This is a genomic window from Agromyces excoecariae (genome assembly GCF_051715505.1).
Taxonomy (GTDB): Bacteria; Actinomycetota; Actinomycetes; order Actinomycetales; family Microbacteriaceae; genus Agromyces.
The window spans coordinates 845,537-899,369 of record NZ_JBPSLA010000001.1; the positions used below are offsets into that span (position 1 = coordinate 845,537).

At 72.6% G+C, this 53,833-nt stretch carries 56 protein-coding genes, 4 tRNA genes and 1 pseudogene; 37 read left to right on the forward strand and 24 right to left on the reverse strand.

Annotation, left to right across the window (positions count from 1 at the left end; genetic code table 11):
• Nucleotides 1-197 precede the first annotated feature (197 nt).
• Nucleotides 198-1,505 carry a DUF2252 domain-containing protein gene (locus ACSJD1_RS03905; protein WP_438853999.1) on the forward strand — a complete coding sequence of 436 codons (1,308 nt, stop codon included), beginning with the start codon at nucleotides 198-200 and terminating at the stop codon, nucleotides 1,503-1,505.
• Between the two features lie 205 nt (nucleotides 1,506-1,710).
• Here ACSJD1_RS03905 and ACSJD1_RS03910 read toward each other — a convergent pair whose 3' ends face one another.
• On the reverse strand, nucleotides 1,711-2,049 hold the full coding sequence (locus tag ACSJD1_RS03910; protein ID WP_438854000.1) for a PAS domain-containing protein: 339 nt from the start codon (nucleotides 2,047-2,049) through the stop codon (nucleotides 1,711-1,713).
• Between the two features lie 174 nt (nucleotides 2,050-2,223).
• Nucleotides 2,224-3,129, reverse strand: a complete 906-nt coding sequence (locus tag ACSJD1_RS03915; RefSeq protein WP_438854001.1) for an alpha/beta fold hydrolase — start codon at nucleotides 3,127-3,129, stop codon at nucleotides 2,224-2,226.
• 36 nt (nucleotides 3,130-3,165) lie between these two features.
• On the opposite strand from ACSJD1_RS03915, the pseudogene ACSJD1_RS03920 reads away from it, so the two are divergent.
• Nucleotides 3,166-3,543 (forward strand): annotated as a pseudogene (locus ACSJD1_RS03920) (AraC-like ligand-binding domain-containing protein); the annotation flags it as partial.
• Nucleotides 3,544-3,802: 259 nt separating this feature from the next.
• Here ACSJD1_RS03920 and ACSJD1_RS03925 read toward each other — a convergent pair.
• From ACSJD1_RS03925 to ACSJD1_RS03935, 3 genes are all read right to left on the reverse strand, one after another.
• Nucleotides 3,803-3,875 (reverse strand) — tRNA-Phe (locus tag ACSJD1_RS03925).
• Between the two features lie 72 nt (nucleotides 3,876-3,947).
• Nucleotides 3,948-4,021 (reverse strand) — tRNA-Asp (locus ACSJD1_RS03930).
• A 38-nt stretch (nucleotides 4,022-4,059) separates the two neighbouring features.
• A tRNA-Glu gene (locus ACSJD1_RS03935) sits at nucleotides 4,060-4,132 on the reverse strand.
• A gap of 243 nt (nucleotides 4,133-4,375) precedes the next feature.
• Between ACSJD1_RS03935 and ACSJD1_RS03940 the strand changes: the two genes are divergently transcribed.
• A complete protein-coding gene (locus tag ACSJD1_RS03940) occupies nucleotides 4,376-5,677 on the forward strand; it encodes a M23 family metallopeptidase (protein ID WP_438854002.1) in 1,302 nt (433 codons plus the stop codon).
• Between the two features lie 89 nt (nucleotides 5,678-5,766).
• Here ACSJD1_RS03940 and ppa read toward each other — a convergent pair whose 3' ends face one another.
• Nucleotides 5,767-6,252 (reverse strand): inorganic diphosphatase, encoded by a 486-nt coding sequence (gene ppa, locus ACSJD1_RS03945; RefSeq protein ID WP_438854003.1) that lies wholly within the window; start codon nucleotides 6,250-6,252, stop codon nucleotides 5,767-5,769.
• 110 nt (nucleotides 6,253-6,362) lie between these two features.
• On the opposite strand from ppa, the gene tilS reads away from it, so the two are divergent.
• The 18 genes from tilS (at nucleotide 6,363) to ACSJD1_RS04035 (ending at nucleotide 24,283) form a co-directional block, all read left to right on the forward strand.
• Nucleotides 6,363-7,394 carry a tRNA lysidine(34) synthetase TilS gene (tilS, locus tag ACSJD1_RS03950; protein ID WP_438854004.1) on the forward strand — a complete coding sequence of 344 codons (1,032 nt, stop codon included), beginning with the start codon at nucleotides 6,363-6,365 and terminating at the stop codon, nucleotides 7,392-7,394.
• 57 nt (nucleotides 7,395-7,451) lie between these two features.
• Nucleotides 7,452-8,003, forward strand: coding sequence for a hypoxanthine phosphoribosyltransferase (gene hpt, locus ACSJD1_RS03955; protein WP_438854005.1), 552 nt, complete (start codon nucleotides 7,452-7,454; stop codon nucleotides 8,001-8,003).
• A 107-nt stretch (nucleotides 8,004-8,110) separates the two neighbouring features.
• Complete coding sequence (ftsH, locus tag ACSJD1_RS03960) at nucleotides 8,111-10,126, forward strand: ATP-dependent zinc metalloprotease FtsH (RefSeq protein ID WP_438854006.1); 2,016 nt, start codon at nucleotides 8,111-8,113, stop codon at nucleotides 10,124-10,126.
• A 35-nt stretch (nucleotides 10,127-10,161) separates the two neighbouring features.
• A complete protein-coding gene (gene folE / locus ACSJD1_RS03965; protein ID WP_438854007.1) occupies nucleotides 10,162-10,758 on the forward strand; it encodes a GTP cyclohydrolase I in 597 nt (198 codons plus the stop codon).
• Nucleotides 10,759-10,783: 25 nt separating this feature from the next.
• The gene (gene folP, locus ACSJD1_RS03970; RefSeq protein WP_438854121.1) at nucleotides 10,784-11,584 is read left to right on the forward strand and encodes a dihydropteroate synthase; all 801 of its coding nucleotides are present in this window, start codon (nucleotides 10,784-10,786) and stop codon (nucleotides 11,582-11,584) included.
• The gene (gene folB, locus ACSJD1_RS03975; protein ID WP_438854008.1) at nucleotides 11,568-11,939 is read left to right on the forward strand and encodes a dihydroneopterin aldolase; all 372 of its coding nucleotides are present in this window, start codon (nucleotides 11,568-11,570) and stop codon (nucleotides 11,937-11,939) included. The genes folP and folB overlap by 17 nt, the downstream gene beginning before the upstream one ends.
• Nucleotides 11,936-12,955 carry a 2-amino-4-hydroxy-6-hydroxymethyldihydropteridine diphosphokinase gene (gene folK / locus ACSJD1_RS03980; protein WP_438854009.1) on the forward strand — a complete coding sequence of 340 codons (1,020 nt, stop codon included), beginning with the start codon at nucleotides 11,936-11,938 and terminating at the stop codon, nucleotides 12,953-12,955. The genes folB and folK overlap by 4 nt, the downstream gene beginning before the upstream one ends.
• Nucleotides 12,948-13,517, forward strand: a complete 570-nt coding sequence (locus ACSJD1_RS03985; RefSeq protein ID WP_438854010.1) for a PH domain-containing protein — start codon at nucleotides 12,948-12,950, stop codon at nucleotides 13,515-13,517. The genes folK and ACSJD1_RS03985 overlap by 8 nt, the downstream gene beginning before the upstream one ends.
• Nucleotides 13,514-15,163, forward strand: coding sequence for a PH domain-containing protein (locus ACSJD1_RS03990; RefSeq protein WP_438854011.1), 1,650 nt, complete (start codon nucleotides 13,514-13,516; stop codon nucleotides 15,161-15,163). The genes ACSJD1_RS03985 and ACSJD1_RS03990 overlap by 4 nt, the downstream gene beginning before the upstream one ends.
• Nucleotides 15,153-15,914 carry a Rossmann-like and DUF2520 domain-containing protein gene (locus tag ACSJD1_RS03995; RefSeq protein ID WP_438854012.1) on the forward strand — a complete coding sequence of 254 codons (762 nt, stop codon included), beginning with the start codon at nucleotides 15,153-15,155 and terminating at the stop codon, nucleotides 15,912-15,914. Before ACSJD1_RS03990 ends, ACSJD1_RS03995 begins: the two co-directional genes overlap by 11 nt.
• 113 nt (nucleotides 15,915-16,027) lie before the next feature.
• Nucleotides 16,028-16,855 carry a pantoate--beta-alanine ligase gene (gene panC, locus ACSJD1_RS04000; RefSeq protein WP_438854122.1) on the forward strand — a complete coding sequence of 276 codons (828 nt, stop codon included), beginning with the start codon at nucleotides 16,028-16,030 and terminating at the stop codon, nucleotides 16,853-16,855.
• Between the two features lie 112 nt (nucleotides 16,856-16,967).
• Nucleotides 16,968-18,476 carry a lysine--tRNA ligase gene (gene lysS / locus ACSJD1_RS04005; RefSeq protein ID WP_438854123.1) on the forward strand — a complete coding sequence of 503 codons (1,509 nt, stop codon included), beginning with the start codon at nucleotides 16,968-16,970 and terminating at the stop codon, nucleotides 18,474-18,476.
• Nucleotides 18,477-18,489: 13 nt separating this feature from the next.
• A complete protein-coding gene (locus ACSJD1_RS04010) occupies nucleotides 18,490-18,639 on the forward strand; it encodes a hypothetical protein (protein ID WP_438854013.1) in 150 nt (49 codons plus the stop codon).
• A gap of 27 nt (nucleotides 18,640-18,666) precedes the next feature.
• A complete protein-coding gene (locus ACSJD1_RS04015; protein ID WP_155051448.1) occupies nucleotides 18,667-18,846 on the forward strand; it encodes a hypothetical protein in 180 nt (59 codons plus the stop codon).
• A gap of 7 nt (nucleotides 18,847-18,853) precedes the next feature.
• The gene (gene cls / locus ACSJD1_RS04020; protein WP_438854014.1) at nucleotides 18,854-20,320 is read left to right on the forward strand and encodes a cardiolipin synthase; all 1,467 of its coding nucleotides are present in this window, start codon (nucleotides 18,854-18,856) and stop codon (nucleotides 20,318-20,320) included.
• A 142-nt stretch (nucleotides 20,321-20,462) separates the two neighbouring features.
• Nucleotides 20,463-21,251 carry a DeoR/GlpR family DNA-binding transcription regulator gene (locus ACSJD1_RS04025; RefSeq protein WP_438854015.1) on the forward strand — a complete coding sequence of 263 codons (789 nt, stop codon included), beginning with the start codon at nucleotides 20,463-20,465 and terminating at the stop codon, nucleotides 21,249-21,251.
• Complete coding sequence (locus ACSJD1_RS04030; RefSeq protein ID WP_438854016.1) at nucleotides 21,248-22,219, forward strand: 1-phosphofructokinase family hexose kinase; 972 nt, start codon at nucleotides 21,248-21,250, stop codon at nucleotides 22,217-22,219. The genes ACSJD1_RS04025 and ACSJD1_RS04030 overlap by 4 nt, the downstream gene beginning before the upstream one ends.
• A 9-nt stretch (nucleotides 22,220-22,228) precedes the next feature.
• Nucleotides 22,229-24,283 (forward strand): PTS fructose transporter subunit IIABC, encoded by a 2,055-nt coding sequence (locus tag ACSJD1_RS04035; RefSeq protein ID WP_438854017.1) that lies wholly within the window; start codon nucleotides 22,229-22,231, stop codon nucleotides 24,281-24,283.
• An 86-nt stretch (nucleotides 24,284-24,369) separates the two neighbouring features.
• Here ACSJD1_RS04035 and ACSJD1_RS04040 read toward each other — a convergent pair whose 3' ends face one another.
• Nucleotides 24,370-25,386 (reverse strand): pirin family protein, encoded by a 1,017-nt coding sequence (locus ACSJD1_RS04040; protein ID WP_438854018.1) that lies wholly within the window; start codon nucleotides 25,384-25,386, stop codon nucleotides 24,370-24,372.
• Between the two features lie 122 nt (nucleotides 25,387-25,508).
• Between ACSJD1_RS04040 and ACSJD1_RS04045 the strand changes: the two genes are divergently transcribed.
• The gene (locus ACSJD1_RS04045; RefSeq protein WP_438854019.1) at nucleotides 25,509-26,021 is read left to right on the forward strand and encodes a hypothetical protein; all 513 of its coding nucleotides are present in this window, start codon (nucleotides 25,509-25,511) and stop codon (nucleotides 26,019-26,021) included.
• A 37-nt stretch (nucleotides 26,022-26,058) separates the two neighbouring features.
• Here ACSJD1_RS04045 and ACSJD1_RS04050 read toward each other — a convergent pair whose 3' ends face one another.
• Genes ACSJD1_RS04050 through ACSJD1_RS04060 form a run of 3 tightly spaced genes read right to left on the reverse strand, consistent with a single transcriptional unit; the run spans nucleotide 26,059 to nucleotide 27,536 of the window.
• Entirely contained in the window at nucleotides 26,059-26,583 is a 525-nt protein-coding gene (locus ACSJD1_RS04050; RefSeq protein ID WP_438854020.1) for a glycine cleavage system transcriptional repressor, read from the reverse strand.
• Nucleotides 26,584-26,622: 39 nt separating this feature from the next.
• Nucleotides 26,623-26,910: a helix-turn-helix domain-containing protein gene (locus tag ACSJD1_RS04055; RefSeq protein WP_438854021.1), complete on the reverse strand. Its 288-nt coding sequence runs from the start codon at nucleotides 26,908-26,910 to the stop codon at nucleotides 26,623-26,625.
• Complete coding sequence (locus ACSJD1_RS04060; RefSeq protein ID WP_438854022.1) at nucleotides 26,910-27,536, reverse strand: hypothetical protein; 627 nt, start codon at nucleotides 27,534-27,536, stop codon at nucleotides 26,910-26,912. Before ACSJD1_RS04060 ends, ACSJD1_RS04055 begins: the two co-directional genes overlap by 1 nt.
• Nucleotides 27,537-27,764: 228 nt before the next feature.
• Between ACSJD1_RS04060 and ACSJD1_RS04065 the strand changes: the two genes are divergently transcribed.
• The 5 genes from ACSJD1_RS04065 (at nucleotide 27,765) to ACSJD1_RS04085 (ending at nucleotide 33,646) form a co-directional block, all read left to right on the forward strand.
• Nucleotides 27,765-30,287, forward strand: coding sequence for an ATP-dependent Clp protease ATP-binding subunit (locus ACSJD1_RS04065; RefSeq protein WP_438854023.1), 2,523 nt, complete (start codon nucleotides 27,765-27,767; stop codon nucleotides 30,285-30,287).
• A 175-nt stretch (nucleotides 30,288-30,462) separates the two neighbouring features.
• Nucleotides 30,463-31,653: a M20 family metallopeptidase gene (locus ACSJD1_RS04070; RefSeq protein ID WP_438854024.1), complete on the forward strand. Its 1,191-nt coding sequence runs from the start codon at nucleotides 30,463-30,465 to the stop codon at nucleotides 31,651-31,653.
• 111 nt (nucleotides 31,654-31,764) lie between these two features.
• Nucleotides 31,765-32,274 (forward strand): amino-acid N-acetyltransferase, encoded by a 510-nt coding sequence (locus ACSJD1_RS04075; protein ID WP_438854025.1) that lies wholly within the window; start codon nucleotides 31,765-31,767, stop codon nucleotides 32,272-32,274.
• A gap of 74 nt (nucleotides 32,275-32,348) precedes the next feature.
• Entirely contained in the window at nucleotides 32,349-33,017 is a 669-nt protein-coding gene (locus ACSJD1_RS04080) for a hypothetical protein (RefSeq protein WP_438854026.1), read from the forward strand.
• A 221-nt stretch (nucleotides 33,018-33,238) separates the two neighbouring features.
• Complete coding sequence (locus ACSJD1_RS04085) at nucleotides 33,239-33,646, forward strand: dehydrogenase (protein WP_438854027.1); 408 nt, start codon at nucleotides 33,239-33,241, stop codon at nucleotides 33,644-33,646.
• On the opposite strand, the gene radA is transcribed toward ACSJD1_RS04085, so the two are convergent.
• Complete coding sequence (radA, locus tag ACSJD1_RS04090) at nucleotides 33,643-35,010, reverse strand: DNA repair protein RadA (RefSeq protein ID WP_438854028.1); 1,368 nt, start codon at nucleotides 35,008-35,010, stop codon at nucleotides 33,643-33,645. The genes ACSJD1_RS04085 and radA overlap by 4 nt on opposite strands.
• Nucleotides 35,011-35,019: 9 nt before the next feature.
• The gene (locus ACSJD1_RS04095) at nucleotides 35,020-35,853 is read right to left on the reverse strand and encodes an SGNH/GDSL hydrolase family protein (RefSeq protein WP_438854029.1); all 834 of its coding nucleotides are present in this window, start codon (nucleotides 35,851-35,853) and stop codon (nucleotides 35,020-35,022) included.
• A gap of 105 nt (nucleotides 35,854-35,958) precedes the next feature.
• On the opposite strand from ACSJD1_RS04095, the gene ACSJD1_RS04100 reads away from it, so the two are divergent.
• A complete protein-coding gene (locus ACSJD1_RS04100; protein ID WP_438854030.1) occupies nucleotides 35,959-37,164 on the forward strand; it encodes a flavin-containing monooxygenase in 1,206 nt (401 codons plus the stop codon).
• A gap of 51 nt (nucleotides 37,165-37,215) precedes the next feature.
• Nucleotides 37,216-37,305, forward strand: a tRNA-Ser gene (locus ACSJD1_RS04105).
• A gap of 234 nt (nucleotides 37,306-37,539) precedes the next feature.
• Here ACSJD1_RS04105 and ACSJD1_RS04110 read toward each other — a convergent pair.
• Nucleotides 37,540-38,622 (reverse strand): DNA polymerase IV, encoded by a 1,083-nt coding sequence (locus ACSJD1_RS04110; RefSeq protein WP_438854031.1) that lies wholly within the window; start codon nucleotides 38,620-38,622, stop codon nucleotides 37,540-37,542.
• A gap of 121 nt (nucleotides 38,623-38,743) precedes the next feature.
• Here ACSJD1_RS04110 and ACSJD1_RS04115 point away from each other — a divergent pair, with 121 nt between their 5' ends.
• Nucleotides 38,744-39,010 carry a GlsB/YeaQ/YmgE family stress response membrane protein gene (locus ACSJD1_RS04115; RefSeq protein ID WP_438854032.1) on the forward strand — a complete coding sequence of 89 codons (267 nt, stop codon included), beginning with the start codon at nucleotides 38,744-38,746 and terminating at the stop codon, nucleotides 39,008-39,010.
• 85 nt (nucleotides 39,011-39,095) lie between these two features.
• Here the strand turns inward: ACSJD1_RS04115 and ACSJD1_RS04120 are convergent, their stop codons facing one another.
• Both ACSJD1_RS04120 and ACSJD1_RS04125 read right to left on the reverse strand, forming a co-directional pair.
• Nucleotides 39,096-39,848: a glutamine amidotransferase gene (locus ACSJD1_RS04120; protein ID WP_438854033.1), complete on the reverse strand. Its 753-nt coding sequence runs from the start codon at nucleotides 39,846-39,848 to the stop codon at nucleotides 39,096-39,098.
• Nucleotides 39,845-40,558, reverse strand: a complete 714-nt coding sequence (locus ACSJD1_RS04125; RefSeq protein ID WP_438854034.1) for a LysR family transcriptional regulator substrate-binding protein — start codon at nucleotides 40,556-40,558, stop codon at nucleotides 39,845-39,847. Before ACSJD1_RS04125 ends, ACSJD1_RS04120 begins: the two co-directional genes overlap by 4 nt.
• 142 nt (nucleotides 40,559-40,700) lie before the next feature.
• On the opposite strand from ACSJD1_RS04125, the gene ACSJD1_RS04130 reads away from it, so the two are divergent.
• Nucleotides 40,701-41,102: a DUF5997 family protein gene (locus ACSJD1_RS04130; RefSeq protein WP_438854124.1), complete on the forward strand. Its 402-nt coding sequence runs from the start codon at nucleotides 40,701-40,703 to the stop codon at nucleotides 41,100-41,102.
• 30 nt (nucleotides 41,103-41,132) lie between these two features.
• Here ACSJD1_RS04130 and ACSJD1_RS04135 read toward each other — a convergent pair whose 3' ends face one another.
• Nucleotides 41,133-41,765: an alpha/beta hydrolase gene (locus ACSJD1_RS04135; protein WP_438854035.1), complete on the reverse strand. Its 633-nt coding sequence runs from the start codon at nucleotides 41,763-41,765 to the stop codon at nucleotides 41,133-41,135.
• Nucleotides 41,766-41,895: 130 nt separating this feature from the next.
• Between ACSJD1_RS04135 and ACSJD1_RS04140 the strand changes: the two genes are divergently transcribed.
• Nucleotides 41,896-42,477 (forward strand): NUDIX hydrolase family protein, encoded by a 582-nt coding sequence (locus ACSJD1_RS04140; RefSeq protein ID WP_438854036.1) that lies wholly within the window; start codon nucleotides 41,896-41,898, stop codon nucleotides 42,475-42,477.
• Between the two features lie 44 nt (nucleotides 42,478-42,521).
• On the opposite strand, the gene ACSJD1_RS04145 is transcribed toward ACSJD1_RS04140, so the two are convergent.
• From ACSJD1_RS04145 to ACSJD1_RS04160, 4 genes are all read right to left on the reverse strand, one after another.
• Complete coding sequence (locus ACSJD1_RS04145) at nucleotides 42,522-43,025, reverse strand: GNAT family N-acetyltransferase (protein ID WP_438854037.1); 504 nt, start codon at nucleotides 43,023-43,025, stop codon at nucleotides 42,522-42,524.
• Nucleotides 43,026-43,123: 98 nt separating this feature from the next.
• Complete coding sequence (locus ACSJD1_RS04150; protein WP_438854038.1) at nucleotides 43,124-44,689, reverse strand: DEAD/DEAH box helicase; 1,566 nt, start codon at nucleotides 44,687-44,689, stop codon at nucleotides 43,124-43,126.
• Nucleotides 44,690-44,916: 227 nt separating this feature from the next.
• On the reverse strand, nucleotides 44,917-45,549 hold the full coding sequence (locus ACSJD1_RS04155) for a DUF1684 domain-containing protein (RefSeq protein ID WP_438854125.1): 633 nt from the start codon (nucleotides 45,547-45,549) through the stop codon (nucleotides 44,917-44,919).
• Nucleotides 45,543-46,103, reverse strand: coding sequence for a hypothetical protein (locus ACSJD1_RS04160; protein WP_438854039.1), 561 nt, complete (start codon nucleotides 46,101-46,103; stop codon nucleotides 45,543-45,545). Before ACSJD1_RS04160 ends, ACSJD1_RS04155 begins: the two co-directional genes overlap by 7 nt.
• 112 nt (nucleotides 46,104-46,215) lie before the next feature.
• On the opposite strand from ACSJD1_RS04160, the gene ACSJD1_RS04165 reads away from it, so the two are divergent.
• Nucleotides 46,216-47,481, forward strand: a complete 1,266-nt coding sequence (locus tag ACSJD1_RS04165; RefSeq protein WP_438854040.1) for a hypothetical protein — start codon at nucleotides 46,216-46,218, stop codon at nucleotides 47,479-47,481.
• A 16-nt stretch (nucleotides 47,482-47,497) separates the two neighbouring features.
• Here the strand turns inward: ACSJD1_RS04165 and ACSJD1_RS04170 are convergent, their stop codons facing one another.
• A complete protein-coding gene (locus ACSJD1_RS04170; protein ID WP_438854041.1) occupies nucleotides 47,498-48,262 on the reverse strand; it encodes an SDR family NAD(P)-dependent oxidoreductase in 765 nt (254 codons plus the stop codon).
• Between the two features lie 51 nt (nucleotides 48,263-48,313).
• Here ACSJD1_RS04170 and ACSJD1_RS04175 point away from each other — a divergent pair, with 51 nt between their 5' ends.
• Nucleotides 48,314-48,910 carry a 2-phosphosulfolactate phosphatase gene (locus tag ACSJD1_RS04175; RefSeq protein WP_438854042.1) on the forward strand — a complete coding sequence of 199 codons (597 nt, stop codon included), beginning with the start codon at nucleotides 48,314-48,316 and terminating at the stop codon, nucleotides 48,908-48,910.
• Between the two features lie 40 nt (nucleotides 48,911-48,950).
• Here ACSJD1_RS04175 and ACSJD1_RS04180 read toward each other — a convergent pair whose 3' ends face one another.
• The 3 genes from ACSJD1_RS04180 to ACSJD1_RS04190 all read right to left on the reverse strand — a co-directional run bounded on the left by ACSJD1_RS04180 (nucleotide 48,951) and on the right by ACSJD1_RS04190 (nucleotide 51,455).
• A complete protein-coding gene (locus ACSJD1_RS04180; protein WP_438854043.1) occupies nucleotides 48,951-49,571 on the reverse strand; it encodes a CGNR zinc finger domain-containing protein in 621 nt (206 codons plus the stop codon).
• A 121-nt stretch (nucleotides 49,572-49,692) separates the two neighbouring features.
• A complete protein-coding gene (locus ACSJD1_RS04185; protein WP_155052765.1) occupies nucleotides 49,693-50,190 on the reverse strand; it encodes a SprT-like domain-containing protein in 498 nt (165 codons plus the stop codon).
• A gap of 68 nt (nucleotides 50,191-50,258) precedes the next feature.
• Nucleotides 50,259-51,455 (reverse strand): PQQ-dependent sugar dehydrogenase, encoded by a 1,197-nt coding sequence (locus ACSJD1_RS04190; protein WP_438854044.1) that lies wholly within the window; start codon nucleotides 51,453-51,455, stop codon nucleotides 50,259-50,261.
• 74 nt (nucleotides 51,456-51,529) lie between these two features.
• Here ACSJD1_RS04190 and ACSJD1_RS04195 point away from each other — a divergent pair, with 74 nt between their 5' ends.
• From ACSJD1_RS04195 to ACSJD1_RS04205, 3 genes are read left to right on the forward strand one after another with little or no spacing between them, the layout of a single operon-like run.
• Nucleotides 51,530-52,291 (forward strand): LamB/YcsF family protein, encoded by a 762-nt coding sequence (locus ACSJD1_RS04195; RefSeq protein ID WP_438854045.1) that lies wholly within the window; start codon nucleotides 51,530-51,532, stop codon nucleotides 52,289-52,291.
• Nucleotides 52,288-52,962: a 5-oxoprolinase subunit B family protein gene (locus tag ACSJD1_RS04200; RefSeq protein ID WP_438854046.1), complete on the forward strand. Its 675-nt coding sequence runs from the start codon at nucleotides 52,288-52,290 to the stop codon at nucleotides 52,960-52,962. The genes ACSJD1_RS04195 and ACSJD1_RS04200 overlap by 4 nt, the downstream gene beginning before the upstream one ends.
• Nucleotides 52,959-53,819 carry a 5-oxoprolinase subunit C family protein gene (locus ACSJD1_RS04205; protein ID WP_438854047.1) on the forward strand — a complete coding sequence of 287 codons (861 nt, stop codon included), beginning with the start codon at nucleotides 52,959-52,961 and terminating at the stop codon, nucleotides 53,817-53,819. The genes ACSJD1_RS04200 and ACSJD1_RS04205 overlap by 4 nt, the downstream gene beginning before the upstream one ends.
• Nucleotides 53,820-53,833: the final 14 nt, after the last annotated feature.

Here is a 53,833-nt window from a genome sequence, read left to right on the forward strand (position 1 = left end):
CTGATCCGCACCACTCGAGGACGGATGATGTCAGCAGCCGCACCCACCGCCGGGCAGCGGGCGAGAGCCGCCGCAGGGCCACGATGATGGACGCGGCGAGTCGTGCCGGCGGCGCCCGTCGCGACCGCGTGGACCCGTCGTCGCTGCGCGGCCTCGATCGGAGGGCTCGATACGCCCGAGGCGCCGCGCGACGTGACATGGTCCCGGTCGAACGACACTCCGAACTCCCGCAGCCGGGCGACCGGCCCGACCCGGTGGACCTGCTCGTCGCGCAGGATGCGCAGCGCATCCCCGAACTCGTATCGATCCGGCACGGGCGGATGAGCGCGAGCGCGTTCACGTTCTACCGGGGGGCGGCTGCCGTGATGGCGTCCGACCTGTCGCAGGTGCCCGATTCGGGTGTGGAGGTCCAGCTGTGCGGTGACGCCCACCTGGCGAACTTCGGCCTGTTCAACGGGCCCGACCGGCGTCTCGTGTTCGACGTCAACGACTTCGACGAGACACACCCCGGGCCGTTCGAATGGGACCTGAAGCGGCTCGCGGCGAGCGTCACCGTCGCCGGCCGCGGCAACGGGCTCGATGCGGCGAAGACCAGGTCGGCCACGCGGTCCGCGCTCTCCGAGTATCGCCGCGTGATCGGGGATCTCGCCGAACGGGACCCGTTCGCGGTCCACTACTTCCGGCTCGAACTCGACGCGCTCCTCGAGGCGACACAGGGCAAGGATGCCGAGCGGCTTGAGAAGGCCGGACGCCGGGCGTCCGGACGGACGAGCCTCCGGGCGTTCGATCGCCTGACGGAACGCGCAGGGGGCACCTGGCGGATCGTGGACGATCCGCCGCTCGTCTTCCACTTCGACATGGACTCCGACGAGGGCGAGCAGGTCGGCGTCTTCTTCGACGCCTACCGGTCTACCCTGCCGCTGGGCCTGCGGCGCCTTCTCGAGCGCTACGAGGTCGTGGATCTGGCGATCAAGGTGGTCGGCGTGGGCAGCGTCGGGACGAGGTGCGTCATCGCCCTGCTCACGACGGCCGATGGCGAGCCGCTCGTGCTGCAGTTCAAGGAGGCCACCGCTTCAGTCCTGGAGCCGTACCTCGGACCGCGCGACTTCGCCGAGGCGGGCGAGCGCGTCGTCCAGGGCCAGCGCCTCATGCAGGCGAGCGGCGATGTCCTCCTCGGATGGGCGCGATACGACTCGCCTCGTAGTCGCCGTCCGCTCGACTTCTACGCCAGGCAGCTGTGGGACGGCAAGGGCTCGCTCGTCGTGGAGGCGATGGGCGGCAAGGTCCTGTCACGCTACGCCGGCCTGTGCGGGGCGACACTCGCCCTCGCCCACGCCCGCAGCGGCGACGCCACGGCGATCAAGGGCTACCTCGGCGACGACGACACGTTCGACCGTGCGGTGGTCGAGTTCGCCTCCGCATACGCCGACCTGACCGAACGGGACCACGCCGCACATCTGGCTGCCATCGCCGACGGGCGGATCCACGCCGTTCGGGACGTCTGAGGGGAGTATCGAGGGTGATTCGCCGCGCAAACGCCGGTGTCCGCGATGCAGTCGACGACCTTCCGCTCGCCGACTCGGCGACGGGGTCCGGCCAGAACGCCCGCGGTGACTCGCGATGCAGCACACCGACATGGCAGGTCAACGTCCCGGCGGCGTCACCCTCGTCGCGTTCAGCGGCTCGCGGGGATCCGTAGAGCCCGATCGCTCAGTCGCTGGGGACCGCGAACGAGATCCCGAAGGTGACTCGCTCGCCGTCGAGCTCGCCGGGCCACTTGCACACGCTCACATCGCCAGCGCCCTCGATCCGCTCGTGCGTGTACAACGGCTCGCCGCTGTCCAGCACGTGCCGGTCGTTCGCCTGCAGGGTCGCTGCTGTTTCCGATGATTCCGCGGCCGGACCGAAGTCCGCGTCGGTCCTGCCTTGCACCGATCCTCCCGCGAAGCGATCCATCTGCGAGCTGCCCCAAAGGTAGGTGCCGCTCGCGTCCTTCACCCACAGGTAGAACGGAACGTTCTTGAACGGCTCGAAGTCGGTGATGCGCATCATTCCTCCTCGGACCGCGCGGCCCGCCGACGCGGACGCGCGTGCGCGCCAGACGCTACCACCGGCGCTCGCGCGCTCGTGAGACCTTCGGCCCGCTCGGATCGGGGCGGAAGTGACATCGCCGGACGCCCGTGCGTCCCGCGGGTCGAGGTGCGCTGGTCTGCTCCTGCCGTGTCATCGGTCGCCATCGGGACCACCGAGAGCGGCCGCGTCGGTTCGGGTGCCCGCTGCCAGCGGCGCCCAGAACTGGATCCAGCGGTCTCGGTCGACGAAGCCGTAGTGGCCCGCGCCCGGCCAGACGTGCAGGCTCGCGTGCGGAAGCCGTTCGGCGACGTGCATCGGCATCTCCGGCGAGATGATCGAATCGGCATCGCCGTAGAACACCTCGAACGGTTGCGCCACGTCTTCGAGTTCGAAGCCCCAGTCCCAGAGCGCCATCGTCATCTCGTAGAGGCCCTCCTCGTCCTGGACCATGCCGGCGGTGAAGTTCGCTTCGAACATCTCGCGCTGGGCCGGATCGTCGAGGAACGTGGATGCATCCGAGGGGTCGTCCTCGGCCATCGACTCGACGAAGGTCCCGATGTCCTGCTTCGCCTTCTTGACGTCGGCCCGGTAGGCCCATCGGATGACGTGATGCAGGTGACGCAGCTTCACGATGAGCTTGAGATCGCGCATCACGAGCATCTTGGCGAATCCGTCCTCGTCGAACGGTCCGACCGGTGACGCGAGGACCCCGGCCACAACGCGGTCGGGCAGATGCGCGGCGACCGCCAGGGCGTGCGGGCCGCCCCCGGAATGACCCGCAACCGCGAACTGCTCGAACCCGACGTGGTCGGCCAGCTGCTCCATGTCGGCCCCCCAGTCGGCCATCCGCCGACCGTGCTGCGGCGTCGACCCGCCCACCCCCGGCTGGTCGGCGACGACGACGCGTACACCGAGGGAACCGTTGAGGGCCTCATCGGGGTTGCGGATCAATCGTGAATCCGAGAGCCCATGGCAGAAGATCACCGGGTTCCCGTCCGGATCCCCGAACGAGTCGTACGAGAGCTCGCGGCCATCGGCCAAGGTCATCGTCTGCATCAGCTTCCCCTCCAGACTTCCCGGATGTGGGCGCGGATGCCCACCCATGCCGTCGACGCTACGCCGCCCGGCGCCGGTCGCCGTTGCACGTCAGTCTCAATTTCGCGTTACCTCGGGGGGCGCATCCGTTTCGAGCTCGACGGAGACGAACTGGCGCTCGACGCGGAGCACGTCGGGGTGCTCGACCTCGGCCGGCCGTTCCATGCCACCTGCAGTGATGTGGACACGATCTGGGTCGTGATCCCGCGCCATCGGATGCCCGCGTCGGCGCGGTCCTCGTCTTGGGCCCGATTCCACCGGGACTCGCCGCGCGGGCGCGTGCTGCGAAGTGCAGTCATGTCGGCCTGGCTTCGACTCCCGGACGCGCAGGCCAGTGACGCCCCGGCGATGGCCCACGAGATCGTGGACGCCGCCGGATCGGCCCTCGGCCGCGGCGACTTCACCCCATCCGATTCCGCGCTCGCGACGGCGATGCGCGAGTTCGTGCTCACGCGCCTCGACGACCTGGAGCTCGACGCGCGAGGTGCACGCCGCCCGCCCACCCGCGATTACGACCCCGACAGCAGTCGAAAGATCGACACGTTCCATCACTGGGCCGCGCGGCGACCTGAGGCAAGGCGGTGCAACGGATGCCAAACGCGAAAACCCCCGGCGAACCGGGGGTTTTCGTCTGTGGCTCCGACCGGCATCGATCCGGTGACCTTTCGATTTTCAGTCGAACGCTCTACCAACTGAGCTACAGAGCCTCGGGGTGCAGAACACCTCGATGATAAGGAGAAAGCCCCTTCTCTCGAAAGGGAAAGGGCTTGTCGCCTGAGCGACCCTGACGGGACTTGAACCCGCGACCTCCGCCGTGACAGGGCGGCACGCTAACCAACTGCGCCACAGGGCCTCGTAATGAAGCTGTTCAATTGTAAACCCATCGCTGGGTGACCCCAACGGGATTCGAACCCGTGCTGCCGCCGTGAAAGGGCGGTGTCCTAGGCCGCTAAACGATGGGGCCGGAAGGTCGTGCCCTAGGGCTCGACCGCCGAGAAGAAAGCATACGCATACCTCGGCCAGAATCCAAAACGAGGCGGGCAAGACGCGCAACGCGCGGCCGAAATGCCCGATCCGCGGTCGTTCCGAACCTACTGTGACAGGGCCACTGCCCGCATGGCGGGTACGCGAGCGCGGTCCGGACGGCCCGCGCGGATGGGGAATCATGTCGGGAACCGCAGGACGCCGAGCCCCCTGGGGGTCGCGAATGCGCGCGCTCGCCGGCGCGCTCGTCATCGTGTTCGCGGCCACCGCCGGTGTGGTGGCGAATCCCGTCGCCGCGACCGCCGCCGACTACCCCACGTGGGAGGAACTGCAGAAGGCCAAGGCGAACACGAAGGCCGCAGCGCAGGCGGTCGACGAGATCATCGGCCTCATCGCCGACCTCGAGGCGAACGTCGAGGCGGCACGCGCCGAAGCGCAGCGCCGCACCGACGAGTTGATCGTGGCGCAGCAGCAGTACGACGACGCGGTGCGGCGTGCCGACGAGATCCAGGCGCAGGCCGACGAGGCGAAGGCCGAGGCCGAGGAGGCCGAGCGCAATGCCGGGCAGCTCGCCGCCCAGCTCTACCGGACCGGCGGGTCCGACCTCGGCGTGAACCTGATGTTCGACGCGGGCGATGCGGCCCGCACCGACGAACTGCTCGCCAAGCTCGGTTCGATGGAGAAGCTCGTCGAACGCACGGCCGACATCTACGAGCAGGCGAGGGAGGCCGGCAACACCGCCCAGGCGCTCGCCGACCAAGCCGAGGTGGCTCGCGTCGAGCGCGAGAAGCTGCGGGTCGCGGCCGAGCAGGCGCTCGCCGCCGCCCAGGCAGCCCAGGCGGCGGCCGAGCAGGCGCTCGCCGAGTCCGAGGAGAAGAAGATCGAGCTCGACCAGCAGCTCAAGTTCCTCAAGGACACCGAGGCGAAGACCGCGGCCGCCTACCAGGAGGGCGAGCGCAAGCGGAAGGAAGAGGAGGAGCGACGACGTCGCGCCGCAGCAGCAGCAGCAGCGGCTGCGGCCGCCGCGGCAGCAGCAGCGGCAGCCGCAGCCGGCGGTGGCGGTGGCGGTGGCGGTGGCGGTGGTGGCGGCGGCCAGGCCGCGTCGTCCGGTTGGTCGAAGCCCGCGTACGGCTGGATCTCGGGCAGCTACGGCCCTCGCCAGGTCATCTGCAGCGGCGGGTACTGCTCGAACTCGTTCCACTACGCGACCGACATCGCGACCGGGTGCTCGGCGCCCATCTACGCGGCGCACTCGGGCACGGTCGTCTACGCCGGATGGTCGGGCAGCTACGGCAACTTCATCAAGATCGACCACGGCGGCGGCATCTACACGGGCTACGCCCACATCCGCCCGGGCGGCCTGTTCGTCGGGTACGGGCAGTGGGTGAACTCCGGGCAGGTGATCGCCTCGAGCGGCACGACGGGTGCCTCCACCGGCTGCCACCTGCACTTCGAGGTGTACGACGGCTGGAGCCGGATCAACCCCGTCCCCTTCCTCGCCGCGCGCGGCATCTACCTCGGCTGAGACGCGGCCCGGCAGACACGACGAGGGGGCGAGCCGTCAGGCTCGCCCCCTCGGTGCGTGCAGGCGGATGCCGCGGCATCCGCTCGGGCTCAGTGACCCGGGTACGCCTCGATCGCCTTCGCGATGAGCCGCTCGGCCTCCGCGGCGTTCGCCCAGCCCTCGGTCTTGACCCACTTGCCGGGCTCGAGGTCCTTGTAGTGCTCGAAGAAGTGCTCGATCTCCTTGCGCGTGTACTCGGGGATGTCCTCCACATCCTGGATGTAGTCCCAGCGCGGGTCGCCGGCGGGCACCGCGAGGACCTTGGCGTCGCCGCCGCCGTCGTCGACCATGTTGAAGACGCCCACGGGGCGCACCTTCACGCCGACGCCCGGGAAGAGCGGGTACTGGGTGAGCACGAGCACGTCGAGCGGGTCGCCGTCGTCGCCGAGCGTGTTCTCGAAGAAGCCGTAGTCGGTGGGGTAGACGAAGTTCGTGTAGAGCACGCGGTCGAGGAACACCCGGCCGGTCTCGTGGTCGACCTCGTACTTGTTGCGGCTCCCCTTGGGGATCTCGATGACGGCGGCGTACTCGCCCATGTGCTCTCCTCGTTTCGGATGTGGAGTCTGGAAGGTCTCGCGGGCCGCGACGGCACCGGCGTCGCCGCGCGCCCCGATGGGCGCCGCTGGCGACGGAATAAGGTTACGTGATGCCCTCCGAGCGCCGTCCCCGCCTGACGCCGCCGATCGCCGACGTGCGACGCGCGGTCCGCGGGGTGCTCGTGCCGCGCGACGACGCGCCGCTCGCGCTCGTCGCGCTCTCGGGCGGGCCCGACTCGCTCGCGCTCGCCGCGGCCGCGGCGTTCGAGGCACCGAGGGGCGGATGGCGCGCCGGCGCGATCATCGTCGACCACGGGCTGCAGACCGGGTCCGCCGAGCAGGCGGATGCCGCGGCATCCGTCGCCCGCGACCTCGGGCTCGACCCGGTGCTCGTCGAGCGGGTCGATGCCGCCGCGGCACCGGGTGGCGCCGGTCCCGAGGGCGCCGCACGCGCCGCACGGTACGCCGCGCTGGACGCCGCCGCACGCGCGACCGGGGCCGAGGTCGTGCTCCTCGGCCACACGCTCGACGACCAGGCCGAGACGGTGCTCCTCGGACTCGCGCGAGGCTCGGGGTCGGCGAGCCTCGGCGGCATGGCCGCTCGGTCCGGGCGCTACGCGCGACCGCTGCTCGGCATCCGACGCGCCACGACCCGGCAGGCGTGCATCGCCGCGGGCCTCGCACCGTGGGACGACCCGCACAACCTCGACCCCGCCTACGCACGCGTGCGCGTACGCGAACGGGTGCTGCCGGTGCTCGAGGCCGAGCTCGGACCCGGCGTCGCGGAGGCGCTCGCGCGCACCGCCGAGCAGCTGCGCGAGGACGAGCAGGCGTTCGCCGACCAGATCGACGAGTTCATCGAGGAGATCTGCGAGCCCGCCGAGGCCGGCATCGCGATCTCGGCGGCCGCGCTCGCCGCGAACCCCGCCGCGCTCCGCCAGCGCATCGTGCGACTCGTCGTCGACAGCGAGTTCGGCGTCTCGCTGAGCCGTGCGCAGACGCTCGAGGTCGCCCGGCTCGTGACCGACTGGCACGGGCAGGGGCCGATCGACCTGCCGCGCGGCATCCGCGCCACCCGAGCCGGCGCGCACCTCGTGCTCTCCACGACCGGCTCGACCGAGGTGCTGCCGCACGACCACTGACGCTCGGCGTAGGCTCGTGGCATCCGTTCGCCCAGACGCACGCAGGAGGAGCTCGGGATGGATTCGCGCGAGATCGAGGCCGACCTGACCGAAGTGCTCGTGACCGAGCAGCAGATCCGCGACAAGCTCGCCGAGCTCGCACGCCGCATCGAGGTCGATTACGAGGGGCGCGACATCCTGCTCGTCGGCGTGCTCAAGGGCGCGGTGATGGTGATGGCCGACCTCGCGCGTGAACTGAAGCCGCACGTGACCATGGACTGGATGGCGGTCTCGTCGTACGGCGCGGGCACGACCTCGTCCGGCGTCGTGAAGATCCTGAAGGACCTCGACTCCGACCTGTCTGGCCGCCACGTGCTCATCGTCGAGGACATCATCGACTCAGGCCTCACCCTCAGCTGGCTGCTCGGCAACCTCGCCTCGCGCGGCGCGGCCTCGATCGAGATCTGCGCGCTGCTGCGCAAGCCGGATGCCGCGAAGGTCGAGATCGACGTGAAGTACCTCGGCTTCGACATCCCGAACCAGTTCGTCGTCGGCTACGGGCTCGACTTCGCCGAGCGGTACCGCAACCTGCGGGACGTCGCGATCCTCGCCCCGCACGTCTACAGCTGAGGCGCCGACGGCCCGACGCGCGCATCCTGCGGCGGATGCGAGGTGCTGCGCGCTTTCAGCGAACAGGGAGCCGGCCCCCAGTGGCCAGAGGGTAGCCTGCTAGCACCATGAACATGAAGAAGCTCCTGCGCGGGCCGATCCTCTACATCGTGCTGGCCATCATCGCGGTGTGGATCGGGTCCACCCTGATCACCCAGTCGGGGTTCCGCGAGGTCTCGACGCAGCAGGGGCTCGAGCTCCTGAACGACGGCAAGGTGTCGGCGGTGAAGATCGTCGACGTCGAGAACCGCGTCGACCTCACGCTCGCCGAGGCCGAGAAGGACCTCGGCACGCAGGTGCAGTTCTACTACGTCACCCCGCGTGGCGACGACGTCATCGCCGCGGTCGACGAGGCGAACCCGGCCGACGGCTTCGACGACGAGGTGCCGCAGCCGAACTGGTTCCTCTCGATGCTCGGCATCCTGCTGCCGCTCGTGCTCATCGGCCTGTTCTTCTGGATCATGCTCTCGGGCATGCAGGGCGGCGGCAACCGCGTCATGCAGTTCGGCAAGTCGAAGGCGAAGCTCGTCTCCAAGGAGAGCCCGAAGGTCACCTTCGACGACGTCGCCGGCGCAGAGGAGGCCATCGAGGAGCTCCACGAGATCAAGGAGTTCCTGAAGGAGCCGGCGAAGTTCCAGGCCGTCGGCGCGCGGATCCCGAAGGGCGTGCTGCTCTACGGCCCTCCCGGCACCGGGAAGACGCTCCTCGCCCGCGCGGTCGCGGGTGAGGCGGGCGTGCCGTTCTACTCGATCTCGGGTTCCGACTTCGTCGAGATGTTCGTGGGCGTCGGCGCCAGCCGAGTGCGCGACCTGTTCGACCAGGCCAAGCAGAACGCGCCGGCCATCATCTTCGTCGACGAGATCGACGCGGTCGGCCGCCACCGCGGCGCCGGGCTCGGCGGCGGTCACGACGAGCGCGAGCAGACCCTCAACCAGCTGCTCGTCGAGATGGACGGCTTCGACCCGAAGACCAACGTCATCCTCATCGCGGCGACCAACCGCCCCGACATCCTCGACCCCGCGCTGCTGCGTCCCGGTCGCTTCGACCGCCAGATCGGCGTCGACGCGCCCGACCTCAAGGGCCGCCAGAAGATCCTCGAGGTGCACTCGAAGGGCAAGCCGCTCGCGAACGGCGTCGACCTCGAGGTCCTCGCGCGCAAGACGCCGGGCTTCACCGGCGCCGACCTGGCCAACGTGCTGAACGAGGCCGCGCTGCTCACCGCCCGCTCGAACGCGCAGCTCATCGACAACCGCGCGCTCGACGAGGCCGTCGACCGCGTCATCGCCGGCCCGCAGCGCCGCACCCGCGTGATGAAGGACAAGGAGAAGCTCATCACCGCGTACCACGAGGGCGGCCACGCGCTCGCCGCGGCGGCGATGAACCACACCGACCCCGTGACGAAGATCACGATCCTCCCGCGCGGTCGCGCCCTCGGCTACACGATGGTGCTGCCGCTGGAGGACAAGTACTCCGTCACGCGCAACGAGCTGCTCGACCAGCTGACCTACGCCATGGGCGGCCGCGTCGCCGAGGAGATCGTGTTCCACGATCCGTCGACCGGCGCGTCGAACGACATCGAGAAGGCCACCGCCACGGCGCGGAAGATGGTGACCGAGTACGGCATGTCGGCCAACGTCGGCGCCGTGAAGCTCGGCCAGTCGCAGGGCGAGGTCTTCCTCGGACGCGACATGGGCCACCAGCGCGACTACTCGGAGGAGATCGCCGAGAAGGTCGACATCGAGGTGCGCACGCTCATCGAGCAGGCCCACGACGAGGCGTGGCAGGTCCTGAACGACAACCGCGACATCCTCGACAAGCTCGCCGCCGAGCTCCTCGAGCAGGAGACGCTCGACCACCACCAGATCGCCGAGATCTTCAAGGACGTCAAGAAGCTGCCCGAGCGGCCGCTCTGGCTCTCGAGCGACCGGCGACCGGTCTCCGACCGACCGCCGATCCCGTTCCCGAGCCGCAAGGCCCCGATCGACCAGGGCGCCGTCGATGGCGGCGTCGACTCGGGCACGCCCGTCGAGGAGGCGAAGGCGTCCCGCACGCCGAGCACGAAGCCGCGCCCCGCCACGGCGTGAGCCGGGGCGCGGAGGAGGGCGCGGAGGATGGTGCCATGACGGGGGTCGACGCCGACCGCATCGAGCGCGCCGTGCGCGAACTGCTCCTCGCCATCGGCGAGGACCCGGATCGCCCGGGCCTCGAGCGCACGCCGCAGCGCGTGGCCGAGGCCTACGCCGACTACTTCAGCGGCGTGGGCGCCGACCCGCTCGTGCACCTTGCCGACACCGTGGCCTCCGGCGACACCGCCGCGGGCGTCCCCGCGACCTCCGACGCCGTGGTGCTGCGCGACCTCGCGTTCCGATCGGTGTGCGAGCACCACCTCCTGCCGTTCATCGGGACCGCGCACGTGGCCTACCTCCCGGGCGATCGCCTGGTCGGCCTCGGCCGCATCCCCGCGGTGATCGACACGATCGCGAGCCGCCCCCAGCTGCAGGAGCGCATCGCCGAGGAGGTCGCCGACGCGCTCGTCGCCGGCCTCGATCCGCGTGGCGTGCTCGTGGTGATCGACGCCGTGCACGGGTGCGTGACCGCACGCGGCGCGCGGCAGGAGCGCAGCTCGACGGTCACGATCGCGAGCCGCGGCGAGCTCGCCGAACCCGCCGCGCGGGCCGAGATCATCGCGCTGATCGGATCGGCGCGCGGTGCCTGAGGCCACGCCGTCCGAGCCGGTCATCATGGGCGTGGTGAACGTCACGCCCGACTCGTTCAGCGACGGCGGGCGATGGTTCGACGCGGATGCCGCGATCGAGCACGCGCTCGAACTGGTCGCCGAGGGCGCCGACGTGCTCGACGTCGGCGGCGAATCGACCCGACCGGGTGCGGCCCGGGTCGATCCCGAGGAGGAGCTGCGCCGGGTCATCCCGGTCATCCGCGAGCTCGCGGGTCGCGGCCTCCGCGTGAGCGTCGACACGATGCGCGCCGCCACGGCCCAGGCGGCCGTCGAGGCCGGCGCCGAGATCATCAACGACGTCTCCGCCGGGCTCGCCGACGAGGCGATGGCCCGGATCGCCGCCGATTCGGGGGCGACCTACGTCGCGATGCACTGGCGCGGGCACTCCGACCGGATGGACGACCTCGCCGAGTACGACGACGTCGCGCGCGACGTTCGCGACGAACTCGCGAGGCGCGTCGACGAGCTCGTCGCCGCGGGCGTCTCGTCGGACCGGCTGATCCTCGATCCCGGCCTCGGCTTCTCCAAGCGGGGCGACCAGAACTGGGCGCTCCTCGCCGAGCTCGACGTGCTCGCCGAGCTCGGGCTGCCCATCCTGGTGGGCGCATCGCGCAAGCGGTTCCTGGGCGCGCTCCTGCCCGAGGGGGCGCCGGTCGAGGACCGCGACCTCCCGACGGCCGTCGTCAGCGTGCTGTCGGCGCAGGCCGGTGCGTGGGGCGTCCGCGTGCACGACGTCGCCGGAACGCGCGTCGCGCTCGACGTCGCCCGCGCATGGCAGAGTGGACGACGTGGCCAGCACTCGTGATCGGATCGCCGTCACCGGCATCCGCGTGCGCGCGCACCACGGCGTGTTCGACTTCGAGCGGGAACAGGGGCAGGAGTTCGTGATCGACGTCTCCGTCGCCGTCGACCTCGCCGCCGCGGCATCCGGCGACGACCTCGCGAGCACGGTGCACTACGGCGAGCTCGCCGTCGCGGTCGCGCGGGCGGTCGAGCGCGACCCGGTCGACCTCATCGAGACGGTCGCCGAACGCGTCGCCGCGGTGGCCCTCGGCTTCGACGGCGTCGAGGAGGCGACCGTCACGGTGCACAAGCCGCAGGCGCCGATCGAGGTGCCCTTCGGCGACGTCGCCGTCACGGTCGTGCGGAGCCGCGCGTGACCCGGGCCGTGATCGCGTTCGGCGCCAACCTCGGCGACCGCGAGGCGACGATCGCGGCGGCCACCCGGGCCGTCGCCGAGGCCGACGGCGTCGAGCTCGTGGCCGTGTCGCCGGTGTACGAGACCGCGGCCGTGCGGCTCGACGGCGTCGACCCCGATGCGCCGCAGTACCTGAACGGCGTCATCGTGGTCGAGACCGACCTCGAGCCGCACGCGATCCTCGACCTGCTGCAGCGCGTCGAGGGCGAGCACGGGCGCACGCGCGAGACGCGCTGGGGCGACCGCACGCTCGACCTCGACCTCATCGACGTGCGCGGCGTCCGCATGGCCGACGAGCGGCTCGAGCTCCCGCACCCGCGCGCGTGGGAGCGGGCCTTCGTGCTGCAGCCGTGGGGGGGCGGGGCGGCCCCCGCCCGGAGCGGCGGTCGGGGCCCCCGCCCCGCCCGCCGCCCGGCCGCCGTGGCTCGCCGCCGCCCCCGACGCCGTGATCGTCGATCGCGGCCCGATCGCGGCGCTGCGCGCCGCGGCGACCGACGAGGTGGTTCGCCGGTGAAGCGCACGCACGCCTCGACCATCATCGCGTTCGCGGTCGTCGGCCTGGCGGTCGGCTACCTCGGCGAGCTCGCCCTCGTGGCGGGCGGCGCGACGGCACTGGTGCCGCCGATCTCGCTCGCCGTCACGCTCGTCGGCATCGGCGCGATCGTCGTGATCGTGGCCTGGCCGATCCGGCAGGCCGTGCGCGGCGAGCGGGGCCGCCGGGTCGACCCGTTCCTTGCGGCCCGCATCGCCGTGCTCGCCAAGGCGAGCAGCGTCACCGGTGCTCTCGTGCTCGGCGTCGGCATCGGGATCACGATCTTCCTGCTCACGCGGAGCGTCCTCCCACCCGTGGGCACGATCTGGATGGGGCTCGCCACCGCGATCGGCGCGGCGCTGCTGCTCATCGGCGGGCTCGTCGCGGAGCACTTCTGCACCCTCCCGCCCGACGACCCCGAAGAGGAGGGTTCGGCGCATGCCTGACCCCGAGCACGCCACGACCGACGCCGAGCCGCAGACGACCGCCGACCGGGCCGCGCCTGAGGTCACCGCCCCGGCCTCGAACGACGCGCCCGCCCACGTCGACGACGACTGGCGCCGGGTCTCGCCCAAGCACGTCGTGGTCGAGGTCGTCGGCTCCGTGATCGGGGCGGGCATCACCGTCGCCGTGCTCCTGCTCGTCGGGTGGTGGTTCGAGCTGCCGTGGGCGACCTGGGGCGGCATCGCGGTCGGCATCATCGCACTCGTCTCCATCGCCCTCGAGCCGAGGCGGGTGCGCTCCATCGGCTATCGCCGCCGGGCCGACGACCTCGTCTTCCGGCGCGGCATCATGTTCCAGCGACAGGTCGCGGTGCCCTACGGGCGCATGCAGCTCGTCGACATCACGCGCGGCCCCGTGTCGCGGGCGCTCGGCCTCGCCGACCTGAAGTTCGTGACGGCCGCGGCGGCCACCGCGGTGACGTTGCCCGGGCTTCCGCTCGACGACGCCGAGCGACTCCGCGACGAGCTCGTCGCGCTCGCCGAGACCCGCCGGGCCGGCCTGTGACCGAGCCCGCGGTCCGCGCACCGATCGGCCCGCTCGCCGACGGCGAGTGGCATCGGCTGCACCCGGCGAGCCCGCTGCTGCGGGGCGGACTGGTGTTCATCGCCGTGCTCGGCTTCGTGCTGGCGAACCTGCGCGAGCGCGTCGTCGAGGTGTTCGTGCTGTTCTTCGCTCCCGGCGCCGAGCCCCCCGGCGAGACGCCCGACTTCGGCGGCGACTGGGCCGAGGACCCGGTGACCGGCATCGTCGCGCACGGGCTCGTCGGGTGGGCCCTGCTCGCCCTGGTCGTGGTCATCGTGGTCGTCGTCCTCGGGTTCTGGTTCGCATGGCGCATGCACACCTTCCGGGTGACCGACGAGGCGCTCGAGGTGCGCAGCGGCATCCTGTTCCGCTCGCATCGCAGCGCGCGGCTCGACCGGATCCAGGGCATCAACATCGCCCGGCCGGTCTTCGCGCGGCTCTTCGGAGCGGCGAAGCTCGACGTCTCGGTTGCGGGGCAGTCGGGCAACGTCGACCTGTCCTACCTCGGCTCGGCGCAGGCCGATCGCCTGCGCGGCGACCTGCTGCGGCTGGCCTCCGGCGCCCGACGGCAGGAGGCGGAAGCGACGGACGCCGCCGGAGCCGCCGCCGGTGCCGCGCCGGGGGCGGATGCCGCGGGCGGCCGGTCGCCCGCATCGGGTGCGCCGTCGGTCACCGGTCGCGCGAGTGCGGTCGTCGGCCGCCGCGTCGACGAGTTCCTGGCGCCCGAGCTCGATCCCGACCTCGCTCCGCCGGAGTCCGTCGTCCGGCTCCCGCTGCCCCGCGTGATCGCCTCCTCGCTCCTCGGCGGGTCGATGATCTGGCTCGTCGCGATCATCGCGATCATCATCGTTTCGCTGACGACCGGCACGCTGTGGATGCTGTTCACGTTCATCCCCGCCGCGATCGGCGTGGTGAGCTACCTCTGGTCGCGGATCACGGGGTCGCTCCGCTACTCGATCGCCGGCACCCGCGACGGCGTCCGCATCGGGTCGGGACTGCTCTCGACCGCGAACCAGACCATCCCGCCCGGTCGCATCCACGCGATCGAGGCCTCGCAGTGGCTGCTCTGGCGCGCGTTCGGCTGGTGGACGGTGCGCGTGAACGTCGCCGGCCAGTCGGTCACGCAGGCGGGGGACGCCGCCCGTCGCACGCTCGTGCTGCCGGTCGGCACCGCCGACGACGTGCGCCGCGTCATCGGCCTGCTCGCGCCCGAGGCGCTCGACGAGCTCGCCCCGCTGCTCGACGCCGGACTCGCCGGCACCGGGCCGGCAGCCGGGTTCACCTCGGCGCCGCGGCGTGCGGCGTGGATCCGGCCGTTCTCGTGGCGTCGCATCGGCATCGCGGTCGAGGGCGGCACGGCGGTGCTCCGCAGCGGCTGGCTGCTGCGTCGCCTGGTGCTCGTGCCGCTCGCGCGCATGCAGTCGGTCGCGGTCGCCGCCGGCCCGGTGCGACGCGGTCTCGGGCTCGAGTCGGTTCGCATCCACACCGTGGCGGGACCGATCACCCCCGAGGTTCCCGCACTCGATCGTGCCGACGCGACGGCCGCGTTCGCGGCCATCGCGTCGGAGGCGATCGAGCGGGCGCTCCACGATCGGACCGACCGCTGGGGGGCCGAGCATGCGTCCTGACCAGCGGGCCGGTCGGCTCGGCGTCGGCACGATCGGAGCGGGACGGGTGGGGGCGGTCCTCGCGTCAGCGCTGGGCGGCGCCGGCCATGCGCTCACGGGTATCTCGGCGGTGTCCGACGCGAGTCGCGAACGTGCTGCGGCGATGCTGCCCGAGGTGCCGGTCCTCGCGCTGCCCGATATCGTCGAGCGCAGCGAACTGGTGCTGCTCGCCGTCCCGGGCGACGAACTCCGCACGCTCGTCGAGGGGCTCGCGACCGCGGGCGCCTGGCGGCCCGGGCAGCTCGTCGTGCATACGGCGCCGGCGCACGGCGTCGGGGTGCTCGAGCCCGCCATGCGGGCCGGCGCGATCCCGCTCGCCATCCACCCGGCGATGTCCTTCACGGGCACGAGCGTCGACCTCGGCCGGCTCGCGGGCACCTGGTTCGCGGTCACGGCGCCGGCGCCCGTCCTGCCGATCGCCCAGGCGCTCGTCGTCGAGATGGGCGGCGAGCCGTTCGTCGTCGCGGAGGCCGACCGCGCGGCGTACGCCGAGGCGATCGACACCGCGGTCTCGTTCTCGACCGCGATCGTCGACCAGGCCACCGGGATCCTCGAGGGCATCGGGATGCCGCGCGCCGGCGCCGTGCTCGCGCCGCTCGTGCGCAGCGCGGTCGAGAACGCCCTCGCGCGCCACGACCCGGGGCCCATGATCGACGGGACGGCTACGATCGACGAGGCCGATGACGATCGGCCGTCGGGAGGTCGGGTGTGACGGGCGACGAGCGGGCGACTCGCAGCGGAGGCGTCGCAGCGACCGACTGGGCCGCCGAGGCGGGCCCCGACGCGGGCCTCGGAGCGACGCGTCCGCCCGAGGTGCGCGACACGATCGCCGGCATCCGCGACGCGGTGTCGGCGCTGCGCGCGGCCGGGCGCTCGATCGCGCTCGTCCCGACGATGGGCGCGCTCCACGACGGGCACCTCGCTCTCGTGCGTCGCGCGCGCGAGATCGCCGACGCGGTCGTCGTGTCGATCTTCGTGAACCCGCTCCAGTTCGGCGCCGGCGAGGACCTCGATCGCTATCCCCGCACCCTCGACGCCGACCTCGCGGCGCTCACGGGCGAGGGCGTCGAGTTCGTGTTCGCTCCCACCGCCGGCGAGATGTACCCCGAGGGGGCCGTCGAGACGAGCCTCGCCGCGGGCCACGTCGGCACGCTGTACGAGGGCGCGTCCCGGCCCGGTCACTTCGACGGGATGCTGACCGTCGTCGCGAAGCTCTTCAACATCGTGCAGCCCGACACGGCGGTGTTCGGCCAGAAGGACGCGCAGCAGGTCTTCCTGGTCCGCAGGATGGTCGCCGACCTGAACGCACCGCTCGCGATCGAGGTCGTGCCGACCGTGCGCGAACCCGACGGACTGGCCCTGTCGAGCCGGAACCGCTACCTCGACGCCGACGGGCGGCGCGCCGCCCTCGCGCTGTCGGAAGCGCTGGCCGCCGCCGGGTCGGCCGCGGGCGACGGCCTCGACGAGGTGCTCGCCGAGGCGGCGGCGGCGTTCGGCGACCACGACGGCATCGAACTCGACTACCTCGTGGTGGTCGACCCGGCGACCTTCCTCCCCGTGGACGAGGGAGCGAGCGGTGCGGCGACGGTGCTCGTCGCCGCCCGCGTCGGCGGCACCCGGCTGATCGACAACGCCGGCATCGTGCTCGGCTGAGCCGCGGCATCCGGCTGCCCTTCAGGTCGACGAGCCGCAGCGGGATACGCTGGTGGGTGGCATCCGCTCGGATGCGCACCCCACGGACACCCACCCCGACCCCGGAGACGCCATGGCCGACGAGACCACGCACGAGCCGACCGCCGAGGAGATCTCGGAGCAGAAGGCCGTGCGACTGGCCAAGCGCGAGCGGCTCATCGCCGATGCCGCCGACCTCGGCGACGGCGCCTACCCGGTCTCGGTGCCCGTGACCACGACGATCCCCGAGGTGCGCGCCCGTTTCGTGGGCCTCGGCGTCGACGAGCGGAGCGGCGAGACGGTCGGCGTGTCCGGCCGCGTCGTCCACCTCCGCAACACGGGCAAGCTCTGCTTCGCCGCGCTGCAGTCGGGCGACGGCAGCCGGATCCAGGCGATGGTCTCGCTCGGCGAGGTCGGCGAGGAGGCGCTCGCGGCGTGGAAGGAGCTCGTCGACCTCGGCGACCACGTGTTCGTCGCGGGCGAGGTCATCACGAGCCGCCGCGGCGAACTGTCGATCATGGCGACCGAGTGGCGGATGGCGGCGAAGTCGATCAACCCGCTGCCGAACCTGCACAACGAGCTCTCCGAGGAGACGCGGGTGCGCAGCCGCTACCTCGACCTCATCGCGCGCGAGCAGGCGCGTCGCAACGTCATCGACCGGGCCACGGTCAACGCGAGCCTCCGCTCCACCTTCACGAGCCTCGGGTTCGTCGAGGTCGAGACGCCCATGCTCCAGGTCATGCACGGCGGCGCCTCGGCGCGGCCGTTCGTGACGCACTCCAACGCGTTCGACACCGAGCTGTACCTGCGGATCGCCCCCGAGCTCTACCTCAAGCGCGCGGTCGTCGGCGGCATCGAGCGCGTGTTCGAGATCAACCGCAACTTCCGCAACGAGGGTGCCGACTCGACGCACAGCCCCGAGTTCGCGATGCTCGAGGCCTACCAGGCGTACGGCGACTACAACTCGATCGCCGACCTGACCCAGAAGCTCATCCAGGACGCCGCCTTCGCGGTCGCGGGCTCGCACGTGGTGACGTGGGCCGACGGCACGGAGTACGACCTCGGCGGCGAATGGGACCGGCTCTCGATGTACGGCTCGCTGTCGGCGGCGGTGGGCGAGGAGGTCACCCCCGAGACGCCCATGTCGCGGTTGAAGGAGCTCGCCGACGACGTCGAGATCGAGGTCGACCACCCGCTGCCAGGCAAGTACGTCGAGGAGCTGTGGGAGCACCACGTGAAGTCGGGCCTCACCCGTCCGACGTTCGTCATGGACTTCCCGCTCGACACGTCGCCGCTCGTGCGGCAGCACCGCTCGATCCCCGGCGTCGTGGAGAAGTGGGACCTCTACGTGCGCGGCTTCGAGCTCGCCACCGGCTACTCGGAGCTCGTCGACCCGGTCGTGCAGCGCGAGCGCTTCGTCGAGCAGTCGCGCCTCGCCGCCGGCGGCGACCCCGAGGCGATGCGCCTCGACGAGGAGTTCCTGCGGGCGCTGGAGTTCGGCATGCCCCCGACGGGCGGCATGGGCATGGGCATCGACCGCCTGCTGATGGCGGTCACCGGCCTCGGGATCCGTGAGACGATCCTCTTCCCCCTGGTCAAGTGAGACGGATGCCGCGATGAACGACTACCTCCCGAAGAAGGAACTCGAGCCCGAGCCCGACCCGCGCAAGCCCTCGTTCTCGCGGATCGCGATCTGGGTGATCGTCGGTGCGGTCGGCCTGTACCTGCTCGGCTCGGGTGTCTGGGGCATCCTCACCGCGGGCTGAGGATTCCGCGGGTATTCTGGAACGGCTATGGACGATTTCTGGCTGAACGCGATCTGGTCGCTCGCACCGACCGTGCTGATCGGACTCATCTTCTGGTTCGTGATGCGCTCGCTGCTTCGCGCCGACCGGACCGAGCGCGACGCGTACGCCAAGATCGAGGCCGAGGAGCGCGCGAAGCGCGCCGAGCAGCAGCACCGAGCCGCGTAGCCCGGGCATGACGGCCGAGCAGATCACGGCGATCATCGCCCTCCTGGTGCTCGTCCTCGACATCGTCGTGCGCGTCATCGCGATCATCGTCGTGCCCCGCAACCGCCGGCCGACCGCGGGCATGGCGTGGCTCCTCGCCATCTTCTTCATCCCGTACCTCGGGGTGCTCTTCTTCCTCCTGATCGGCAACCCGAAGCTCCCGAAGGCGAGGCGGGCCAAGCAGGCCGAGGTCGACCGCTTCATCCGCGAGTCGACGCACGGCGTCGAGCAGGTCAGCGATCACCGCGACTGGCCCGACTGGTTCGACGGCGTCGTGCGCCTGAACCGCAACCTCGGCGCGATGCCGCTCATCGGCCACAACAGCGCGCGGCTCATCGGCGACTACCAGGCGTCGCTGGACGCGATGGCCGACGCGATCGCCGCCGCGACCCGCTACGTGCACGTCGAGTTCTACATCCTCGCGTACGACCGGACCACGGCCCGGTTCTTCGACGCGCTGGGCGACGCCGTCGAGCGCGGGGTCGAGGTGCGCGTCCTCCTCGACCACATCGCGTCGCGGCGCTCGAAGGGCTACCGTCGCACGCTCAGGCGGCTGACCCGCATGGGCGTCGAGTGGCGCCTCATGCTCCCCGTCCTGCCGCTGCGAGGCAAGTACCAGCGACCCGACCTCCGGAACCACCGGAAGATCCTCGTGGTCGACGGCGAGGCCGCGTTCATGGGCTCGCAGAACATCATCGACCGCAGCTACAACAAGCGCGGCAACATCCGTCGCGGCCTGAAGTGGCAGGAGCTCGTCGTCGAGCTCGGGGGCCCGATCGTCTCGGGACTCGATGCGATCTTCGCAACCGACTGGTACCTCGAGACCGGCGAGGCGCCGTCGCGCGAGGAGCTGATCCCGTTCGCCCAGCCGCCCGCCGAGCAGAACCTCGACTGCCAGGTCGTGCCGAGCGGGCCGGGGTACCAGAACGAGAACAACCTCAAGCTCTTCCTCGCGCTGCTCTACGCCGCCCGCGAGAAGATCATCATCACGAGCCCGTACTTCGTGCCCGACGAGGCGATGCTCCGCGCGATCAGCGGGGCGACGCAGCGCGGCGTGCACGTCGAGCTGTTCGTCTCCGAGATCGGCGACCAGGCGCTGGTCTACCACGCGCAGCGTTCGTACTACGAGGCGCTGCTGCGTGCCGGCGTCCGGATCTACATGTACCGCGCGCCGTTCATCCTTCACGCCAAGCACTTCACGATCGACGACGACGTGGCGGTGATCGGGTCGAGCAACATGGACATCAGGTCGTTCGAGCTCAACATGGAGGTGTCGCTGCTCGTGCATGGCGCGTCCTTCGTGCGCGAGATGCGGGCGGTGGAGGACGGCTACCGGCGCGACAGCCGCGAGCTCACCCTCGAGGAGTGGATGCGGCAGCCGCTGCGGTCGACGGTGCTCGACAACCTGGCGCGCCTCACCTCCGCGCTGCAGTAGCGAAATGCGCGCAGGAATCTTCTTGCCTGCCCACTGATCTGCGTTCGTGTGGGATATTTCTGCGAATGTCTTGCTTTTCTTGTGAAGTGCGAGGTAAGCTCACACAAACACAGACATCAGGTCGATTCGGCAAGGGGGCCGCATGTACGCGACGGAGCGACACGAGCACATCCTCGACGCGCTCGCCCGCAGCGGGCGGGTCTCGGTCGCAGGGCTCGCCGACGAACTCGACGTCACCGCCGAGACCATCCGACGCGACCTCGACGCGCTCGAGCAGGCCGGCCACCTCCGTCGGGTGCACGGCGGAGCGGTCGGCGCAGGGCGCGCGAGCCTCGCCGAGACCACGGTCCTCGAGCGCACCGGCCAGCAGGCCGACGCCAAGCGGGCGATCGCGCACGAGGCCCTGGCGCTCGTGCCGCCGACGTTCACCGGCTCGATCCTGCTCGACGCCGGCACCACGACCGGCGCGCTCGCCGAGGCGCTCGTCGGCTGGCAGCCGGCCCCGGGCACCCCGCCGCTCACGGTCTACACGAACTCCGTGCCGATCGCCGCGCTCCTGCACGGCAGCCGCGACCTCGTCGTGCGCATCATCGGCGGCACGATCCGGGGCATCACGAGCGCGGCGGTCGGGCCCGCCGCGATCGCCCAGCTCGCCGAGATCCGTCCCGACATCGCCTTCATCGGCGCCAACGGCCTGAGCGCCGACTTCGGGCTCTCGACGCCCGACGAACTGGAGGCGCAGGTCAAGCAGGCCATGGTCGACCGTGCCCGGCTCGCGGTGGTGCTCGTCGACTCGTCCAAGCACGACGACGAGGCCCTGCAGCGCTTCGCCGCGCTCGACGAGGTCGACGTCCTCATCACCGACGCGGAGCCCGGGCCCGCGCTCGCGGTCGCGCTCGACGAGGCCGAGGTGGAGGTGCGGGTCGCATGATCGTCACGCTCACCGTCAATCCGTCGCTCGACCGAACGGTCGAACTCGACCGCGAACTCGAGCGCGGCGAGGTCCAGCGCGTCGCCCGCAGCGTCGAGGAGCCGGGCGGCAAGGGCGTCAACGTGACGCGCGCACTCGTCGCCGCCGGCGCCGACTCGATCGCCGTGCTGCCCGGTCGCAGCGACGACCCGCTCGTGGTCGCCCTGGCCGCGGCCCATGTGCCCGTCGCGACCGTCCCCATCGCCGGCCGACTCCGCTCGAACATCGCGATCACCGAACCCGACGGCGTCACCACCAAGCTGAACGAGCCGGGCCCCGCGCTCGACGACGACGAGCAGCGCGCCCTCATCGGCGCGGTGGTCGAGCAGGCGACGGATGCCTCGTGGCTCGTGCTCGCCGGCTCGCTCCCGCCGTCGCTGCCCGACGACTTCTACGTCCGGGTCGTGCGCGAGCTGCGCGCCGCCGGGGTCGCGTCGCGGATCGCGGTCGACACGTCGGGAGCACCGCTCGCCGCGCTCGTCGACTCCGAGGCGGAGATCGACCTGATCAAGCCGAACGGCGAGGAACTCGCAGAACTCACCGGCGAGATCGACGCAGACGCCCTGGAGGCCGACCCCGAACGGGTCGCCGACCTGGCCGCACGACTCGCGCCCCGCGGCATCCGCTCGGCGCTCGTCACGCTCGGCGCCCGTGGCGCCGTCCACGTCGGGGCGGAGGGCGCCTGGTTCGCCGCCGCGCCGCGCATCGACGCACGCAGCACGGTCGGCGCGGGCGACAGCTCGCTCGCCGGCTTCCTGCTCGCCGTGACCGAGGGGGCTGCGTCCGACCGGGCGCTCGCCCAGGCGGTCGCACACGGGGCGGCCGCCGCGTCGCTCCCCGGGTCGGCGGTCCCCACCAGGGCCGACGCCGACGCCACCGCCATCACCGCCATCCGACTCCGGGGCGCCGTCGCCCCGGCCATCCACTAGGAGGAATCGATGTCCACCGTCATCGACCAGCGGCTCGTCAGCCTCGACGAGCCCATCGGCGCCGACAAGGCCGCCGTCATCCGCGCCCTGGCCGACGCCGTCGTCGGTGCGGGCCGAGCCACCGACGCCGAGGCGCTGTTCGCCGACGCCTGGGCCCGCGAGGAGAAGGACTCCACGGGCGTGCCAGGCGGCATCGCGATCCCGCACGCGAAGTCCGGCGCCGTGACCGAGCCGACGCTCGCCGCAGCGCGGCTGCCCGAGGGGGTCGACTTCGGTTCGTTCGACGGGCCGGCCGACCTGGTGTTCCTCATCGCGGTGCCGATCGCGTCGACGCAGGACCACCTCGCGGTGCTCTCGACCCTCGCCCGATCGCTGATCCGCGAGGACTTCGTCGCCTCGCTGCGTGCCGCGCCCGACGCCGCGACCTTCGTCGCACTCGTCGACGAGGCGCTCGCGCCCGAGCCCGAGGCGGCGCCGGCCGCCGCCGTGCCGGCGACCGCCGCCGGAGCCGGCACCGCATCCGCCGCGGCCTCGGCGCCCGTGGCATCCGCTCGTCGTCACGAGGGTGCGCCCGTGCTCCTCGCGGTCACCGCGTGCCCCACCGGCATCGCCCACACCTACATGGCCGCCGACGCGCTCGCCGCCGCGGCGAAGAAGGCCGGCGTCGAGATGCACGTCGAGACGCAGGGCTCCTCCGGCTCCACCCCGCTGGCGCCCGACGTGATCGCCCGCGCCGACGCGGTGATCTTCGCCGTCGACGTCGACGTCCGCGACAAGAGCCGCTTCGCCGGCAAGCCCGTCGTCCAGGGGCCCGTCAAGCGCGGCATCGACCACCCCGCCGAGATGATCGACGAGGCCGTCGCCGCGATCGGCGACCCGTCGGCACCGCGCGTCACGGGCGAGGCCGCTGCGACCGCCACTGCGGCGGCCGCGAACGAGCACTTCGGCCAGAAGGTGAAGCGGGTGCTGCTGACGGGCGTCAGCTACATGATCCCGTTCGTCGCGGGCGGCGGCCTGCTCATCGCGCTCGGCTTCCTCTTCGGCGGATACGACATCACGGCCACGGCCGGCGAGATCGTCACCACGAACAGCCTGTTCAACCTCCCCGAGGGCGGATTCCTCGTCTACCTGGGGGCCGTGTTCTTCCAGATCGGCGCCATCTCGATGGGCTTCCTGGTCCCCGCGCTCGCCGGCTACATCGCCTACGCGATCGCCGACCGGCCGGGCATCGCGCCCGGCTTCGTGGCCGGATCGGTCGCGGGCCTCATGGGCGCCGGCTTCATCGGCGGCCTCGTCGGCGGCCTGCTCGCCGGCTGGGTGGCGCTGATGTTCGCCCGGCTCGACGTGCCGCGCTGGCTGCGCGGCCTCATGCCGGTCGTGATCATCCCGCTCGTCGCGTCGATCGTGGCATCCGGCCTGATGATCGTCGTCCTGGGCGGACCGATCGCGGCGCTGTCCAGCGCGCTGAACGACTGGCTCGCGGGCCTGTCCGGTGCGGCCGCGGTCGTGCTCGGCCTGATCCTCGGCGCCATGATGGGCTTCGACCTCGGCGGCCCCGTCAACAAGGTCGCGTACTCGTTCGCGGTCGCCGGCCTCGGCGCCGCCACGGTAGAGAACCAGGCTCCGCTCATGGTCATGGCGGCAGTCATGGCCGCCGGAATGGTGCCGCCCCTCGCCATGGCGCTCGCCACGGTGCTCGACCGCAAGCTGTTCACGCCCGTCGAGCGCGAGAACGGCAAGGCCGCGTGGCTCCTCGGCGCGGCGTTCATCTCCGAAGGCGCGATCCCGTTCGCCGCGGCCGACCTATTCCGCGTCATCCCCTCGATGATCCTCGGCGGCGCGGTCGCCGGCGCGATCTGCATGGGCATGGGCGTCACCTCGCAGGCTCCGCACGGCGGCATCTTCGTGTTCTTCGCGATCGGCAACCTGCTCTGGTTCGTCCTGGCGATCGTCGCCGGATCGGTCGTCGGCGCGCTCGCGGTCATCGCGCTCAAGCGCTGGGCGCACCGCCGCACCGTGCGCGAGGAGGTCGCGGAGGGCGAGCCCTCGATCGTCGCAGCCTGATCGGCTCGGCATACCGACGGCCGGCACCGCCTCCTGGTGCCGGCCGTCGGCCGTGCGCGCAGGCGGCGGCGCATCGGCTCAATGGATCAGCGACGCGGCTTGAGCCGGACGGTCGGCAACTCGGGCGCGGGCAGCGGAGCGCCGTCGTATCCCTCGACCGTGCCGAACGGGCCGTCTGCGTCGTTCCGAGCGATGACGTCGGACTGCCAGCGACGACGGAACTCGACGATCTCGTCGTGGGAGCGGCCGATGAAGTTCCACCACATCACGAGCTCCTCGCCGAAGGGCGCGCCACCGAGCAGCAGCACCCGGACCGGATCGGCGTCGGCGCGGAGGCGCAGTCGCTCGTGCCCGCGCTCGAGGTACGCGAGGTGCGACCACGGCACGGCCGTCACCGCATCGGAACCGGGCACCTCGACGGTGGCGGGACCGGCGTCGACCAGGATGCCGTGCTCGAACGTCGGATCGAGGTCGAGCTCGACCGACCCGCCGGCCGGGAGGTCGACCTGCGCGCCGAGGAGCGGTGAGAAGACCGTGACCGACGCGGCCGCGGCATCCGTCGTCTCGGCGTCGCCCGCGAGTTCGCCGACGAAGACGCGCACGGTCGCGTCGCCCAGCGCGAACGGGGTCGTGTCGGCGTGCTCGAAGAACGGTGCGACCGATCGGGACTCGTCGGGCAGCGCGACCCAGAGCTGCACGCCGTGCAGTCGGGTGGTGGTCGGCGTCGAGACCTCGGAGTGCGAGATGCCGCGCCCGGCGGTCATCAGGTTCACGCCGCCGGGGCGGACCAGCTCGTGGCTGCCCGTGGAATCGCGATGCTCGATCTCGCCCTCGAAGAGCCAGCTGACGGTCTGGAGCCCCGTGTGCGGGTGCGGCGGCACGACCATGCCGCCCGTCTCGGCGACATCGTCGGGACCGTAGTGGTCGGCGAAGCACCACGCGCCGATCGTGGTGCGACCGCGCTGGGGGAGCGTGCGCCGCACGGGCATGGCCCGGGGTCCGCCGAGCGGCACCTCGCGGTACTCGTAGACGTCGACCCCTGGGCCCGTCGCCTCGTCGGGCGGGCAGAGCAGTTCGACGGGATCGCGCTCGAGGTTGCTCATCCCCGCATCCTACGCGCGGGCGTCGAAGACGAGCCCGGCCCGAGCCGCGCCCACGCCGGGCGCGCCGTCGGTAGGGCCGGAGGTCCCGCCCGTGGTGGCCGCCCTCATGGCAGCATGGCGCCATGACTTCGCTCACCCGACCTCGTCGCCTGCTGCTGGCCGGCCTGGCGATCGCCTCGACCCTGCTGCTCACTGGCTGCAATCCGGGCTCGGGGGTCGTCGAGGACTTCCCCGGGCTGCCCGCCGCCGAGGAGGAGGCGACGGACGAGGCCGGAGGCGAGGAGACGAACCTCGGCGGGGGCACCGAGGAGCAGACCGACGAGGAGGACGTGGTCGAGACGCCCGAGCCCACCGGCGACGAGCCCTACGTGCAGTACCTCGACGACGGCGGCAAGCTGGCGATCACGATCTGGGGCTCGTCGACCTGCCCCGTCGTGCCGACCGAGCTGAAGGTGCTCGCCGAGGCCGGTGAGGGCAATGCGGTCGAGGCCGTGCTGCCGGAGCCCGACAACCGGCCGTGCACCGCCGACTTCGTCCCGCACACGACCGTGTTCTGGACCCCCGTGTTCACGACCACGACCGAGCCGCTCGAGGTCACGGTCGGCGACCAGGTCGTCACGGTGCCAGTCAAGTAGTCACGGTCCGGTCGCGCGCGGAACGCCGCGCGACGGGTCAGCCGTGCCCGAGCGTGAGGTCGACGAACAGCTCGCTCGCCACCCGCTCCAGGTCGTCGCGTACGTCGGCGGGGTCGCCGCCCGGCGGGACCCGCACGACCAGATGCGCCTCGAAGAGGCGGCCGCCCGCCATCGGCGCGTCGCGCTGACCCGTCGTGATCGTCTCGATGCTGAGCCCGTGCCGGGCCAGCACGGCCGAGATGTCGCGCACGATGCCCGGATGGTCGTTGCCGATGAGGTCGATGCGCAGCGGCGTCCAGGCGGATGCCTCGACCTCGGCCTTCGCGTCGAGGCCCGGGTGCGCCGCGACTTCCATGAGCCCGTCGAGGCCGTCGAGCGCAGCGCGCAGCGCCGCCTCCTGCTCGGCGGGCACCTCGACGACGACGATGCCCGCGAACTGCCCGGCGAGCTCGGCCATCTGGCTCTGCTCCCAGTTGCCGCCGTGCTCGCCGATGACGTCGGCGAGCGCCCCGACGAGTCCGGCGCGGTCGTCTCCGATGACGGTCAGCACGAGTCTGGGCATGCGTGCATCAAACCACGCGCCGACGGCGCGCGTCGAGGGTCAGCGCTCGCCGGTGCGGGCGGGATCGTGCCCGCCGGCGGTCGGCCCGGCGGCATCCGCTCGCCGGAGCACGAGCAGGTCGCCGACCTCGCAGTCGAGGGCGCGGCAGATCGCCTGGAGCGTCGAGAACCGGATCGCGCGGGCGCGGTCGTTCTTCAGGATGCTGAGGTTGACGACGCTCACGCCGACGAGTTCGGCGAGCCTCGTGAGGGTCATGCCGCGTGCGGCGAGCAGCTCGTCGAGCCGGCAGTGCACGTCGTGCGCGTCGTCGGCGTCGGCTGGCGCCATCAGACGAGTCCCTCGGTGTCGCGCTGCAGGCGCTCTCCCACCGAGAACGCCGTCGCGATGATCGCCACGACGAACGCGCCGAGCACGTACGGCATGAGGTCGACGGCCATGATGACGTTGTCGAAGTCGCCGTCGGAGATCCGCGCGAAGGCGCCGTTCGCGGCCATGTTGCCGAAGAACGGCACCGCGGCCGCACCGATGAGCCCGGCGCCGCCGGCCGTGGCCACGAGGCGGGTGTTGCGGCGACTGAAGACGCGACCGCGCAGCGTCGAGGCGCTGAGCATCACCAGGCACGCGACGACGATCGTGATCGTGGCGGCGAAGGCGACCTCCGCCGCGACGAGCGAGACGAGCGACGCGACGGGGAGCTCGTCGGTGAGGAGGAACGCGCGATCGAGTTCGATCGCCACGGGCGCGCCACCGGGACCGATCGGCGCGTCGGCCGGGGTGCCGGCGAACTCGGCGAGCACCCGGACGTCGCCGGAGGTGAGCGCCTCCGCGATCCGGATCGCCGCGCTCACCACGGCCCACGCGACGATGGCGACGCCGGCGACCATGAACGCCCGGATGCCGACGATGTCGCCTCGTGAGGGGGTGCGGGGCTGGGTGCGGGTGTCCGGGTCCATGAGCAGGCCTTCCATATCGAGTATCGATAATAACGATATTCGATACCGTACGTACGGCGTGCGCCGCTGTCAACACGTGCCCCGCGGCGTCGCGGCATCCGTCGGGCTCCACGGATCACGGGACGGTCACGGGGCGTGCGCCCATGGCGAACAGCGGCCCACCGCGGAGCAACGGTCGTTACCGTTGAACGTAACGACGCCCCTACCCGGCGTCGGCGAGGAGTTGAGATGTTCGAGAGATTCACGGACCGAGCCCGTCGTGTCGTCGTCCTGGCCCAGGAAGAGGCCAAGATGCTGAATCACAACTACATCGGCACCGAGCACATCCTGCTCGGCCTCATCCACGAGGGTGAGGGCGTGGCCGCGAAGGCGCTCGAGTCGCTGGGGATCTCCCTCGATGCCGTCCGCGAGCAGGTGCAGGACATCATCGGGCAGGGCCAGCAGCAGCCGACCGGGCACATCCCGTTCACGCCGCGTGCCAAGAAGGTGCTCGAGCTCTCGCTCCGCGAGGCGCTCCAGCTCGGCCACAACTACATCGGCACCGAGCACATCCTCCTCGGCCTCATCCGCGAGGGCGAGGGCGTCGCCGCCCAGGTGCTCGTGAAGCTGGGGGCCGACCTCAACCGCGTGCGCCAGCAGGTCATCCAGCTCCTCTCCGGCTACCAGGGCAAGGAGCAGGTCCAGGTCGGCGCGAACGAGCAGCAGCAGCCCCAGGGCGGCTCGCAGATCCTCGACCAGTTCGGCCGCAACCTCACGCAGGCCGCGCGGGAGTCGAAGCTCGACCCGGTCATCGGCCGCGAGAAGGAGATCGAGCGGGTCATGCAGATCCTCTCGCGCCGCTCCAAGAACAACCCCGTGCTCATCGGCGAGCCCGGCGTCGGCAAGACCGCCGTCGTCGAGGGCCTCGCCCAGGCGATCGTCAAGGGCGAGGTGCCCGAGACGCTGAAGGACAAGCAGCTCTACTCGCTCGACCTCGGCTCGCTCATCGCCGGCTCGCGCTACCGCGGCGACTTCGAGGAGCGCCTGAAGAAGGTCACCAAGGAGATCCGCACGCGGGGCGACATCATCGTCTTCATCGACGAGATCCACACGCTCGTGGGTGCGGGCGCCGCCGAGGGCGCGATCGACGCCGCGTCGATCCTCAAGCCGCTGCTCGCGCGCGGCGAGCTGCAGACCATCGGTGCGACCACGCTCGACGAATACCGCAAGCACTTCGAGAAGGATGCCGCGCTCGAGCGCCGCTTCCAGCCGATCCAGGTGGCCGAGCCGTCGCTGCCCCACGCGATCAACATCCTCAAGGGCCTCCGCGACCGCTACGAGGCGCACCACAAGGTGTCCATCACGGATGGCGCGATCGTCGCCGCCGCGAACCTCGCCGACCGCTACATCAGCGACCGGTTCCTCCCCGACAAGGCGATCGACCTGATCGACGAGGCCGGCGCGCGCCTGCGCCTGTCGATCCTCTCGTCGCCTCCGGAGCTGCGCGAGTTCGACGAGAAGATCGCCGTGGTCCGCTCCGCCAAGGAGACCGCGATCGAGGAGCAGGACTTCGAGAAGGCCGCGTCGCTTCGCGACGAGGAGAAGAACCTGCTCGGCGAGCGCCTGCGTCTCGAGAAGCAGTGGAAGTCGGGCGAGGTCAAGACGACCGCCGTCGTCGACGAGGGCCTGATCGCCGAGGTGCTCGCACAGGCCACCGGCATCCCCGTCTTCAAGCTCACCGAGGAGGAGAGCTCGCGACTGGTCTTCATGGAGAAGGCGCTGCACGAGCGCGTCATCGGCCAGGAGGAGGCGATCTCCGCCCTGTCCAAGACGATCCGCCGCACCCGTGCGGGCCTGAAGGACCCGAAGCGCCCCTCGGGCTCGTTCATCTTCGCCGGCCCGACGGGTGTCGGCAAGACCGAGCTCGCCAAGGCGCTCGCCGAGTTCCTCTTCGACGACGAGTCGGCGATGATCTCGCTCGACATGTCGGAGTACGGCGAGAAGCACACGGTCTCGCGCCTCTTCGGCGCCCCTCCCGGCTTCGTCGGCTTCGAGGAGGGCGGCCAGCTCACCGAGAAGGTGCGCCGCAAGCCGTTCTCGGTCGTGCTCTTCGACGAGATCGAGAAGGCCCACCCCGACATCTTCAACTCGCTCCTGCAGATCCTGGAGGAGGGCCGCCTCACCGACGGCCAGGGCCGGGTGGTGGACTTCAAGAACACCGTCATCATCATGACGACGAACCTCGGCACGAAGGACATCTCGGGCGGCCCCGTGGGCTTCCAGGTCGAGGGCGACACCCGCACGGGCTACGACCTCATGCGCGCGAAGGTGAACGAGGAGCTGAAGAAGCACTTCAAGCCCGAGTTCCTGAACCGCGTCGACGAGATCATCGTGTTCCCGCAGCTCAGCAAGGAGGAGCTGCTGCAGATCGTCGACCTGTTCATCAAGCGGCTGAGCGAGCGCATGCTCGACCGCGACATGACCGTCGAGCTGACCGTCCCGGCGAAGGAGCGGCTCATCGAGGTCGGGTTCGACCCGGCGCTCGGCGCCCGGCCGCTCCGTCGCGCGGTGCAGCACGAGGTCGAGGACCGGCTGTCGGAGAAGATCCTGCACGGCGAGCTCAACTCGGGTGACCACGTGCACGTCGACTTCAAGGACGGCGAGTTCGTCTTCACGACGACCCAGCGGGCGCTGCCCGTGGGCGTTGGCGTGAACACGGGCGCGGCGATCGGCACCGGGCCGGCGACGCCCGACCTGGCCGCCGGCCAGTAACCGGGATTTCGACCCGAAGGGCGGATGCTGCGGCATCCGCCCTTCGTCGTTTCCGCGTCAGGCGCTGCCGAATCCGAGGACGTCCGTCCGTCGCGGCGGTGGGCGGATGCCGCGCGGTGCGGGACGGGGCTATCGTCGAAGGGTCGTCCCCGACGTGGACTGCGAGGCGAACGCGATGAGACACCCGCTGCTGGACTGGGCCGACGCGAGCCTGCCGGAGATCCTCCGCGACCTCGAGCGGCTGATCCTCGTCGAGTCGCCGTCGGCCGACCTCGAGGCCGTCGCACGCTCCGCCGACGTGGTCGCTGCGATCGGCGAGCAGCGGATCGGCTTCGCACCCGAACGGATCGTCGTGGACGGGTGCACGCACCTCCGCTGGCACCTCGGCTCGCCCGAAGCCGATGCACCGCGCGTGCTCCTGCTCGCCCACCACGACACCGTCTGGCCGATCGGCTCGCTCGAGACCCATCCGTTCTCCATCCAGGACGGCGTGATCCGAGGGCCCGGATGCTTCGACATGCTGACCGGCCTGGCGATGGCGGTGCATGCGGTTGCGCACCTCGGCCACCTGCCCGATGCCGCCGTCACGCTGCTGGTCACCGGCGACGAGGAACTCGGTTCGGTGACCTCGCGTCCGCTCATCGAGCAGGAGGCCGACGGTTGCGTGGCCGCCCTGGTGCTCGAGGCGAGCGGCGACGGCGGAGCGCTGAAGGTCGGACGCAAGGGGACCTCGAGCTATCGCGTCGAGATCACCGGGCGGGCCGCGCACGCCGGCCTCGAGCCGGAGAAGGGCCTCAACGCGACGCTCGAACTCGCGCATCAGGTCGGCGTCGTGGTCGGGTTCGCGGATGCCGCGCTCGGCACGTCGGTCACGCCGACCCTCGCCCGGAGCGGCACGACCCTGAACACCGTGCCCGCGCACGCGTCGTTCGCGGTCGACGTGCGCGCCCTCACGTCGGCGGAGCAGGATCGCGTCGACGCCGAGTTCCGGTCGCTCGCGTCGACCACCGGGGCGCGCGTCGCGGTGCACGGCGGCATCGGCCGCCCCCCGCTCGAGGTCACCGCCACCGAGGGCGTGTGGCGGCGCGCGCTCGCCGTGGCCGGGGAGCTCGGCCTGTCGCTCCCGGAGGCGATCGTCGTCGGCGGCGCATCCGACGGCAACTTCACCGCCGGGGTCGGCGTGCCCACGCTCGACGGACTCGGCGCCGTCGGCGGGGGAGCGCACGCCGATCACGAGCACGTGATGGTCGCCGACATCCCCGAGCGGACGGCGCTCCTCACCGGGCTCATCCTCGACCTGCTCCGCGTGGAGGAGCGGCGCGCTCCCGGCAGGTCGGGGCGAATACCGTCGCCGCGCTCGCTGTGAATTGAAGTCCGCTTCTCGCTCGCGCACGGGCCGGCGTCCATCGCCTGCTCGGCGCACGGCGATGACGAGCAGGTGGTCGGGCACCTCGCCCACGCGCAATACGATGAGCGGATGACGCAGCCGCCCATCACCGTGCGCCGGGCGCGCACGCCCGACGTGCCGAAGATCGTGGAGCTGGTCGAACCACTCGTGTCCCGACGCATCCTGCTCGGCAAGGAGCGCGTCGACCTGTATGGCGCGGTGCAGGAGTTCCGCGTGGCAGAGACCTCCGACGGCACGGTGGTCGGCTGCGGCGCGCTGCACGTCATGTGGGAGGACCTCGGCGAGGTCCGCACGCTCGCCGTCGGGGAGGACTGGCTCGGCCACGGGGTCGGGCACGCCCTCCTGAGCGCACTCGAGGCCGACGCACGGGAACTCGGGCTCAGCAGGCTCTTCTGCCTGACGTTCGAGGTCGAATTCTTCGGGCGGCACGGCTTCGAGGACATGGGCGCCGAGATCGTCGATCCCGAGCTCTACGCCGAACTCGTGCGCTCGCACGACGAGGGTGTCGCCGAGTTCCTCGACCTCGCACGCGTCAAGCAGAACACCCTCGGCAACACCCGGATGCTCAAAGTCCTCTGAGCGTTCCTCACCCGTGTCGGGGCGCGCCGGGCGACCGCCCGTGCGCGCTGATCGCACGGCCGTAGCCTGAGCCCATGTCGACCGATCGTCCCGCTCCCGGGCGCCTGCCCGCGTCGGTGTACCGACGTCGCCGGCTCATGGTGCTCCTGGGCCTCGTCGCGGTGATCGTCGCGGTCGTGCTCGTCTTCGTTCGTCCCGGCGCGAGCCAGGGCGACGACGTCGGCGCGACGACGCCGGCGAGCGCGACGCCGTCGGCGCCGGCCACCGAGGGAGCGATTGCGACGGATGCCGCGGCACCGTCGGCGAGCGAGTCGGCCACCGAGCCCCCGGCCGACGGGGCGCCCTGCGCACCCGAGCAGATCAGCGTCGAAGCCGTCACCGATGCCGCCGTCTACGCGGCGGGCGAGCAGCCGAAGCTGTCGGTCACGATCACCAACACCGGGTCGAACTCGTGCGTGATGAACGTCGGGACGAGGGCGCAGGTGTTCACGATCACGAGCGGCGCCGATACGTACTGGACCTCGACGCACTGCCAGGTCGACCCGGTCGACGCAGAGGTCTCCATCGCGCCGGGTACTCCGGTCTCCTCGAGTGAACCGATCACGTGGGACCGCACGCGCTCGAGCGCCGACACGTGCGGCGGCGAGCGTGCGGCCGTTCCCGCCGGCGGCGCCTCGTACCACCTGGGCGTGAGCGTCGACGGGTTCGAGTCGTCGGCCTCGAAGCAGTTCCTGCTCTACTGACCTCCCGGTGCCGGGTACCGACGGATGTGTCGGCGTGTGACGGCGCACCGTTGATCCCGCGAGGAAAGCTCAGCAGGATCGGAGGCGGACCAACCATCCTTCGGTCCACGGGGTCCGTGGTGTTACCTCGCGCCGCGGGCCCCCGACCGGGGCGGGCGCCCGCGTGCCCTCGGCCGCCGGCCCGACCGCGGGGCAGGTCGTCCGCTCGATAGGCTGGGTCGATGGCCGGTGCGAAGCGTTCGAAGCCCAAGCAGCCCGTCGAGTTCCGCTCGCAGGCACTCGCCGAGGCCCTCGAGCGACAGGACATGGCGGCGGTCGCGCTGGCGCTCCGCAACGGCAACACGGTCGTTCCGCTCATCAAGCCCGGGCCCCGCGACAAGCCGCTCGACGGCGGCGAGGTGTGGACCTATCGCGACCCGAACACGGGCGAGGTCGCGCTGCTGCTCTTCAGCGATGCGAAGCACAAGCCCGCGAACCTGCCTCCGGCGATCGGACTGCAGAGCCCGGCCTGGCTGAAGACGTTCCTCACGCGGTACGAGTCGACGATCACGACGGTGTTCCTCGACATCGCCGGGCCGCACCCGATGCAGGCGTCGCCCGCCGAACTGCTGAAGGCGCTCGAGATCTAGAAGGCGGCGTCGAGCTCGCGTTCGCGAGCGCCGGAGGCGGCCATCATCGCCCGCTCGACGGCCGCGCGCACGCTGCCGAGTTCGTCGTCGAGGAGCGCCCGGTAGCCGAGACGGGCCGCTTCGGCCGCGCGCTGCCGCGCCGAGGCGACCGGTCGGACCTCGCCGGCGAGACTGATCTCGCCGACCGCGGCGAGATCGTGGGGCACCGCGCGGTCGCGCATGGCGCTCGCGATCGCCACGGCGATCGCAAGGTCTGCCGCGGGCTCGACGAGCCGCACGCCGCCGACCGTCGAGACGTACACGTCGTGCTCGCCGAGCTGGCGGAGGCCCGCGCGTCGCTCGAGGACCGCGATGATCATGGCGACCCGGGACGGATCGACCCCGTTCACCACGCGGCGCGGCTGCGGCGCCTTCGTTCCGACGACGAGCGCCTGCACCTCGACGGGCAGCGCCCGGCGCCCCTCGAGCGCGACGGTCACGCACGTGCCGCTCACGGCGTTCCGCGAGCGGCTGAGGAAGAGCCCGGACGGGTCGGGGACCTCGGCGATGCCGTCGCCCGTCATCTCGAAGCAGCCGACCTCGTCGGTCGGGCCGAATCGGTTCTTGAGCGCCCGCACGAATCGCAGCGCCGTCTGGCGGTCGCCCTCGAACTGGCAGACGACGTCGACGAGGTGCTCGAGCAGCCGTGGGCCGGCGATCGTGCCGTCCTTCGTGACGTGGCCGACGAGGAGCACCGGCAGCTGCCGTTCCTTCGCGACGCGGATGAGCGTCGACGCGACCTCGCGGACCTGGCTCGGCTGGCCGGGCAGCCCGTCGGACAGCGCGCTCGACACCGTCTGCACCGAATCGACGATGAGCAGTTCGGGGGAGACCTGGTCGACCTGCCCGAGGATCGTGGCGAGGTCGGTCTCGGAGGCGAGGTAGAGCTCGTCGTGCAGGGCGCCCGTGCGCCCGGCGCGCAGCCGGACCTGCGCGGTCGACTCCTCGGCGCTCACGTAGAGCACGCGACGGCCCGTGGCGGCCACGCGGGCGGCGACCTCGAGGAGCAGCGTCGACTTGCCGACGCCCGGCTCGCCCGACAGCAGGATCGCGGCGCCGGCAACGATGCCGCCGCCGAGGACGCGGTCGAACTCGCCGACCCCGCTCGGGCGATGGGCCGCGTCGTCGTTCTCGACGATCGCGGAGATCGGGCGGGCGGCCCGGCTCGCGCTCGGCGCGACGGGTTGGAGGCTGCGAACGATGCCGGTCTCGACTCCGGCCTCGACGACCGTGCCCCACTGCTGGCACTCGGCGCACCGGCCGACCCACTTGACGGTGCTCCAGCCGCATTCGGTGCAACGGAACGCGGTCGTGGATTTCGCCATGCCCCGAGACTAGGGCCGGCCCCCGACATCCGCCGGGAGATCCGCCGGGAGATCCGCCGGGACGTCCAGCGCGGGATCGGTGGGGAACCGGGCCACGAGCGACGCGACGAGGGCCGGGAGGAACGCGTCGGCCCACACGCGATAGCCGTGATCGTTCGGATGGAACCAGTCGTTCGCGAAGTGCGTCAGCATGCGCCGGTAGCCGCCGAGTCGCGTCCGACGGTGCAGCCGGACGAGCGTGAGGCCGCGCTCGGCGACGAGACGGCGGAGGATGTCGTTCGCCACCGCGACCTTGCGCTCGTGCTGCGGGAAGTAGAAGAACGGGAGGTCCGCCACGAGCGCGTGCGGCGGCACCGCATCGAGGATGGTGCGGAGATCGCGCTCGAACGACTCCGGGTCCCACTTCGCGATGTCGTTCGCCCCGATGGCGACGGTCATCACGTCGGGCCGGTACTTGGCGAGCTTCGGCAGCTGGTCCTCGACGCATCGCCCCACGGTCGCACCGGAGACGCTGAGGTTCACGACGCGGACCGATCGCGCGGTCGCGTCGCGGATCGTCCGCGCCAGCAGGCCCACGTAGCTGTGATCGGGCCGACTCGCACCGATGCCCTGGGCGGCGCTGTCCCCGATGGCGACGTAGAGGATCTCGCCGGGAGCCTTCGCGTGATCCCGCCACCACGCGGAGTGCACGGGCAGCGTCTCGTTCAGGATCATGCTGTTCGCGGTGATCCGCGCCCGGAAGGCGCGCCACGCCGCCCTGAGCCCCAGCACCGTCCCCGCGACGAGCGCGACCGGCACGAGTGCCGAGATGACGGATGCCGCGGGCTGCCGTTCGTCCACCATGCGGGCGACGTTATGACCGGCGTCTGAGCGTGCGCTGGACGAACCCTGGGCGGAGGCGCCGTCGGACCGCTACCGGACCCCGCGGCGCGGGCATACGCTGACCGTGTGCTCGCGGACACGGATGTCCTCGTCATCGGAGCCGGCCAGGCCGGCCTCGCGGTCAGTCACGGCCTCGACGCGGCCGGGATCGACCACGTCGTCCTGGAGCGCGAGCGCACCGCCGCCACGTGGTCGAAGCGGTGGGACAGCTTCTGCCTCGTGACGCCGAACCACACGATCCTGCTGCCAGGCGGCGAGTACGCCGGCGACGATCCGGGCGGGTACCTGCCGCGCGACGCCGTCGTCGATCATCTCCGCAGATACGCGGCGTCGTTCCGGGCACCGGTCATCGAACACACCGGGGTCGACGACCTCGTCGCCGAGGACGGCGGGTTCCGCGGCCGGACGGCGGCCGGAGAGGTCCGCGCCCGCCGCGTCGTCGTCTGCACCGGCGCATACCAGAGGGAGCGACGCCCGGCGGTCACCGGCGAGCTCGCCCGAACCGTCCCGGTCATCGGGTCCTCCTCCTATCGGTCGCCGCAGGCGCTCCCCGATGGACCGGTCCTCGTCATCGGGGGCGGTCAGTCATCGGTGCAGATATCCGACGAGCTGCTCCGCGCCGGACGCGAGGTCACGCACGCTGCCGGGAAGGCGCCGTCGATGCCTCGGCGCGTCGGGGGCCGGGACACGATCGATTGGCTGATCGACGCCGGATTCATGGAGCAGACGGCAGCCGACCTGCCGTCGTCCGACGCCCGGTTCAGCCCGAACCCGCTCGTGACCGGCGGCCACGGCGGGGAGGACCTGAACCTGCGCACGCTCGACGCTTCCGGCGCGCGCCTGGTCGGACATGCGACCGGCGTGGACGACGGGCGTCTCGTCGTCGCGGACGACCTCGGCGCGTCCATCGCGGCCGGAGACGACGGATGGGACCTGGTCTGCGATCTCGTCCGCCTGGCCGCGGAGCGCACCGGCATGCCGGTGCCGGAGCTCCCGCGACCCGAGCGCCGCGACATCCGTGCCGCGACGGTGCGGAGCATCGACGAATTCGGTGCGGTCGTCATCGCCTGCGGGTACCGGCCCGACTACGGATGGATCGGCATCCCGGGCATCGTGGACGAACTGGGCCTGCCCGTCCAACGCGACGGCGCGTCGACCGTGGCGCCCGGGCTCTACTTCGTCGGGGTTCCGTGGATGCGCGCGCGGCGCTCGCCCCTGCTCATGGGCGTGGGCGAGGACGCCCGGGTCGTCGTCGCGCAGCTCGCGGCGTAGCGGCATCCGCTCGTTTTGGCACCTCGCGCCGGGGCCGCTATCATCGATCTCGGTACCGTGTCCGAGCGGCCGAAGGTGCAACTCTCGAAAAGTTGTGTGCGTGAAAGCGCACCGTGGGTTCAAATCCCACCGGTACCGCCAACCTGAACCCCCGTTCCTTGTGGAGCGGGGGTTCAGTCGTCTTCCGCGGTCCTCCGGAGACCGCGCCGATCCCGTTCCCGACCCTTCGGGAGGTCGTTTCCGCCCCTCCTCGGCGAGTCGGCCACCGACACGCCGGTCGACGTGCGGAAGTTCCTCCCGACGGGTCGGATCGCACCGGATCGAATCGGATCCGGGATCAGGGGCCGACGGCGCGTGACCGGCCGAGCGGACGCGTCACCAGCCGCTGCGAGTCGGCGTGTGGCCGTCGCGAGCGTCTTCCGGCATGGGCATTTCGGCGCGGAGCCCCAGCAGGCGCACGGTGCGGCTCGCGTCGCGCTTCGCCGCGAGGTCGAGCACGTTCGCGAGCACGTCGTCGGCGTCGGTGGTCGGCGGACGGATGCGACGGCTGAAGGTCTTGGTCGTGAAGGGAACGTAGCGCACCTTCAGGGTGAGCCCGATCACCGGGCGCCCCTCGGCGGCCACGTCGGCCATCACCTGCTCGACGAGCTCGCCGAGCGCCGCCTCGATCTCGGCGGGATCGGTGAGGTCCCGCTGGTACGTGGTCTCTCGGCTGTGGCCCCTGGCCACCCACGGGGTGTCGTCGACCACGCGGGTGCCCTCCCCGCGTCCGAGCTGCCGGTACCACGGCCCTATGCGCGGACCGAACTCGACGACGAGCATCTCGAGGTCGGCGTCGGCGAGCTGGGCCACGGTCTCGATGCCGTGCGCGGCGAGCCGCTTCCCGATGCGTGATCCGATACCCCACACGGCCGTCGTCGGCCGTTCACCCATGACCGTCATCCAGTTCTCGACCGTGAGCCGGAACACGCCGCCGGGCTTGCCGAACCCCGTCGCCACCTTCGCGCGCAGGAGCGTGTCGCCGATGCCGACGCTGCAGTGCAGTCCGGTCCGCTCGAGGACCTCGCGCTGCAGGTCCCGCGCCGTCGCCTCGGGGAAGGCGACGTCGACGCCGACGAACGCCTCGTCCCACCCGAGCACCTGGACGACGGCGCCGGGGTGCGCTCGCAGCGCTTCCATGACGTGGGCGGATGCCTCGGTGTACGCGGGCGCGTCGACCGGCAGGATCACGGCGTCGGGCGCCTTCCGCGCGGCGAGGCGCAGCGGCATCCCCGATCCGACGCCGAACTCGCGCGCCTCATACGACGCCGTGGAGACGACGGCACGCTCGGTGGGGTCGCCGCGGCCGCCGACGATCAGCGGCCTGCCCGCGAGCTCCGGGCGCCGCAGCACCTCGACCGCGGCGATGAACTGGTCGAGGTCGACGTGCAGCACCCAGGCGTGCGCGCGAGCCCCCATGCAGGCCAGACTCCGCTGCCCGCACGCGTCGCGCAAGTACCGGACGCGAACACACCCGCGCAACCTCTTGCACTCAGGAAGCATTCAGGAGGACAGTTGGCATCAAACGGAAGGAGAATCGATGAGTTTCCTCGCATTCCTGCTCCTCGGCCTCATCGCAGGGGCCATCGCCAAGCTGATCCTGCCCGGCAAGCAGGGCGGCGGCTGGTTCATCACCCTCCTGCTCGGCGTCGTCGGCGCCCTGCTCGGCGGGTGGCTCGGGAGCGTGCTCTTCGGGGTGCAGCTGGGTGAGTTCTGGAACCTCACCACGTGGTTGCTCGCCATCGGCGGCTCCATCATCGTCCTGCTCATCTACGGACTCATCGTCGGTCGGAGGAAGACCGCCTGAGCCATCGAGCTCCAACCGGACGGCCCGGTCGACCTCGCGTCGACCGGGCCGTCCGGCGTTCCCGGCGGCGGCGCGAGCCGGCGGCTCAGCTCGCCGCGCGGGCGTCCGCGAGTTCGACGAAGCGGCGCAGCATCCGCTGCGGTTCGGTGACGGATGCCGCGTTCACGCGGTCGCGCAGCGCGTCGAGCTCGTGCGCCGGGAAGTACCCGTGGTGGCGGTACACGCGCGCCCGGGCGATGAAGTCGGACGCCGAGACCTCGGGATGGAACTGCGTGGCGTACACGTTCGAGCCGACGCGGTAGACCTGGACCGGGCAGCCCGCCGACCGGGCGAGGTGCACGGCGTCGTCCGGAAGGCGACTCGTGGCCTCCTTGTGCCCGACGAGCGCGTCGAAGCGCGCGGGCAGTCCGGCGAGGAGCGGATCGGCGCGCCCGGCGTCGGTGAGCGTGATCTCGACCGGGGCGGCCTCCTCGCCGTGGAGCGTGCCGACCTCCCCGCCGAGGACTCGGGTCAGCACGCCGATGCCGTAGCACGTGAACAGCACCGGATGGTCGGCATCGACCGCGCGCTCAGCGAGGCGGGCGAGGTCGGCCTCGACGCGCAGCTGGGTCGCGTGCTTGCCGTCCTCGGGCGTCGTGACGTTGTACGGGCTGCCGCCGACGATGATCCCGGCATAGCGCCGAGGGTCGAGGTCGCCGATCGACTCGACGTCGAGGCGCACGTGGTCGAGCCGCGCGGCGTCGAGCCCCGACGCGCGCCGCACCGACTCGTACTCGGGTCCGACCGCCTCGACCTCGGGGCGCGCGGAGAGGAACAGGAACTCGTTCGTCATCGTCATCGGCGCTTGCCGCCCTTCCGTCGGCCGTGGGCGCCCGTGCGACGGGACCTGCCGGCACCGGTCCCCGAACCGCGGGCGGGCTTCGCCCGGCCCGCCTTCGCCGACGTGCCGCGGCCGTCGCCGGCCGTGCGGCCCCGGTCGGCGCGGGTGTCGCCCGCCGCGGCATCCGCTAGTCCGCCGCTCCGCGAGCTCCGGGCCGTCCGGCCCCGGACGACGCCGACGAAGTCCTGGATGTCCTCGTCATCGCGCTCGACCCGCCAGGCCAACGCGATCCGCGTGGTCGCGGCATCCGTCACCGGGATCGCGACGACGTCGCGGCGATGGTGCAGGCGGGCGACGCCGTGCGGCAGCATCGCCCACCCCGTTCCGGCGGCGACGAGCTCGACCGTCATCGCCGGATCATCCTGCTCGGGTGCTCGCGGCTCGTCGGCGAGGTCGGCGAGCGCGAGCTCCTCCGCCTCGGCGAACGCGTGGTCCTTGGGGAGGACCGCGACGGCGACCTCCTCCCAGAGCGGGATGACGTGGAGGCCGTCGTCGTCGATGGGCAGGCGGACGAACGCGAGGTCGGCGTCGCCCGTGCGCACGTCGGCGAGCTGCTCGTGCTGGTCGACCCGGGTCGCCTCGAGCGGGCGGTCTGGTCGGCGGTCGGCCCACGCCCGGAGCCACTTCGCAGGGCTCACTCCCGCGACGTACACCAGCCGCAGCGACACGTCCGTCCTCTTTCCCGCCGCGCGCGCGGCCCTCTCAGGCTAGCGCCGGGCGACCCGGGCGCGGGGCCCGATGCGCGCGCCGAGGCGCCGACGCGACTACCGTGGAGGGGTGAACGCCGACAAGCCCCGCCAGTCCCAGTCGATGAAGCCGGAGACGGCGGCCAAGAAGCTCGGCGTCCTGCTGGACGCGACGCCCGACGAGTTCCGCGGCTCGCCCATCACGCGCGACGACCTCGCCGCGCTCCAGGCCGACCCGCCCGAGTGGCTCGCGACGCTGCGCCGCGAGGGCCCGCACCCACGGAGCGTCGTCGCGGCGAAGCTCGGCGTCTCGAACTCCGGTCTCGCCCGGGCGGGCATCACCGATCCGCTGACGACCGCCGAGATCAAGGGGCTGCTCGAGGCGCCGCCCGCGTGGCTCGTCGAGGAGCGCGCACGCCAGGCCGGCGTCCGCGCCGAGAAGCGGCGCATCGCCGAGCGCGACACGGAGCGGGCCGCGCGCCGCGACGAGGGCCGCGGTGGCGGTGGCGGTGGCGCCGGCGTCTGATCCGACGTCCGAGTCGACGGCTACGCGCCCTCAGGCCGCGTAGCGGGCCGCCAGGAACGCGCGCACGTCGCCGATCTCCCGGTCAGAGACCGAGTGCCCGAGTCCCTCGTACACCCGCTGGTCGAGTGATGCGTGCGCGGGCAGCCATTCCTGGGTCCGAGCCACGGAGGTCGCGGGGATCACCTCGTCTGCCGTGCCGCGGCCCCAGAAGACGGGCGGCGCGAGTTCGGCCATCCGCTCGTCGCCGTCCCGCGCGCCCGGGAGCGCGAACCCCGCGAGGCTGACTGCGAACGCGAAGCGCTCGGGCGCCCGGCGGAGCAGTTCGAGCGCCATCGCACCGCCCTGCGAGAAGCCGAGCAGGCCGATCGCCTTCTCGCCCGGCGCGACCCGGTCGAGCCACTCCATCACGGCGGTCGTCGCCTCGTCGGCGCCGCTCATCGCGAACTCCTCGCCCTGGGCGAGGAGCGGGAACCACGCGTGGCCGTATCCCGTCGAGATCGGAGCGCGGAGCGACGCGATCGCGGGCTCGAGCGGCAGGTACGGGCTCAGCCCGAAGAGGTCGCCCTCGTGCGAGTTGTAGCCGTGGAGGAGCACCAGGAGCGGGCGCCCGGCCCGGTCGGCGGGCGATGCCGACCACATCACCGCCTCGTCGTCGATCCGCATCCGGGCATCGTACCCCGCGCGGCGGGTGCCGCCGGCGAGCGCGGCCGCCGGCGGCGGTCGGTGGTGTGCGGCCGCCGGCGCGGTCAGGGGATTCGCGGCGCTCACCGGTCGCGTGGGGCAGAATCGAGCCATGGCCGTACGCACCCCGGACCCGGACTGGAATCCCGACGACGAACCGGTCGTCCAGCCTCCCGCGAACCCCGGCTGGCTCTCCGACCTCGAGCTCGCCGAGATCCGCGGCCGGCTGCCGCTGCTCTACGTCGAGGCCGTGCCGGTGCGCGTCGACGGCGTCGGCCAGGTCACCGAGGTGGGCGTGCTGCTGCGGGCGAACGCGGTCGGCGAGATGACCCGCACGCTCGTGTCGGGCCGCGTGATGTACGGCGAGACGATCCGAGACGCGCTGTTCCGCCACCTCGAGAAGGACCTCGGTCCGATGGCCTTCCCGCTGCTGCCGTCGAGCCCGGTGCCGGCGACGGTCGCCGAGTACTTCCCGCTGCCCGGCATCTCGGCGTTCACCGACGAGCGCCAGCACGCGGTCTCGCTCGCCTACGTCGTGCCGGTGACCGGCACGTGCGAGCCGCGGCAGGACGCGCTCGAGGTCACCTGGGTCTCTCCGGCCGAGGCCGCGAGCGACGCGTTCGGTGCCGAGATGGAGGGCGGGCGCGGCGTGCTGCTGCGCCGTGCGCTCGCGGCGGTCGGCGCGCTGGTCTGAGCCTCGACCGAGCGTCCGCGCGAGCGGATGCCGCGGGGTGCGCGTCAGCGCACCATCCGCACCTCGTGGATGGTCTCGCCGAGGAACGGCTCGTCGTGCGCGACGCCGTCGGCGGTGAAGCCGTTGCGGTCGTAGAAGTGCACCGCGCGCTCGTTGGCCGACGGCACCCAGAGGTACACCGAGTCATCGCCGACGGCCGCATCGAACAGCTTCTGGCCGATGCCCTTGCCGTGGTGCGCGTCCAGCAGGTGGATGAAGAACAACTCGCGCTCGCGCGGCGCGTCGTCGTCGCGAGCCGGTCCGGCCCCGGCGAACCCGACGATCTCGCCCTCGACGAGTGCGGCCACGTGCGTGAACTCGTCGCCCTGGCTCATCCAGTGCGTCCAGAGCTCGGCCATGCGCCGTGGCGAGAGGTTCTCGAGCGTCGCGGCGCTCACCAGCTGGTCGTAGTCCTCGTGCCAGCACTGCGCGTGGACCCGGCCGAGCGCCTCGGCGTCGGAATCGCGGATGGGACGGATGACGACATCGGCAGCGACCTCGGTGCTCATGCGGCTCAGGCTAACCCGGGGTGCTGTCGCGAGCGAAATCGGCGACGGCCCCGCCACCCGTCTCCCGGGTGCGGGGCCGTCGGCGTTCCGTGCGGGGCTCAGCCCTGCGCGCGGCGGTTGGTGCGCGTGTTCCGGTTCGGCGAGACGAGGCTGCCCACGCGCAGCGCCTGCTTCTGCGACCCGCGGGCGGATGAGGAGCGCTGCGCGCCCGTCGTCTGCCCGCCGCGCGACTGGCCGCCGCCCTGCTTGGGCGCGTGCGCCTTCGCCTCCGCGGGGCGGCCCGAACGGTCGCGACGCGGCGTCGCGGGCGCGACATCCGCCTGCCCGCCGCGACCGCGACCGCGGCTGCGACGGCCCTGGCCGGCCGGCTGCGCGACGCCGGCCGCGCGCTCCTCGCGCGCGGCGCGCTTGCGCTGCGCGTTCGCGCCCTGCGACCGGCCGCCGCCGCCCTGCTGCGGCTTCGCCTCGCGCGGCGCGGGCTTCACGTACGGGGCGACCTCGCCCACGAGCTGCACGACCTTCGGCGTCGACGGCACGACCTTCTCGGGAGCGACCCGGATCTCCGCCTTGCGGAGGAGCTTGCCGAGGTCGTCCATCTGGCTCGGCAGCGCGATCGTCACGACATCGCCCTCGCTGCCCGCGCGTGCGGTGCGGCCGGAACGGTGCAGGTACGCCTTGTGCTCCATGGGCGGGTCGACGTGGATGACGAGCTCGATGTCGTCGACGTGCACGCCGCGCGCGGCGACATCCGTGGCCACCATGACCTTGACCGAGCCGTCGCCGAACGCGGCGAGGTTGCGGTCGCGCTGCGGCTGGGAGAGGTTGCCGTGCAGGTCGACGGCGGGGATGCCCTGCTCGGTGAGTTTCTTCGCGAGCTTCTTCGCGTGGTGCTTGGTGCGCATGAAGAGGATGCGTCGGCCGGTGCCCGACGCGAGCGCCTTCACGAGCTCGTGCTTGGCGTCCGTGTCGGCGACCTCGAAGACGTGGTGGGTCATCGCGGCGACGGGGGAGTGCGCCTCGTCGACCGAGTGGAGCACCTCGTTCTGCAGGTAGCGCTTCACGAGCCGGTCCACGCCGTTGTCGAGCGTCGCCGAGAAGAGCATGCGCTGACCGCCGGTCGGGGTCTTGTCGAGGATCCGGGTCACGACGGGCAGGAAGCCCAGGTCGGCCATGTGGTCGGCCTCGTCGAGCACGGTGATCTCGACCGCGTCGAGGTGCGCGAAGCCCTGCTTCATGAGGTCCTCGAGACGACCGGGCGTGGCCACGACGATGTCGACGCCGGCGCGGAGCGCGTCGACCTGGCGCTTCTGGTTGATGCCGCCGAAGATCGTGGTCGCCTTCAGCCCGTAGGCGGCGGCGAGGGGCTCGATGGTCGCGGTGATCTGGGTGGCGAGCTCGCGCGTCGGGGCGAGCACGAGGCCGAGCGGCCGGCCAGCGCGGCGGCGGCCGCCGGCGAGCGAGGTGCCGAGGCGGGCGACCATGGGCAGTGCGAAGGCGATGGTCTTGCCCGAGCCGGTCTTGCCGCGGCCGAGCACGTCGCGTCCGGCGAGCGTGTCGGGCAGGGTGTCGACCTGGATGGGGAACGCGGTGGTCTTGCCGTCGGCGGCGAGGGCGGCGACGAGGGGAGCGGGCACGCCGAGCGCGCCGAAGGTGATGTCGGTCAAGGGGGTCCGTTTCGGGAGGCACGGCCGGGTGCGCCGGTGCGCGAAGCGGCAGCGGCGGATGGACCCGGCGGTGGGTGGTGGCGAAGACGCCGGGCGGCGAATCCGTTCGCCGTATGAAGTCAACGGGCTCGAGGCCCGGAAGCGTGTCTACGACGCAGGCGGCGCGTTCGTCGCGCACGCCGCCGCCAACCATAGCAGGTGCCTGATCCGGGAAGCTGGGCGATGCGTCAGCGCGGCATCCGCTCGCCGACCGGGATCGGCTCGCGGAGGGTGTTGCCGGGCGGAGCGAGCGGGCACGACCACGACGGGTCGTAGGCGCACGACGGGTTGTAGGCGAAGTTCAGGTCGATCACGAGGCTGTCGTCGTTGCCACCCGAGCCGAGGTCGGCCCCCTTGATGGTGTCGAGCAGGTAGCGTCCGCCGCCGTAGGTGCCGCCGGGCGCTCCGGCGAGGCCGTCCTTGACGGGCAGGAACAGCCCGCCGCCGTACGCCGTGAGTCGCCACACGTCGAGCGTGCCCAGGTAGGGCAACCGCACGGTCCCCACGAGCGAGAACGGGATCTTGCCGTCGGACGAGCTGTCGACGACCATCCGCTGCGGTTCGTCGGGACGGCGCACCTCGAGTTCGAACCGCCAGTCGGGGTCGTACGGCGCGATCTCGAGGCCGGTGAACCGGGAACGGTCGTCGGGCAGCAGCGGCGACTGCGGATGGCCGGCGAAGAGTTCGTCGCGCCCCGAACGCCAGAGCTCGTGGCCCTGTGCGGGATCGTGCACGCTGAGGTGGCGCACGCCCGCGTAGAGGGCGAACACGTGGCGGCGCCAGTCGGCGAGCTGCAGGGCGCCGAGCGAGGCGGTCACGATCCGACCTTCCGGGCCGGGGCGCCGGCGGCGAGGCCGATCCGGGCCGCGTCGGCGCGCTCGGCGTCCGCCGTTCCGGGCGGGTCGTAGGCCCAGGTCGGTGCGAGCTGCCGCAGCCGCTGCCCGCGGTACTGCCAGAACGCCCACGTCGGGTACCAGTACAGGGCGTCGAGCGCTCCGGCGCTCGCGCGCAGCTGGTCCCGGTACAGCGTCCGCCCGTCGGGGAGGGGCGAGATCGCCATCCGATGGTCCCAGTGCCGGAACGCCGACAGGGGCCCGGTGACCGCGCCGCCCCCGTCGCGCAGCATCCGGACGCCGGGCGGAAGCCCGCCGGGGTAGGACACGTCGACGTACTCCTCGCCGCTCGGGGCGACGCCGAACGCGAGCGCGCGCATCCGATGGGGACCCTCGGGCCACGTGGCCGGGAAGCCCTCCGCCTCGAGCGACTCGAAGTCGAGCCAGGGCGCGACCACCTCGCGCAGCACGGCCGGGCTGCGGATGGCGCGCCACGCGGCATCCGCATCGCAGTCGAGCGTCAGCTTCAGCAGCACCCGCATGGCACGACCCTAGGGGCGACGGATGGCCCGGCAAAGCGTCCGCGCCGGATTCACGGGCGTCGCACGGCGACCGCTCGGGTCGGTCGCGGTCGATCCCGCTAGGCTCCCGAGCATGGTCGACGCCGCCGACTGGCTGCCCTCGCTCGTGGTGTTCGGGGCCGCCGCGATCGCGCTCGCGGCGGGCGTGCTCGGGTTGCGCCGGTTGGGCGCGCGCCGTGAGGCGCGCGACGCCGGTGCGGTGCGCGAGCTCGAGACGGCGGCCAAGGCCAGGCTCGTGGGCGCCGACGAGGCCGTGCGCGATGCGATGCAGGAGATCCGGTTCGCCGAGGCGCAGTTCGGACCCGAGACGGCGCGCGAGCTCGGCGAGACCGTCGAGCGCGCCCGCGGATGGCTCCGCGAGGCGTTCCTCCTCCAGCAGCGCCTCGACGACGCCGCGCCCGACACCGCTGCCGAGCGCCGCACCTGGAGCACGCGCATCGCGTCGCTCTGCGATTCCGTCGAACGGGCCCTGGCCGATGCCGACTCGGTGCTCGCCGCACGCCGTGCGGTCGAGCGCGGCGCAGCCGACGAGACGCCGGCGCTGCACGAGCGGGCGCGACGACTCGACGGCAGGCGCGCGGATGCCGCATCCGCCCTCGAGCGACTCGGCACGCGGTTCTCGGCGGCGGCGCTCGCCGGGGCGCAGGGATCGCTCGCACGCGCCGACCACGACCTCGCGGCCGCGACGGCCGCACTCGACGATGCGGCCCGGCGGCTCGCCGATGCGCCGGGGGAGCCCGTCGCGGGCCTCAACGGCCGCGCGGCGCACGCCCTGCAGCGCGCGGAGGGCGAACTCGATCGGGTCGAGCACGTCGAGCTCGACCTGGCCCGTGCGACGGAGGAGGCCGGCCGCGAGGCGGCCGACCTCGACGCGGAGCTCATCGCCGCGCGGAGCGAGCGCGACCGCGCGTCCGACCCGGAGGCGGGTGCGGCGCTCGCTGCGGCGATCGGCGACCTGTCGCCGCTGCTCGTCGGTCGCGAGCACCGCGCCGACGATCCGTTCGCCGAGCGCGACCGGCTGCGGGCGGCGCGCGACCGGCTCGAGGCCGCACGTGCGACCGCCCGGCGCGCAGAGGACCGGCTCGACGGTGCGCGTGGCGCGCTGCCCGGCGCGATCGCGATCGCCGAGAGCCAGATCCGGGTGGCGGCCGAAGCGCTCGAACGGGCCCGCGCGTTCGCCGGCGCCGACGCGCGGACCCGCCTCGCCGAGGCCGAACGGCAGCTCGGCATCGCCCGGCGGGAGTCCGACCCGGTCGCGGCGCTCGACGCGGCACGGCGCGCGGCATCGCGCGCGAGCGACGCCGAGGCGCTCGCGCACTTCGCGGCCCTGCATCGCTGAGCCGCCGGCCGGCCGCCTACTTGCCGCCCGAGATCAGGATGTCGGCGCCCGACGTGTACGAGGCGTCGTCCGAGAGCAGGTACGCGACCGCTCCGGCGATCTCGTGCGGTTCGCCGGGGCGACGCATGGGGATGTTGCCAGCGCGCTCGTCGGGCGCGTTCGGCCGACCGGCGGCCGCGTGGATCTCGGTGCGGGTCGTCCCCGGCGAGACCGTGTTCACGCGGACCCCGACGGGCCCGAACTCCTTCGCCAGGCCGACGGTCATGATGTTCAGCGCGGCCTTGCTCGCGGCGTACGGGATGTAGGTGTCGGGAGCCCCGTGCGTGGCCGCGCCCGAGGAGATGTTCACGATCGATCCGCCCGCGCCGCCGCGATCGGTCGCCATGTGCGCGATCGCCGATCGGCAGAGCACCATGGGCGCGAGCACGTTGATGCGGAACACGAGCTCCGACTCCTCGATCGAGCCGTCGAGGAACGGGCCGATGAGCCCGGTGATGCCCGCGTTGTTCACGAGCCCCGTGACCCGGCCGAAGAGTGCGACCGACTCGGGGACGATCTCGGCCGCGCGGTCGAGGTCGGCGAGGTCGAGCTGCAACAGCTCGACGCGCGCGCCCGCGGCGCGGCATCCGTCGGCCACCGCCTCGGCCTCGTCGCGACGCTCGCGGTAGGTCAGCACGAGGTCGTGGCCCTCGGCCGCGAGCCGCTCGGCGATCGCGCGCCCGATGCCCCGGCCGCCGCCCGTGACGATCGTGACGGGCCGGGAGTCGACATTCGAGGTCATGCACCCACCCTACGAGTGGGTGGGTTCGCGCCCATCGCGTAGCCTGACGCGGTGAGCACGACGAACAGCACCACCGCGGCCGGGGCGGCGCCCGCCGCGCAGTCGAAGTACCAGGTGCGGTTCGACCAAGGTGTCGGCGGCGTGCGGCGCATCGCACGGGGCGCCGACGTGCTCGTCTGGGTCGACCAGGTGACGGATGCCTCGGGCGGCGACGCCGTCGGCACGGCGTCGGCCGCGGTCGTGCCCGCCGAGGTGCTCGCCGACGCCCCCGACGCGGTGCTCGCGGCGAGCCTGGCCGATGCGGCGGCGAGCGCCGCATGGATCCTCGCCGAGCAGGAGGCCCTCGGTCGGCGCGCCTACCTCGCGATCGTCGCCGCAGGGCGTACCGACGGCGGCTTCGCCGCCGACGACCTGCTCGCGGCCGGCGCCGTGATCGACGCGCTCGCCGAGCTCGGCATCGACGACACCTCGCCCGAGGCGGCCGTCGCCTGCGCGACGTACACCGGATTGCGGCGGGCGGTCGCGCACCTCGCGACCGCGTCGGTCGGCGGACGCGAGGCGATCGCGGCCGGCGCCGATCCCGCGGCGCTCCGCCGTGCGGCCGTCCGCGACGCCGAGGCGCCGGCACGGGTCGTCCGGGCCCGCTGACCGGGTTCGCGCTCCCGCGCTCCCGCCGTCGCTCGGATCGTCAGGCGGCGCTCAGTGCGACCTTGCCGGACTTCCGGGCGCGGTGCGCGCGGACCTTCGCGCGATTGCCGCACCGCTGCATGGAGCACCAGCGACGGCTCGCGGCACGCGAGGTGTCGAGGTAGACGATGCCGCAGTCGCCGGCGCAGACGCGCACGCGACCGTGGTTGGCCTCGCCGAAGCAGTCGACCGCGTCGCGCGCGATCGTGGAGAGCGCCTGGCCGACGGTCTGCACCGACCGGCCCGCCTGCCGGGAACCGCCGTCGAGGGTCGGAGGGATGTCGGGGGTCGCGGCGTACAGGTTCACCACGTCGATGTCGGCCGTGGCGAGCGACTCGCCGCGGCCGGCCGCGAGGGCGAGGCGGGCGATCGCGTCGCGCAGCGAGGTCGCGTCGAACAGGTCTCGCGACCGGGCGGGGGCGACGGGCATGGGGAAGCGGTCGCGCATCCACGACGTGAGGTCGTCGGGCGAGTTCAGTCGTGCTGGGGCGACGGCGACGGCGACGTGGATGCCCCCGGTGTAGGCGAAGTCGAGCGCGAACGAACCGGAGTCGAACCACCACCGCCCGCTGTCGTCCGTGAACCACTGGCCGACGGGGATCGAGACGGTCGAGACGGGCACCGGACCAAACTACCGGCTCGCACGGGTCGCGGACGCCACGATCGGGTCACGGACGCCGGGCCGATCCGGCGACCGATCGCGCGCCTCGCTCGGCCCCGCTACCCCGCGCAGTCCGCCCGGGTCAGTCGGCGGCGGCGCTCGCCGCAGCGCGGCGCATCGCCGCGGTGATCTCGCGGCGGCTCCACACGATCAGGTTGCGCCGGTCGAAGCCGCGGCGGCAGAGCCCGCAGCTGAGCGGTCGGCTCGGCTCGCGGTACCGGTAGTGCTCGTGTCCGACAGGGCATCGGCCGACCCAGGGGGCGAGTTCGTCGGCGACCGCGCCGTCGTGCGTGCGCCGACCGACGTAGCCGATGTCGGCCGCGGTCGTCGCCCATCGCGGCCCATGGCCGGCGCGGGGTCCGGCCATCGCGTGCGCGACCTCGTGCAGCAGGATCTGGTGGATCTCGTCGTCGTCGTAGCGGGCGGCGAGGTACCGCGAGACCGAGATGCGCTTGGCCGTGTAGTTGCAGAGACCGGCACGCTTCTTGGCGTTGTCGAAGCCGAAGCTCCACACGGCGGGGTCCAGGTGCAGGGCGATGAGCGCCTCAGCCCAGATCCGAACCCTCGCGAGATCCGCCATGCGATCGAGGATATCCCCGGGCGTACCGGGTGCAACCGCTTCCGGGGTCCCCCGAACGGGGGACCGGCCTAGCCCGCGTCGTCGAGCCGGATGCGCACGAGGCGGTCGTCGCCGTCGCGCGGAGCACCCCGACCGTCGGTGTTGCCGGTGATCACCCAGAGCTCGCCGTCGGGCCCGGGCGCCACGTCGCGCAGCCGTCCGAGCTCGCCCGTGAACGCCGCCTCGACCTCGGTCGGCGAGGTCAGCGCAGGCGACGCGAACCACAGCCGTTCGCCTCGGAGCGCGGCGAGCACGATGGTGTCGCCCACGACCGCGATGCCGCTCGGGCTCGCCTCGGAGGTCGGCCATTGCACGGCCGGGTCGAGGAACCGCTCGTCGCCGGCCCGCCCCTCGACGACCGGCCAGCCGTAGTTCCCGCCCGGCTCGATGCGGTTGAGCTCGTCCCATGTGTCCTGGCCGAGTTCCGCCGCCCACATGCCGCCGCCGGCATCCCACGCCAGCCCTTGGGGGTTGCGGTGCCCGAGGCTCCAGACGAGGCTGCCCGACGGGTTGCCCGGCGCCGGCTCGCCGTCGGGTGTCATCCGCAGGATCTTGCCGCCCAACGAGTCGGGGTCCTGGGGCAGGTCGCGGTCGCCGGCATCGCCCGTCGTCGCGTACAGGAACCCGTCCGGACCGATGGCGAGTCGTCCGCCGTTGTGACGGCCGCCGCGGGGGATGCCGTCGAGCACCGTCTCGGGCGCACCCAGCCCGAGCTCGCCGGGTCCGCCGGTGAGCGGCATCCGCACGATGCGGTTGTCGGCGTCCGTCGAGAGGTAGGCGAAGACGGATGCCGCCTCGGAGCCGTCGCCCGGCAGGTACGCGAGTCCGAGCAGGCCGCCCTCGCCGCCCGCGACCACGTCGGGAAGGACGGCCGCCTCGCGGAGGCCGCCGTCCGGGAGCACCTCGACGATCCGCCCGGAATCGCGCTCGCTCACGAGCACACCGCCGTCGGGGAGCCGGAGGATCGACCACGGGGACTCGAGGCCGGTCGCGAGCGTCTCGGGCTCGCCGACCGGTCGGACGGGGGGCGGTGCGGAGGCGGCCGGCGCGGTCGGCGACGTCGACGGGGCGACCACGACCGGGCCGGAGCCGCCGTCCGTGCTGCAGCCGGCGAGCCAGGCCGTCGCGGCGACCGCCGTCGCGATCGAGCCCGCGAGCGTCGCGTGCGCCCGCGCCCTCCGTGCCTGCGACCCGTGCGTCCGAGCCGTGCCGGTCCGTCCGGGCATCCGCGCCTCCTCCGGGTCGATGGGTCGAACCGGCCCGCAGCCCAGTCTGCGGGAGCACGCGGGAGAATGGGAGCATGCAGCGCGTTATCGACCTGAACGCCGACCTCGGCGAGTCGTACGGCGCCTGGCGCATGGGCGACGACGAGGCCATGTTCGAGGTCGTCTCGAGCGCGAACGTCGCCTGCGGCTTCCACGCCGGCGACCCGCTGACGATGCTCCGAAGCGCCCGGCTCGCCGTCCGGCACGGCGTCGTGCTCGGGGCGCATCCCGGCTACCGCGACCGAGCCGGGTTCGGCCGGCGGGCGCTCGGGGTCTCGGTCGACGAGCTCGCGGCCGAGATCCTGTACCAGCTCGGTGCGCTCGACGGCATCGCCCGCGGCGTCGGGACGAGCGTGGCCTACGTGAAGGCGCACGGCGCGCTCTACCATCGCCTCGCGGCCGATCGGTCCGCTGCCGACGCCGTCGCCGACGCGCTCGCCGGGGCCGCGCCCGACACGGTCGTGCTCGGGCCGCCGGGGAGCGAGCTCGAGCGTGCGGCGTCCGTCGCCGGCATCCGCTACGCCCGCGAGGCGTTCATCGACCGCGGTTACCTCGCCGACGGCCGCCTCGTGCCGCGCGGCCACCCGGACGCGCTCGTGCACGATCCCGCGCGGGCGGCCGACCGGGCGCTCGAGCTCGTCGAGACCGGCGGCATCGGCGCGACCGACGGGGCACGGGTGGAGCTCGGTCCCGACTCGCTCTGCCTGCACGGCGACACCCCGGGATCGGTCGGCATCGCCCGGGCGGTCCGGGCGGCGCTCGCGAACGCGGGCCACGACGTGCGGCCGTTCGCATGAGCTCTGCCGAGCCGCGGCTGCTGCCCGCCGGGCGCTCGGCGATCCTCGTCGAGTGCGAGGGGCTCGACGCGGTGATCGACCTCCACGACGCGCTGTCGCGCGACCGCCCCGAGGGCGTGGTCGAACTGGTCCCCGCGGCACGGACGCTGCTCGTGGCCGTCGACCCCGCGAGGCTCCCGCTCGAGGCGGCGGCGAGCTGGGTGCGGCGCGCGGCGCGCGATGTGCTGCCGAGGGCCGCGTCCGGGACGGGAGATGACGATCGCGCTCGCGTCGGGGCACCGGCGTCCGACGACCTGGTGATCGACGTCGTCTACCGCGGCGACGACCTCGCCGACGTCGCGTCGCACCTCGGCGTGACCGCCGAGCACCTCGTGGCCCGACACGTCGCGACCCGATGGCGCGTCGCGTTCATCGGCTTCGCGCCCGGGTTCGGCTACCTGGTGGCCGACGACTGGCCCTTCGACGTGCCGCGGCTCGACGTCGCCCGCACGCGGGTGCCGACCGGCGCGGTCGGGCTCGCGGGCGCGTTCTCCGGCGCCTACCCGCGCGAGAGCCCGGGCGGGTGGCGGCTCATCGGCCGCACCGACGCCGCGCTCTGGAATCCGGAGGCCGACCCGCCGGCGCTCCTCGTTCCCGGTCGCGGCGTGCGCTTCAGGGAGGCGCGCGCGTGACCCGGCTCCGCGTCGAGGCGACCGGCGGGCACGTGCTCGTCCAGGATCTCGGTCGCCCGGGCCTGGCGCACCTCGGCGTCGCGCCCTCGGGCGCGCTGGATCGCAGCGCGCTCTCGCTCGCGAACCGCCTCGTCGGCAACCCCGACGGCGCAGCGGGACTCGAGGTCGTGCTCGGCGGGCTCCGGTTCGCTCCCGATCGCGACGTGTGGTTCGCCGTGACCGGTGCGTGGGGGTCCGTGCGCGTCGCCGGACGCGAGGTCGGACCGTACCGTGCCGCGCGCATCCGCGCGGGCGAGGTCGCCGAGATCGGCACCGCGCAGCGCGGGCTGCGGTACCTCGTGGCGGTCCGCGGCGGGATCGACGAGCCGGTCACCCTCGGGTCGCGCAGCCGCGACACGCTCGCCGGCATCGGGCCGGAGCCCGTCGCCGCCGGGCGCGTGCTCGCCGTGGGAGCCGAGCCGGCGGCATCCGTGCCCCTCCTCGACGACGACGCCGCCTACCCGCCCCCGGTCGGAGCGGTCACGCTCGGGCTGCTTCCGGGTCCGCGGGCCGACTGGGTGACGGATGCCGCGCTCGCCGCGTTGCACGGGTCGGGCTGGCGCGTCTCCGCCTCGGCCGATCGGGTGGGCGCGAGGCTCGAGGGGCCCGCGCTCGGGCGCCGCGTCCCCGGCGAGCTCGTGAGCGAACCGACGGTCGCCGGCGCGATCCAGGTCACCGGCGCCGGCGTGCCGACCGTGCTCCTCGCCGACCGGCCCGTGACCGGCGGGTACCCGGTCGTCGCCGTCGTCGATCCGGCCTCGCTCGACCGGCTCGCGCAGGTCCGGCCCGGCCAGGAGGTGCGGTTCCGGCACGCCTGACCGAACCGGGCGGA

Coding starts and splice junctions, on each gene's coding strand:
- ACSJD1_RS03905 (WP_438853999.1), top strand. CDS start 198: ATGGTCCCGGTCGAACGACACTCCGAACTCCCGCAGCCGGGCGACCGG.
- ACSJD1_RS03910 (WP_438854000.1), bottom strand. CDS start 2,049: ATGCGCATCACCGACTTCGAGCCGTTCAAGAACGTTCCGTTCTACCTG.
- ACSJD1_RS03915 (WP_438854001.1), bottom strand. CDS start 3,129: ATGCAGACGATGACCTTGGCCGATGGCCGCGAGCTCTCGTACGACTCG.
- ACSJD1_RS03940 (WP_438854002.1), top strand. CDS start 4,376: ATGCGCGCGCTCGCCGGCGCGCTCGTCATCGTGTTCGCGGCCACCGCC.
- ppa (WP_438854003.1), bottom strand. CDS start 6,252: ATGGGCGAGTACGCCGCCGTCATCGAGATCCCCAAGGGGAGCCGCAAC.
- tilS (WP_438854004.1), top strand. CDS start 6,363: ATGCCCTCCGAGCGCCGTCCCCGCCTGACGCCGCCGATCGCCGACGTG.
- hpt (WP_438854005.1), top strand. CDS start 7,452: ATGGATTCGCGCGAGATCGAGGCCGACCTGACCGAAGTGCTCGTGACC.
- ftsH (WP_438854006.1), top strand. CDS start 8,111: ATGAACATGAAGAAGCTCCTGCGCGGGCCGATCCTCTACATCGTGCTG.
- folE (WP_438854007.1), top strand. CDS start 10,162: ATGACGGGGGTCGACGCCGACCGCATCGAGCGCGCCGTGCGCGAACTG.
- folP (WP_438854121.1), top strand. CDS start 10,784: ATGGGCGTGGTGAACGTCACGCCCGACTCGTTCAGCGACGGCGGGCGA.
- ACSJD1_RS03985 (WP_438854010.1), top strand. CDS start 12,948: ATGCCTGACCCCGAGCACGCCACGACCGACGCCGAGCCGCAGACGACC.
- ACSJD1_RS03995 (WP_438854012.1), top strand. CDS start 15,153: ATGCGTCCTGACCAGCGGGCCGGTCGGCTCGGCGTCGGCACGATCGGA.
- lysS (WP_438854123.1), top strand. CDS start 16,968: ATGGCCGACGAGACCACGCACGAGCCGACCGCCGAGGAGATCTCGGAG.
- ACSJD1_RS04010 (WP_438854013.1), top strand. CDS start 18,490: ATGAACGACTACCTCCCGAAGAAGGAACTCGAGCCCGAGCCCGACCCG.
- ACSJD1_RS04015 (WP_155051448.1), top strand. CDS start 18,667: ATGGACGATTTCTGGCTGAACGCGATCTGGTCGCTCGCACCGACCGTG.
- cls (WP_438854014.1), top strand. CDS start 18,854: ATGACGGCCGAGCAGATCACGGCGATCATCGCCCTCCTGGTGCTCGTC.
- ACSJD1_RS04025 (WP_438854015.1), top strand. CDS start 20,463: ATGTACGCGACGGAGCGACACGAGCACATCCTCGACGCGCTCGCCCGC.
- ACSJD1_RS04030 (WP_438854016.1), top strand. CDS start 21,248: ATGATCGTCACGCTCACCGTCAATCCGTCGCTCGACCGAACGGTCGAA.
- ACSJD1_RS04035 (WP_438854017.1), top strand. CDS start 22,229: ATGTCCACCGTCATCGACCAGCGGCTCGTCAGCCTCGACGAGCCCATC.
- ACSJD1_RS04040 (WP_438854018.1), bottom strand. CDS start 25,386: ATGAGCAACCTCGAGCGCGATCCCGTCGAACTGCTCTGCCCGCCCGAC.
- ACSJD1_RS04045 (WP_438854019.1), top strand. CDS start 25,509: ATGACTTCGCTCACCCGACCTCGTCGCCTGCTGCTGGCCGGCCTGGCG.
- ACSJD1_RS04050 (WP_438854020.1), bottom strand. CDS start 26,583: ATGCCCAGACTCGTGCTGACCGTCATCGGAGACGACCGCGCCGGACTC.
- ACSJD1_RS04055 (WP_438854021.1), bottom strand. CDS start 26,910: ATGGCGCCAGCCGACGCCGACGACGCGCACGACGTGCACTGCCGGCTC.
- ACSJD1_RS04060 (WP_438854022.1), bottom strand. CDS start 27,536: ATGGACCCGGACACCCGCACCCAGCCCCGCACCCCCTCACGAGGCGAC.
- ACSJD1_RS04065 (WP_438854023.1), top strand. CDS start 27,765: ATGTTCGAGAGATTCACGGACCGAGCCCGTCGTGTCGTCGTCCTGGCC.
- ACSJD1_RS04070 (WP_438854024.1), top strand. CDS start 30,463: ATGAGACACCCGCTGCTGGACTGGGCCGACGCGAGCCTGCCGGAGATC.
- ACSJD1_RS04075 (WP_438854025.1), top strand. CDS start 31,765: ATGACGCAGCCGCCCATCACCGTGCGCCGGGCGCGCACGCCCGACGTG.
- ACSJD1_RS04080 (WP_438854026.1), top strand. CDS start 32,349: ATGTCGACCGATCGTCCCGCTCCCGGGCGCCTGCCCGCGTCGGTGTAC.
- ACSJD1_RS04085 (WP_438854027.1), top strand. CDS start 33,239: ATGGCCGGTGCGAAGCGTTCGAAGCCCAAGCAGCCCGTCGAGTTCCGC.
- radA (WP_438854028.1), bottom strand. CDS start 35,010: ATGGCGAAATCCACGACCGCGTTCCGTTGCACCGAATGCGGCTGGAGC.
- ACSJD1_RS04095 (WP_438854029.1), bottom strand. CDS start 35,853: ATGGTGGACGAACGGCAGCCCGCGGCATCCGTCATCTCGGCACTCGTG.
- ACSJD1_RS04110 (WP_438854031.1), bottom strand. CDS start 38,622: ATGGGGGCTCGCGCGCACGCCTGGGTGCTGCACGTCGACCTCGACCAG.
- ACSJD1_RS04115 (WP_438854032.1), top strand. CDS start 38,744: ATGAGTTTCCTCGCATTCCTGCTCCTCGGCCTCATCGCAGGGGCCATC.
- ACSJD1_RS04120 (WP_438854033.1), bottom strand. CDS start 39,848: ATGACGATGACGAACGAGTTCCTGTTCCTCTCCGCGCGCCCCGAGGTC.
- ACSJD1_RS04130 (WP_438854124.1), top strand. CDS start 40,701: ATGAAGCCGGAGACGGCGGCCAAGAAGCTCGGCGTCCTGCTGGACGCG.
- ACSJD1_RS04135 (WP_438854035.1), bottom strand. CDS start 41,765: ATGCGGATCGACGACGAGGCGGTGATGTGGTCGGCATCGCCCGCCGAC.
- ACSJD1_RS04140 (WP_438854036.1), top strand. CDS start 41,896: ATGGCCGTACGCACCCCGGACCCGGACTGGAATCCCGACGACGAACCG.
- ACSJD1_RS04145 (WP_438854037.1), bottom strand. CDS start 43,025: ATGAGCACCGAGGTCGCTGCCGATGTCGTCATCCGTCCCATCCGCGAT.
- ACSJD1_RS04160 (WP_438854039.1), bottom strand. CDS start 46,103: ATGCGGGTGCTGCTGAAGCTGACGCTCGACTGCGATGCGGATGCCGCG.
- ACSJD1_RS04165 (WP_438854040.1), top strand. CDS start 46,216: ATGGTCGACGCCGCCGACTGGCTGCCCTCGCTCGTGGTGTTCGGGGCC.
- ACSJD1_RS04170 (WP_438854041.1), bottom strand. CDS start 48,262: ATGACCTCGAATGTCGACTCCCGGCCCGTCACGATCGTCACGGGCGGC.
- ACSJD1_RS04185 (WP_155052765.1), bottom strand. CDS start 50,190: ATGGCGGATCTCGCGAGGGTTCGGATCTGGGCTGAGGCGCTCATCGCC.
- ACSJD1_RS04190 (WP_438854044.1), bottom strand. CDS start 51,455: ATGCCCGGACGGACCGGCACGGCTCGGACGCACGGGTCGCAGGCACGG.
- ACSJD1_RS04195 (WP_438854045.1), top strand. CDS start 51,530: ATGCAGCGCGTTATCGACCTGAACGCCGACCTCGGCGAGTCGTACGGC.
- ACSJD1_RS04200 (WP_438854046.1), top strand. CDS start 52,288: ATGAGCTCTGCCGAGCCGCGGCTGCTGCCCGCCGGGCGCTCGGCGATC.